Origin of the sequence: Pseudomonas delhiensis (assembly GCF_900187975.1) — a bacterium.
Lineage (GTDB): Bacteria > Pseudomonadota > Gammaproteobacteria > Pseudomonadales > Pseudomonadaceae > Pseudomonas > Pseudomonas delhiensis.
In genome coordinates, this window is sequence record NZ_FZPC01000009.1 from 55243 (window position 1) to 109844 (window position 54602).

The window sequence follows — 54602 nt, forward strand, 5'->3', positions numbered from 1 at the left end:
CGCGTGGAGGGGCGTATGGTCAGGTCCACCTGCGGGCCGAGTTCGGCCAGGCGCCGGCCCAGGTGCCCCAGCAGCAGTTGGGTGACGTAGTCGTTGGCGGCCACCACGAAGCGGCGTTGCGCCCGCTGCGGCTCGAAGGGCTCGGCGCCGAGGGTGGCCTGGATCTGCAGCAGTGCGCTGCGCAATGGCCCGGCCATCGCCGTGGCCCGCGCGGTGGGCTCCATGCCCCGGGCGGTGCGCACGAAGAGGTCGTCCTGCAGCGCCTCGCGCAGCCGGCCCAGGGCGTGGCTGATGGCCGACTGGCTGAGGTGCAGGCGCTTGCCGGCGCGCAGCAGGTTGCGTTCTTCGAACACCGCGTCGAACACGCGCAGCAGGTTGAGGTCGATGCGTCCGAGGTTCATGGTCGCCCCAGGTCATGGCCGAAACCTGGATTCTAGCCAGCGCGGCAGCGTCGCCGACAGGCCGGCGCCATGCACGGCATGCAACATCACCTTGCACATCCATCGCTTCGAAGCCGGAGCGCGGCCTGGCATCGTCCTGGCCATGGCGCGGCCCGAACGGCCGCCCTCCTCCAGCAACCGGACGAGAGCACTCCCATGGCAAACCAGCCCTCCCCCAGCCAGCAGGCCCTGCTGGCCCGCTGCATCCCCTTCCTGGAAACCGTGAAGGACATGACCCCCGGCAGCCAGGTCGAGGACTGGCTGAATAGCAACTACGGCCCCGACAGCGCCTTCTACCAGGACGTGGCCCGGCTGATCCGGCTGGGCGTGGAAGTCGAAGGCTGGGCCGCCAACGTCGAGATCCAGGGGCGGCACTATCGCCGCTCGCGGATCGCGCCACCATCCGAGGCGACCTTCGGCTTCAGCGTCACGGCGGTCTACATGGACAGCCGCGACAATGACCAGGGCAACCCGGAGGGCAGCTTCCGCGGCGACTACCATGCCCACCCCTACGGCGAATTCAACATGGTCATCCCGCTGGACGAAGGTGCAGCCCTGGCCGGCCCCAACGGCTGGTGCCATGCGGGCTGGACGGCCCCCGCGCCGGGCAGCCGGCACTTCCCCGAAGCCAGGGGCGGCGCGGTGATCGCGCTGTTCTTCCTGCCTGCCGGGCGCATCTCGTACGACGTGCAGGCACCCGGGGCGTGACGCCGGGGTCAGGCCGCCATGTCGAGCAATCGCGCGATCTCGTCGGCGACCAGTTCCGGTTCGCTGAGGATCAGCCCATGGCCGGAGCGCTCGGCCAGCACGTGGCGGCCCTGGAGCGACTGCCGGGCGCGGTGGGCATGGGCGGCGTTGGCCGCCGCGCGTATCTGTGCGCTCATGCCGAAGTCCGCCAGGGCGCCGGAGATAACCGTCAGCGGGATGTCCGGCAGCACCGGCGGCTGGCTGCGATAGGCCTGCAGCGCCGCCACCAGGCCGGCCGGCTCGGCGCCGCGGGTGCGCATCACGGCCATGGTGAAGCCTTCCCGGCGCAGGTCGGCGAGCACGTCCTCGGGCAGCACGGCGATCGCCTTGCGGTAGCAGCGCTCCAGCAGGCCGCAGCGGGCCAGCAGCCAACTGGCCAGGTGGGCGAACTTCTCCAGGCGGCGGAAGGCCGGGGTGAAGATCAGCTCGCAGGCTTCGTCGGACACGTCCGCCAGCACCAGCCCGGCGATGCGCTGCGGCCTCGCAGCGGTGGCGGCGCGCACCAGGGGGCCGCCGCCGCTGTGCGCCACCAGCACGAAGGGCCCGGGGCCCAGGTGGTCGAGCAGGTCGTTGAGGTCGTCGGCCATCCGCTGCATGCTGCGCGGCCGGGCGTCCGCCGGGCTGCGGCCGAGGCCGCTGCGGTCGTAGACCACCGCGCGGGCCCGCTGCGCCACCCGCGGCTGCACCAGCCCCCAGAAGGAACGGCTGGCGGCCAGGCCGCTCTCGAACACCACGGTGGGCGCCCGCCCGTCCGCCGGCCCCGGCAGCGCCTGGTAGAACAGCTCGCGGCCATCGCGGGTGCGCGCCAGCCCTGGCGTGCCCTGGGTCGGCGCGGGTGCTGCAGGCTCGATGGCCATGGGTCGGCTCCTGGTGGCATGGCGAAAGATGGCAAATGATAATCATTAATCAACATCGATAGACAGGTGCCCGCTCGCCCAGGATGACTCGGAATCCGGCGTCGCTCGGGACGGCCCCCTCTCCCGCTTGCGGGAGAGGGAGCGGGGTCAATCCGCCCCCCCATGCAACCGGGTGACACCGTTCGCAAGCAAGCTACCCGCGAGTTCGGTGCTCGCCCTGAAGAGCGCCCTCTCCCCAGCCCTCTCCCTGAAGGGAGAGGGAGCCAGTCCGTGCCAAGAAATCTAATGGCTTCAGCCGGAAACCCTCGGTATTGCCGGCTGCCTCAGGAATATCCAAGCGCACCGAACAGCCCCCTCTCCCTGAAGGGAGAGGGAGCCAGTCCGTGCCAAGAAATGTGATGGCTTCAACCGGAAACCCTCGGTGTTGCCGGCGGCCTCAGGAATACCCAAGCACACCGAACAGCCCCCTCTCCCTGAAGAGAGAGGGAGCCAGTCCGTGCCGAGAAATCTGATGGTTTCAACCGGAAGCCCTCGGTATCGCCGGCTGCCTCAGGAATATCCAAGCGCACCGAACGGCCCCCTCTCCCGCTTGCGGGAGAGGGCTGGGGAGAGGGTGGCGGAGTGGGTCCGAAACACCCATGCAACCAGCTAGCACCGTTCGCGAGCAAGCTCGCTCCTACGAGAAGCCGTGCCAGCCCGTAGGGTAGGACCTTGTCCGCGATAGCCGGACGTATCGGCGCACTTCGCGGATAAGATTCGCTCCTTGCTGCCCCACCCGCACCATTCCCCCGTAGGGCGGATAACCGTTCGCGGTTATCCGCCGTTGGCCCGAGACACCGCTGACCGTAGGCGTTATGCGCTCTATGCGCACACGGGACCACGTCCCATGCACACAACCGGGCGGAACCTTCTGCTATCCTGTGCGTCCTTTCGCTGTCGGTCACTGCCTTGACCGTGCACCCCGTGACAGCCACGCGCCTGCGCACTCCATAAGAACCAAGGACACCTGATGACTACCTCTGCAACCGAACCGCGACGCGGTGCGGCCCTGGTGCTATTCGCCCTCGCCGTGGGCGGCTTCGCCATCGGCACCACCGAGTTCGCCACCATGAGCCTGCTGCCGCTGTTCGCCCCGGCCCTGGGCATCGATGCGCCCACCGCGGGCCATGTGATCAGCGCCTACGCCCTGGGCGTGGTGGTGGGCGCGCCGCTGCTGGCGGTGCTCGGCGCGCGCCTGCCGCGGCGGACGCTGCTGGTGCTGCTGATGGGGCTGTTCGCCCTGGGCAACGGCCTCAGCGCGCTGGCGCCGACCTACCACTGGATGCTGCTGTTCCGCTTCGTCAGCGGCCTGCCCCATGGCGCCTACTTCGGCATCGCCGCGCTGGTGGCCGCCTCGCTGGTGCCGCCGCACCGGCGCACGGTGGCGGTCGGGCGGATGTTCCTCGGCCTGACCGTGGCCACCATCGTCGGCGTGCCCCTGGCCAACTGGCTGGGCCAGGCCCTGGGCTGGCGCTGGAGCTTCGCCCTGGTTGCCGCGCTGGGCGTGGCCACCATGCTCTGCGTGCGCCTGCTGGCGCCCTACTCGCCGCCCGAGGCCGGCGCCAGCCCGCTGCGCGAGCTGGGCGCGCTGAAGCGCGGCCAGGTGTGGCTGACCCTGGGCATCGGCGCCATCGGCTTCGGCGGCCTGTTCGCGGTGTACACCTACCTGGCCGACATCCTCGGCGCGGTCACCCACGTCTCCCCCGCCGTGGTGCCGCTGGTGCTGGCGGTGTTCGGCGTCGGCATGACCCTCGGCAACATGTTCATCCCGGCGCTCGCCGACCGCGCGCTGATGCCCACCGCCGGCGGCCTGCTGGTGTGGAGCGCGGTGGTGCTGGCGATCTTCCCGTTCACCGCGGGCAATATCTGGAGCATCGCCATCTGCGTGTTCTTCGTCGGCTTCGGCGGCGCCCTGGGCACGGTGCTGCAGACGCGCCTGATGGACGTGGCCGAGGACGCCCAGGGCCTGGCCGCGGCGCTGAACCACTCGGCCTTCAACTTCGCCAACGCGCTGGGCCCGTTCCTCGGCGGCCTGGCCCTGGCCGCCGGCTACGGCTGGACCTCGCCGGGCTGGGTGGGCAGCCTGCTGGCCATCGGCGGCTTCGTGCTCTGGTCGATCTCCCTGGCCAGCAGCCGCCGCCAGGAAAGGGCCGCCCTGCAGGGCGACTGCTGAGCGGACGCGGCGGCCCTACCCACGGGCCGCCGTCACGGCCGCCGCGCCGAGGGCCCGTCGCCCTGCTGCCCGTCCACCCAGAGCGAACGCGGGTCGCAGATGACCCGCGACGGGTTGCCGATGGACACCAGGCACACGCGGTTCTCCCAGCGGTCCCAGAGGAACACGTACTGGGCGTCGCCGCCGGCGGGGGTGTAGCGCAGCATCATCCAGGCCACCACGGCGATGGCCCAGATCGACAGCAGCAGGGCGAGGAACGCGACCATCTTCATGGCCGCCGACCTCAGGGCCGGACCGCGAGAATGCCCGAATGCACCCGGTACAGCGCCTGCTCGGTGGTGCTGCCGATGATCTTCGCCAGGCCCGGGCGGTAGAGGGTGCCCATGACCACCACGTCCATGCGCTTCTCGTTGGCGAAATCGCTGATGACGCGGGTGGCCGGGCCCTTGACCAGGTGCTGGCAGGGCCGGCCGACGCCGAAGCGTTCGCCGATGCGGTCCATGCGCTGGCGCGAGCGGCCGCTCATCTGCTCGGCGACTTCCGGCGACCAGGCCACGGGGCCCGCGGCATAGGCCAGGTAGCCGCTGGCCAGGTCGTAGGCCTGCAGCAGGTGCAGCTCGGCGCCGCACTGGCGGGCCAGGGCCTGCGCCGACTCGACGATATGGTCGTTCAACTGGTCGACGAGCACGTCGTCCTGGGACAGGTCCAGCGCGGCCAGCACCCGCTGCGGGCACGGGTTGTCGGCGGTGCTGACCAGGTGCAGCGGCACCGGGCACTGGCGCAGCAGCTGCCAGTCCAGCGGGGTCATGATGGCGCGGCTCAGGGCCGGTTCGTACTGGCTGTCCTTCACCACCAGGTCGATGCCGTGCTGCTCCACCAGGCGCAGCGCTTCCTTCAGCGGGTCTTCCGTCCACACCGCCTCGGCGACGACCTCGATGCCCTGGGCGCGCAGGTCGGCGGCGTGCGCCTCCAGCCAGCGTTCCTGGCGCAGGCGCGTCTCTTCGCGGGCGCGGGTCTGCAGCACGCTGTCGAGCACGCCCAGGCCCACCGGCAGGGCATCCAGGGTGACCAGGTGCAGGTGGGCGCCGCCAGCCAGGGCCAGGGCCTTTGCGCGCGCCATGGCGGCGGTGTCACGGAGCAGGGGATCGCAGATCAGCAGCAGGCGCGAGTAGGCGTTCATGGGGACCTCCGGAGGGGGACAGGGGTTGTGCCCCTAAGCCTGCGCCTTCGCCGCCAGCGGCCCCTTGATGTGCATCAAACGCGCCGCCGCGCCCGCCCTAGGGCAGCATGACCGCAGCGGAGGAAAGCCCGGCTAGTCGCCGGCCGGAGCTCGGGCGCTGCGCACTTCCCGAGAAACCTGGTTCTGGATGGCGTAGGCCGGGTCTTCCAGGGTGTTGAAGTTGCGCACGTACTGGCGGGCGAAGCCGTCCACGCCCAGTTCGCGGTACTGCTGCACGTGCTTGAGTTCGTGGGCCCAGAGGGCCAGGTCGTGCAGGGCGTCGTCCTCGTTGCGGAACACCACCACGTCGATCAGGGTCACGGCGACCACGTCCTGGTTCTGCAGCATGGCGCTGGCGGCGTCGACGTCCTGGCCCTGGCCGACGCGGTAGCGCACCGCCTGCAGCAGGTCGTCCGGGTACCAGGCCTGCAGTTGCACGCGCAGGTCCAGGGGCAGCGGCTGCACGCCGGCGGCCAGCATGCGGTCGCGGGACTGGGTGAGCCACTGCGCCAGGGCCGGCGCGGCGACGTTGCGCGCGTCCTCCTGGAGCACGCCGAACACCCCGTCGGGGTCGGCGACGCAGATGCAGCCGCCCAGGCAGACTTCCGACTGCCCGGCCGGGCAGGCATACAGGGCCGCGCTGGCGCTGAGGCCGGCGGCAAGGACCAGTGAAAGCAGCGGGCGCGACGGGCGGGACTTCGACAAGCGGGGCTCCTGGGTTCAGGCAGGCGGGCGAGCATACCCGCCTTGCTTCAGACAACGGCGGCGGGGGGTTAGCTCCCCGGGGATGCCTCGGTGGTCAGCGGCGTTTCACGTAGGGCGCATAACGCCTATGGCGTTATCCGCCGTTTGGCCTTGGCTTCCGGCGGCGCCAGGGTTGACCTTGGCGCTGGCTATGGCCCCGGTGTATCGGCGGATAACCGCGAACGGTTATCCGCCCTACGGCTCCAGGGAGGCACGGTCGTAGGAGCGGACTCCGTCCGCGATATGTCGATCCCGGGCAGCACAATCGCGGATAAATCCGCTCCTACGCTGCCCCGCTCGCGCCATTCCCCTGTAGGAGCGCGCCCTGCGCGCGAATCGCGGGCAGGGCCCGCTCCTACAGGTTGACGCCGAACGGCCCCCTCTGTATCTGGGGAGGGCTGGGGTGAGGGTGCTCTAGGCCTCCTCCGGCCGCAACCGCAGCGGGTCCACCAGCCCGGCGGCGATGGCCATGCCCACCAGGTCGGCGAGGGTCTGCGCCTGCATGCGCTTCATCACCCGGGCACGGTACAGGTCCACGGTCTTCACGCTGATGTCCAGCTGCTCGGCGACCTCGCGGTTGGTGTAGCCGCGCACCAGCGGCAGCAGCACGTCGCGCTCGCGCGGGGTGAGCGCAGCGAGGCGTTCGTCCAGCTCGCCCAGGCCGGCGCGCGAGGCGTGCTGGCGGGCGCGGGACTGCAGGGCCTGCTGCACGCTGTCGAGCAGCAGCTGCTCGTTGTAGGGCTTCTCGATGAAGTCCAGCGCGCCGGCCTTGAAGGCGCGGATGACGATGGGCACGTCGGCGTGGCCGCTGACGAAGATCACCGGCAGCTCCAGGCCGCGCCGGCGCATTTCCTCCTGCACGCTAAGCCCGCCCAGGCCGGGCATGCGCACGTCCAGCAGCACGCAGCCGTGGGCGTCCGCCGGGCAGGCGTCGAGGAAATCGCGGCCGCTGGTGAAGGGCAGCGCCTTCAGGCCCACCGAGTCGAACAACCAGACGGTGGACTCGAGCATGCCCGGGTCGTCGTCCACCACGTACACCACCGCCTCTTGCGGCACTTCCATCCCCTGCTCCTTCCGTTCCCCGTTCATCCCCGCCCCCCTTCGCCGGCCGCCGGCAGCCGGCACTCCAGGCGCAGGCCGTCGGCCACCGGACGCGCGTCCAGGGTGCCGCCGAAGCCCTCGACCATGCCGCGGCTCATCGACAGCCCCAGGCCCAGGCCATCCGGCTTGCTGCTGTAGAAGGGCGTGAACATGCGCTCCAGTGTCTGCTCGTCGGCCCCCGGGCCGTTGTCCTCCACCCACACGCACAAACGCCCGTCCGCCTCCAGCGCCGAACCGATGGCGATGGCCGAAGGCGCGCCGGCGTGGCGCTCGCGGTTGGCCTCGATGGCGTTGCGCAGCAGGTTCAGCAGCACCTGCTGCAGCAACACCCGGTCGGCGTAGACCGGCGGCAGATTCTCCGCCAGCGCCTGGGCGATGGCTACCCCGCCCTGCCCCGCTTCCCAGGCGCACAGGCCCAGGGACTCACGCACCAGTTCGTTGACGTCCAGCGCCTGCAGGCGGCGCTGGCCCTTGCGCAGGAAGGCGCGCAGGCGGCGGATGACTTCCGAGGCGTGGTTGGCGTGCTCGGTGATGCGCGCCAGGCCCTGGGCCACGCGCTGCGCCGCCTCCGGGTTGCTGCCCAGGGCCGCCAGGTAGCGCTGGCTGGCGCCGGCGTAGTTGACCACCGCGGCCAGCGGCTGGTTGATCTCGTGGGCGATGCCCGAGGCCAGCTCGCCGAGGGTGACCAGGCGCGCGCTGTGGGCCAGTTCGTCCTGGTGGCGACGCTGCTGGTTTTCGCGCAGTTCGCGCTCGGTCATGTCGCGGGCCACCAGCGAGTAGTAGCGCTCGCCGCCGGCCGCGCGGTGGCCCAGCAGCACCAGCGACACCGGCACCGGCGCGCCGCCGCCCAGCGGCCGCAGCTGGCCTTCGGCGCGCCATACGCCCTGGCCGTCGGCAGTGTTCCAGCCCTCTGCCGCCAGGCGCCGCAGCAGGGCCTCGTCGAACAGCCCGTCGAGGCTCGCCGGCAGGCTTTCCTCGCCCAGCGCCAGCGCCTTGCGCGCCGCCGGGTTGGCATAGTTGGGGCGCCCGCCGGCGTCGACGAACAGCACCAGGTCGGCGTTGGCCTCCACCACCTCGGCCAGGCGCCGGCGGTTCTCCTCGGCGCGCACCCGTGCGGTGATGTCGCGGGATACGCTGACCACCTCCACCACCGCCCCGGTGTAGGTCTCGCGGATGGCGCGGCTGGCGGTCTCGAACCACAGGTAGTGGCCGTCGCGGTGGCGCAGGCGGTAGGTCAGGGTGGCGTAGCCGTCCTGCTCCAGGGCGTCGCGGGTATGCCGGGCCACGCGCTTGCGGTCGTCCGGGTGCAGCAGCGGCAGCACCGACTGGCCGCGCATCTCTTCCGGCCAGTAGCCCAGCAGCGGCCAGGACGAGGGCGAGGCGTCGAGGATGACGCCATCCAGGGTGCGCCGCGAGATCAGGTCGCTGGTGTTCTCGATGATCTGCCGGTACAGCCGCCGCGCCCGCGCCGCCTCGCGTTCGCCGGCGATCTGCGCGCTGGCCTCGCGGCCGCGCACCAGCACCTCGGCCTGGCCGGCGTCGGGGATGAAGCTCCAGAGGAAGTGCCGGCCGCCCTGCTCGCTGGGCGCGTCCTGCACCGCGCGGGCCTGGGCCAGGCAGCTGCGCAGCAGTTCGCGATGGTTGCTCGGCAGCAGTTCGCGCACGTCATCCAGGCCCAGCTCGGCGGCCAGGCGGCGCAGGGCCGGGTTGCCATCGAGCAGGTGCCCGTCGCCATCCAGCAGCAACGCCGGCAGCGGCTCGGCGGCCAGCAGCGGCGCGCTGCGCCGAGCGCCCCCGGCCAGCGCGAGCACTTCGTCGAGCAGCTCGCCGATCCAGCCCAGCCAGGGCGCGGCCGCCTCCGGCGCCGCCAGCAGCAACAGGCCGGGCTCGCCGCCCAGCGCCAGGTTCAGCGCCAGGCCGTGGCTCCAGCCGGCGCGGCGCAGGCGCCCACCCAGCCAGCCGGGCAGCGCCAGCAGTTCGTCCAGGGGCATGTCGCGGCGCCCGGCGAAGGCGGCGTGCAGGGCCTCGTCGTTGGCCTGCAGCGGGTCGCCGGCGCCGGGTGGCAGGCGCTCGTCGCCCAGCGCCTCGTAGCTGCGCGAGCGCGGCCGCCAGGCCAGGTAGAGCGCACGCGCCAGGGGCGCGCGGGCGCGGCACAGGGCGAGCAGCGCGTCGGCCTGGGCGGCCAGGGGCGCGGGCTCGCGGAGCAGGCGCACCAGGGTATTGAGTTCAGGCATGGAGGCGGTCCGGGTGCTTTTGTCTTTATATAGTATTTATACCATAAGCATATGGTTGTACTTCCATAACAATCTCGGGATTGCTATAAATCGCCCCATCAGCCGCCCGACAAGCCTGCAGGCGGCCAAGAACAATGAGCTAACAATCAGCCACAGGGTGTCTACATGTCGATCTTCGAACAGGGTCTCGCGCCTGCCCCGGTCAACCATACCGCGCTGACCCCGCTGAGTTTCATCGAACGCACCGCCAGCGTTTACCCCGACCGCACCGCCGTGATCCACGGCAGCCTGCGCCGCACCTGGCGCGAAACCTACCAGCGCTGCCGGCGCCTGGCCTCGGCCCTGGCCTGGCGCGGCATCGGCCGCGGCGACACGGTCGCGGTGATGCTGCCAAACACCCCGCAGATGCTGGAGGCGCACTTCGCCATCCCGATGATCGGCGCGGTGCTCAACACCCTCAACGTGCGCCTGGACGCCGAGGCCATCGCCTTCATGCTGCAGCACGGCGAGGCCAAGGTGCTGATCACAGACCGTGAGTTCCACGATGTGATCCGCGCCGCCCTGGGCATGCTCGACCACCCGCCGCTGGTGATCGACGTCGACGACCCGGAATACGGCGAGGGCGAGCCAGTCGGCAGCCTGGACTACGAGGCCCTGCTGGCCGAGGGCGACCCCGAGTACGCCTGGGCCTGGCCGCGGGACGAGTGGGACGCCATCTCGCTGAACTACACCTCCGGCACCACCGGCAACCCCAAGGGCGTGGTCTACCACCACCGCGGCGCCTACCTGAACTCGCTGGGCAACCAGATGACCTGGTCCATGGGCCAGCACCCGGTGTACCTGTGGACCCTGCCGATGTTCCACTGCAACGGCTGGTGCTACCCCTGGACGGTCACCGCGCTGGCCGGCACCCACGTGTGCCTGCGCCGGGTGGACCCGCAGAAGATCCTCACCCTCATCCGCGAGCACCGCGTCAGCCACCTGTGCGGCGCGCCCATCGTGCTCAACGCGCTGATCAACATGCCCGACTCGGCCAAGGCCGCCATCGACCACCCGGTGCACGCCATGGTCGCCGGCGCCGCGCCGCCGGCCAAGGTGATAGGCGCGGTGGAGGAAATGGGCATCCACGTCACCCACGTCTACGGCCTCACCGAGGTCTACGGCCCGGTCACCGTGTGCGCCTGGCACGAGGAGTGGGACGCGCTGCCGCTGGACGAGCGGGCGAAGATCAAGTCGCGCCAGGGCGTGCGCTACCCGACCCTGGAAGGGGTGATGGTCGCCGATCCCAAGACCCTGGAGCCGGTGCCGCGCGACGGCCAGAGCGTCGGCGAGATCTTCATGCGCGGCAACACCGTGATGAAGGGCTACCTGAAGAACCCCAGCGCCACCGAGGAAGCCTTCGCCGGCGGCTGGTTCCACACCGGCGACCTGGCCGTGTGGCACCCCGACGGCTACGTGGAGATCCGCGACCGGCTGAAGGACATCATCATCTCCGGCGGCGAGAACATCTCCACCATCGAGGTCGAGGGCGTGCTGTTCCGCCACCCGGCGGTGCTGGAGGCGGCCGTGGTGGCGCGCCCGGACGAGCGCTGGGGCGAGACGCCCTGCGCCTTCGTCACCCTCAAGACCGGCCATGCCGACACCACCGCCGAGCAGGTCATCGCCTTCTGCCGCGAACACCTGGCCGGCTTCAAGGTGCCCAGGACGGTGGTCTTCACCGAACTGCCGAAGACCTCCACCGGCAAGGTGCAGAAATTCGTCCTGCGCGACTGGGCCCACAAGCTCTGACGTCCCCTTCCCACTTGCGATAGCGCCCCGGCCTGGCCGGGGCGCCGAGGTACCCTCATGCCCGACTACAAGGCTCCGCTGCGCGACATGCGCTTCCTGCTCATCGACGTGTTCGACGCCCCGGCCCTGTGGCAGCGCCTGCCGGCCCTGGCCGAGCGCGTCGACGCCGACACCGCCGAGGCCATCCTCGAAGAGGCGGCGAAGCTCACCGGCGGCCTGCTCGCCCCGCTCAACCGCAGCGGCGACGAACAGGGCGCACAATGGCGGGACGGCGCGGTCAGCACCCCGGCCGGCTTCCGCGAGGCCTACGCCACCTATGCCGAGGGCGGCTGGGTGGGCCTGGCCGGCAACCCCGGGTACGGCGGCATGGGCATGCCGAAGATGCTCTCGGTGCAGTTCGAGGAAATGGTCTACGCGGCCAACGCCAGCTTCGCCCTCTACTCCACCCTCTCCGCCGGCGCCTGCCTGGCGCTGGACGCCCACGCCAGCGAGGCGCTGAAGCAGAAGTACCTGCCGGCCATGTACGAAGGCCGCTGGGCCGGCTCCATGTGCCTGACCGAGCCCCACGCCGGCACCGACCTCGGGCTGATCCGCACGAAAGCCGAGCCGCAGGCGGACGGCAGCTACGCCATCAGCGGCACCAAGATCTTCATCACCGGCGGCGAACAGGACCTGACCGAAAACATCATCCACCTGGTGCTGGCCAAGCTGCCCGACGCGCCGGCCGGCTCGCGCGGCATCTCGCTGTTCCTGGTGCCCAAGGTGCTGGTGGGCGACGACGGCGCCCTCGGCGCGCGCAACGCCGTGAGCTGCGGCTCCATCGAGCACAAGATGGGCATCAAGGCCTCGGCCACCTGCGTGATGAACTTCGACGGCGCCACCGGCTGGCTGGTGGGCGAGCCGAACAAGGGCCTGGCGGCGATGTTCACCATGATGAACTACGAGCGCCTGTCCATCGGCATCCAGGGCATCGGCTGCGCCGAGATGTCCTACCAGGCCGCCGTCGGCTACGCCCGCGAACGCCTGCAGAGCCGCGCGCCGACCGGCCCGCAGCAGAAGGACAAGGCCGCCGACGCGATCATCGTCCACCCGGACGTGCGGCGCATGCTGCTGACCATGAAGGCCCTGACCGAGGGCGGCCGCGCCTTCGCCACCTACCTGGGGCAGCAGCTGGACATCGCCAAGTACGCCACCGACGACGCCGAGCGTGCTCGCGCCGAAGGCCTGGTGGCGCTGCTCACCCCGGTGGCCAAGGCGTTCTTCACCGACACCGGGCTGGAAAGCTGCGTGCACGGCCAGCAGGTGTTCGGCGGCCACGGCTACATCCGCGAATGGGGCCAGGAACAGCTGGTGCGCGACGTGCGCATCGCGCAGATCTACGAAGGCACCAACGGCATCCAGGCCCTGGACCTGGTCGGGCGCAAGGTGCTGGCCAACGGCGGCGAGCTGCTGGCGCTGTTCGCCGGGGAAATCCGCGCCTTCGCCGAGGCCGTGGCGGACGACGAGTTCAGCGCCCCGCTGCTGGAAGCCCTGGAGCAGTTGGAAGCCCTCACCCGGCAGCTCCAGGAGCGCGCCAAAGAAGACCCGCGCGAGCCGGGCGCCGCGGCGGTGGACTACCTGCACCTGTTCGGCTACACCGCCTACGCCTACATGTGGGCGCGCATGGCCCGCGCCGCCAGTGGCCAGGCCGATGACTTCCACCAGGGCAAACTGGCTACGGCGCGTTTCTATTTCGCCCGCCTGCTGCCGCGTACCCAGTCCCTGGCCAGCGCCGTGCGCGCCGGCAGCGAAAGCCTCTACGCGCTGGAGGCCGAGCAGTTCTGATTCCCTGTTGAGCGTGTTGCGCGGCCAGCCCTTCGGGGGTGTGCCGCGCTTTTTTATTTCGTAGGAGCGAGCTTGCTCGCGAAGGGTGCCAGCCGATAGCAGCGGTGTTTGGGATGTACGCCGTCCCCTCTCCCCAGCCCTCGGCTGCGCGCCCCGCCCTGAAGGGAGAGGGGGCTTGTCCGTGCCGGCTGCAAGGATGGTTTCAACCGGATGCCGCAACGTCCGGCTGACTTCAGAACATCAGCGTCTGCCGAACGGTCCCCTCTCCCTTCAGGGAGAGGGTTAGGGAGAGGGCGCTCTCATGCCTGGCACCGGCATGGCCGGGAAACTCCGTTCGCGAGCAAGCTCGCTCCTACAAGTCCCCCCAGCCCCCATCACCCCAAAAACCCGGCGTAGAATGACCGTCCCAGCGACTCACCGACGCCCGCCATGTCCCTAGACGACCAGACCCTGCGCGACATCTCCCGCCTCACCCTGCAGCACTACCAGGACAGCGCCGAGGCCTTCCGCGAAGGTACCCGCAACCACGACGTCAGCCAGAACATCGCCGCGCTGCTGCGGCACATCCACAGCGAGCCTCCCTTCGCCCTGCTCGACTTCGGCTGCGGCCCCGGCCGCGACCTGAACACCTTCAAGGCCCTGGGCCACGCCCCGGTGGGCCTGGACGGCTGCCCGAACTTCGTCGAGATGGCCCGCCAGGCCAGTGGTTGCGAGGTGTGGCTGCAGGACTTCCTGGCGCTGGACCTGCCGGCGGCGCGCTTCGATGGCATCTATGCCAATGCCAGCCTGTTCCACGTGCCGCGCCAGGAGCTGCCGCGGGTGCTGGGAGAGCTGCGCGCGGCGCTGAAGCCCGGCGGCGTGCTGTTCGCCTCGAACCCGCGCGGGGACAATGCCGAGGGCTGGAACGGCCCGCGCTACGGCGCCTACCACGATTGGGAACACTGGAAGCAGTTGCTCGAAGCGGCGGGCTTCGAGCAGTTGGAACACTACTACCGGCCCGCCGGGCTGCCGCGCGAGCAGCAGCCCTGGCTGGCCAGCGTCTGGCGCCGCGCCGAGCCCTAGTTGGCCTTGGCCGCCCAGGCGTTGAAGCGCAGCTCCAGCTCCTCGCCGTGGTCCACCCAGAAGGCGAAGTCCACCGGCACCGCCTGCTCCAGGTTGGCCGGCGCGGTGTTCAGGCGCTCCACCAGGGCCGGGTCGAGCAGCGCGGTGGTCTGCCTGTTGACCGAGCCGTAGCCCAGCTTCACGGTGTGGATCTTCTGCTGCTCCGGGCGCAGCGAGAAGGCGATGAAGTCCTCCGCCTCCTGCTTCTTCGGGCTGCCCTTGGGGATGGCCCAGGAGTCGATGGCGTACAGGCTGTCGTTCCACACCACCTTCATCGGCGCGCCTTCCTCCTGGGCGGCGAACACACGGCCGTTGTAGGCGGTGCTCATCACCACGTCGCCGCTGGCGAGGAACTGCATGGGCTGGGCGCCGGACTCCCACCACTGGATCGACGGCTTGATCTGGTCCAGCTTGCGGAAGGCGCGGTTCACGCCCTCGGGGGTGGAAAGCACCTTGTAGATGTCCTGCTTCGGCACGCCGTCGGCCAGCAGGGCGATCTCCAGGGTGTACTTGGCGCCCTTGCGCAGCGCGCGCTTGCCGGGGAATTTCTGCGTGTCCCAGAAGTCCGCCCAGCCGGTCGGCGCGGTGCTCAGGCGCTTGGCGTCGTAGGCCATGGCCATGGACCACACCAGCAGGCCGGCGCCGCAGTCGGACACGGTGCCCGGCACGTAGTCGGCGACATTGCCCAGGCGCGCCGGGTCCAGTTGCTCGAACAGGCCTTCGTCGCAGCCGCGCAGCAGTTCCGGGCCCTCGACCTGGACCACGTCCCAGTTGACGCTGTGGGTGTCGACCATGGCCTTGATCCTGCCCATCTCGCCGTTGTACTCGCCGGCGATCACCTTGTTGCCGGTGGCCTTCTCGAAGGGTTTGTAGAAGGCTTCGGTCTGCACGTCCTTGCTGGTGCCGCCGAAGGAGATCACGCTCAGGTCGGCCGCCATGGCGCCGGACGCCAGGCCCATGAGCAGGGCCGCCGCTATCGGGTTCTTCATTTCCACCTCTTGGCTTTGTTGTTGGCAGATTTCAAGCACGCCAGGCGCCCGGCCTCTGCGGGCCGGGACGCATGCAAAGGGATCAGCTGCGGTAGTCGGCCTCGCCGTCGGCGATCAGGCGCAGGGCCGACTCCCAGGCCAGCAGGTGCAGGCCGCCGGCCAGGGCTTCCTCTTCCTGCACGGCAACGCGCTCGCGCACCGCTTCCGGCGGGTAGCGCAGCTGGCGGCCGCCGGCCAGGGCCTGCACCTGGGCCTGGCAGGCGCGTTCGAGGAAGTAGATCTGGTTGAAGGCCTCGGCGATGCACCGCCCGGCGGCCAGCAGGCCGTGGTTGCGCAGGATCATCGCCATGTTCGAACCCAGGTCGCGGACCAGCCGCGAGCGCTCGTCCGGGTCCAGGGCGATGCCTTCGTACTCGTGGTAGCCCAGGCGGTTGTGGAATTTCAGCGCGTGCTGGCTGATCGGCAGCAGGCCGTCCTCCTGGGCCGACACGGCGATGCCGGCGGCGGTGTGGGTGTGGATCACGCAGGCCACGTCCGGGCGCGCGGCATGCACCGCCGAGTGGATGTTGAAGCCGGCGCGGTTGACGCTGTTCGGGCCGAAGCGCGGGTCGATGACGTCGCCGGCGTGGTCGACCTTGACCAGGTCCGAGGCGCGCATCTCGTGGAACATCACGCCGTAGCGGTTGATCAGGTAGTGGCCCGGCTCGCCCGGCACGCGGGCGGAGATGTGCGTGTCGATGTGGTCGGTCCAGCGGAAGTGCGCAACCAGCCGGTACAGCGCTGCGAGGTCGCAGCGGGCCTGCCACTCTTCGGCGGAAATACTCGCGGGGTCGATGTTGTAAGCTGTGTCGCGCATGGCAAATCCTTGTTATCAGGCTCGCGCGGCGTAGGCGCCGCGTTCTGCCCAGGAGTGTGCGGCGCCCGCCGTGGCGCCGCCATGCACAGGGGCGATGGACTGCCTGCAGTGCTGTTATGGTCGCGTGGCCTGTACAGTTTCCGTTCCCCCCTACCGGACGCTTCGATGCTGTTGCTCGACCCCACTTGCGAAACGCCCCTGGTCACCCAGATCGTCGAAGGCATCGCCCAGGCCATCGACGAGCAGCGCCTGCGCCCCGGCGCCAAGCTGCCCTCCATCCGCAGGTTCGCCCAGAGCCACGGGGTGAGCCACTTCACCGTGGTCGAGGCCTACGACCGCCTGGTGGCGCGCGGCTGCCTGAACGCCGTGCCCAACGCCGGCTTCTACGTGCGCGGCCCGGCCAGCGAGGACGCCGCCGAGGCGCCCGCGCCGGAGTTCGACTTCGACGCCCACCTGCTGCTGCACAAGGTGTTCCAGCCCCTGGGCATGGAACTGCGCCCCGGCGTCGGCCTGCTGCCCGAGCACTGGCTGGACGCCGAGGGCCTGCTGCGCGGCCTGCGCACCCTGGCCCGGGAAGAGCCGCGGCAATTCGGCAACTACGGCCACAGCAAGGGCAACCCGCGCCTGCGCGGCAAGCTCGCCGACCGCCTGGCCGACGCCGGGGTGGCCGCCAGCCCCGAGCAGGTCCTGCTGACCAGCGGCGCCAGCCAGGCCCTGGACCTGGCGGTGCGCTACCTGGTGCAGCGCGGCGACCCGGTGCTGGTGGACGAGCCCGGCTACCACAACCTGTTCCTCAACCTGCGCCTGCAGGGCGCGCAACTGCTGGGCGTGCCGCGCAGCGCCGACGGCCTGGACCTGGAGCGCCTGGAACAGCTGGTGCGCGAGTACCGGCCCAAGGTCTACTTCACCCAGGCGCGGCTGCAGAGCCCCACCGGCGCCAGCCTGTCCCTGGCCGCCAGCCACCGCCTGCTGCAACTGGCCGAGAAGTACGACTTCCTGATCGTCGAGAACGACATCTACGCCGACCTCGACCCCGCCGGCCAGCTGCTGCTGGCCAACCTCGACCAGCTGGCCCGGGTGATCTACATCGGCAGCCTGTCCAAGGTCATAGCCCCGGCGCTGCGGGTGGGCTTCATCGCCGCCCACCCGGAGCTGATCGACGAGCTGGTGCCGCTGAAGATGGTCGCCGGCCTGACCAGCTCGGAACTCACCGAGACCCTGGCCCTGGACATCCTCCTCCAGGGCCGCCAGCGCAAGCACGTGCGCCAGCTCCGCGAGCAGCTCGGCGAGGCCCACGACAGCGTGGCCCGGCGCCTGGAGGCGGCCGGCCTGGAACTGTTCCACGAACCGCGCGCCGGGCTGTTCCTCTGGGCCCGCCACCGCGCGGTGGCCGACGCCACCCTGCTGGCCGAACGGGCCAAGGAAGCGAAGATCCTGCTGTTCCCCGGCCAGTTGTTCATGCCCGACGGCCGCCACGTGCCCTGGCTGCGCTTCAACGTCGCCCATTCGCTGGACGCGCGGCTGTACGACTTCCTCGCCCGCCAGGACGGCTCTTCCTAGGGCCTGCCCGCGAATCGCGCGCAGGGCGCGCTCCTACAAGGTGACTCATTCGCGTCGATCCGGCGGATATCGCCAGGCGCCGCGCCAGCGCTTAGACTTGCCGCCCATCACGAACCAGCCAAGAGAACACCATGGGCGCCCAGTGGAAAGCCAAACATAAGGAAGCCGCCGCCAACGCCAAGGGCCGCGTCTTCGGCAAACTGTCGAAGGAAATCATGATCGCCGCGCGCAATGGCGCCGATCCGGACATGAACCCGAAACTGCGCCTGGTGGTCGAGCAGGCCAAGAAGGCCTCGATGCCGCGCGACACCCTGGAGCGCGCCATCAAGAAAGGCGCCGGCCTGCTCGACGGCGGCGCCAGCTTCGAGCGCGTGGTCTACGAAGGCTTCGCCCCGCACCGCGTGCCGGTCATCGTCGAATGCCTGACCGACAACGTGAACCGCACCGTGGCGGAAATCCGCGTGCTGTTCCGCAAGGGCCAGCTCGGCGCCTCCGGCTCGGTGGCCTGGGACTTCGACTACCTGGGCCTGGTCGAAGCGACCCCGGCCAGCAGCGATGCCGACCCGGAACTGGCCGCCATCGAGGCCGGCGCCCAGGACTTCGAGCCCGGCGAGGAAGACGGCGACACCCTGTTCCTCACCGACGCCACCGACCTGGACGCCGTCTGCCGCGCCCTGCCCGAGCACGGCTTCAACGTCGTCTCGGCCAGGCTCGGCTACAAGGCGAAGAACCCGGTGAGCCTGTCCGGCGCGGAACTGGAGGAAGTCGAAGCCTTCCTCGACGCCCTGGACGGCAACGACGACGTGCAGAACCTGTACGTCGGCCTGGCCTGACTCCACGCGCCGGGTCCCCAGGGGCGTAGGGCGTATAACCGTTCGCGGTTATACGCCGTTTCACCTTTTTCACCGCCAACGCCATGGCTGAGCCAGGCGCTCCCACCCCAGAATGCCCGGGCTCGCCCCGATCGGGGTTCGACCAAGGCCAAACGGCGGATAACGCGGAGCGTTATTCGCCCTACGCTCCCCGCCCCATCAGCACCGCCTGGCCCGCCTCGGCCTTCTCGCGGAGGAAGTCCCAGGTGGTGCGCATCCGCGCGATGTCCTTGAGCTCCGTGGGCATCAGCATCCAGAAGGTCCGCACGAACTCGATCTCGCCCGGCAGCACCGGCTGCAGCGTCGGGTCCTCCGCCGCGGCGAAGGCCGGCAGGATGGCCAGGCCGGCGCCCTCGGCCACCGCGCGCTGCTGGGCCAGGATGCTGGTGCAGCGCAGGGCCATGTGCAACGGCCGGCCGATCTCGTCCAGGTACTGCAATTCCTTGCTGTACAGCAGGTCGTCGACGTAGCCCACCAGTGCGTGCTTGCGCAGGTCGTCGCGGCTGCGGATGGGGCCGCGCTCGGCCAGGTAGTCCCTGGCCGCATACAGGCGCAGCACGTAGTCGGTCAGCCGGGTGATCAGGTAGGGCCCGCGGCCGGGGCGCTCCAGGGTGATGACGATGTCCGCCTCGTGGCGCGACAGCTGCAGCGCCCGCGGCACCGCCAGCAGGTCCACGCCCAGGTGCGGGTGGCGGCGGTTAAGTTCCACCAGCTGCGAGGTCAGTAGCGTCGAGCCATAGCCCTCGGTGGCGCCGATGCGCACCTTGCCCGAGAGGTTGTCCTCCGCCCCGGCCAGGCGCTTCTCGATCACCTTGCAGGCGCTTTCCATGGCCTCGGCCTGCGGCAACAGCCCGTGCCCGGCCTCGGTCAGGCGGTAGCCGGAGGGCTCGCGCACCAGCAGCTGCGCGCCGATGCTCTTTTCCAGCGCCTGCAGGCGCCGAGCCACCGTGGTGTGGTCGACGCCCAGGCGCCGCGCGGCCACGGTGAGCTTGCCGGCGCGGGAGAGTTCGAGGAAGAAACGCAGGTTGTCCCAGTCCATCGCCGGCTCCAGGTGTGCAAAAACGCAGAGCATGCTTGCACATCACCGCATTGAATTCATCAAAAATGCACTGCTAGGATCAACCCAACCTCCTTGAGGTACGCCCCAAGGCCCATAACAACAAACCGCCGCAGGCTGGGAGTTCCGATGAGTACCACCAATGCTGCCGTTCCCACGGTCAAACTCTTCATCGACGGCAAGCCCGTCGAATCCACCAGCAGCGAATGGCGCGAGGTGATCAACCCCGCCACCCAGGAAGTCCTGGCCCGCGTGCCCTTCGCCACCCGCGATGAAGTCGAGCGCGCCGTGGCCAGCGCCAAGGCCGCGTTCAAGACCTGGAAGAAAACCCCGATCGGCGCCCGCGCACGCATCTTCCTCAAGTACCAGCAACTGATCCGCGAGAACATGAAGGAACTGGCGGCCATCCTCACCGCCGAACAGGGCAAGACCCTGCCCGACGCCGAAGGCGACGTGTTCCGCGGCCTGGAGGTGGTCGAGCACGCCGCGGCCATCGGCAACCTGCAGTTGGGCGAGCTGGCCAACAACGTGGCCGGCGGCGTCGACACCTTCACCCTGCTGCAACCGCTGGGCGTGTGCGCCGGCATCACCCCGTTCAACTTCCCGGCGATGATCCCGCTGTGGATGTTCCCGATGGCCATCGCCACCGGCAACACCTTCGTCCTCAAGCCCTCCGAGCAGGACCCGATGGTGACCATGCGCCTGGTCGAGCTGGCCCATGAAGCCGGCATCCCGCCGGGCGTGCTGAACGTGATCCACGGCGGCCCCGACGTGGTCAACGCCATCTGCGACCACCCGGACATCAAGGCCGTGTCCTTCGTCGGTTCCACCCGCGTTGGCACCCACGTCTACAACCGCGCCTCGCTGGCCGGCAAGCGCGTGCAGTGCATGATGGGCGCCAAGAACCACGCCGTGATCCTGCCCGACGCCAACAAGGAGCAGACCCTCAACGCCATCGCCGGCGCGGCTTTCGGCGCCGCCGGGCAGCGCTGCATGGCGGTGTCCGTGGCGATCCTGGTGGGCGAGGCCAACGAGTGGATCCCGGACCTGGTGGCCAAGGCCAGGACCCTCAAGGTCAGCGGCGGCACCGAGGCCAACACCGACGTCGGCCCGCTGGTCTCCTGCGCCGCCCTGGACCGCGTCAGCGGCCTGATCGAGCGCGGCATCCAGGAAGGCGCCAAGCTGGAGCTGGACGGCCGCAACCCGCAGGTGGCCGGCTACGAGAAAGGCAACTTCGTCGCCCCGACCCTCTTCTCCGGCGTCACCGCGCAGATGAGCATCTACCGCGAGGAAATCTTCGGCCCGGTGCTCTGCGTGGTCTCGGTGAAGACCCTCGACGAGGCCATCGAGCTGATCAACGCCAACCCCAACGGCAACGGCACCGCCATCTTCACCCGCTCCGGCGCCGCCGCGCGGCACTTCAAGGAAGAGATCGACGTCGGCCAGGTGGGCGTCAACGTGCCCATCCCGGTGCCGGTGCCGCTGTTCTCCTTCACCGGCTCGCGCGGCTCCAAGCTGGGCGACCTGGGCCCCTACGGCAAGCAAGTGGTGCAGTTCTACACCCAGACCAAGACGGTCACCGAACGCTGGTTCGACGAGAACGAAGTGGGCGGCGCGGTGAACACCACCATCCACCTCAAGTAACCCCCGCAAACCCGCCCGCGCGCCCCGCCGGCCAGGCCCCGCAGCAGCAAGCTCCGGGGCCGCAGGCCACGCGCGGCGCGGGCCCTGTTCCCGACAACGACAACAAGGGGAAACCCCATGCGCATCGGTTTCATCGGACTCGGCAACATGGGCGGCCCCATGGCCGCCAACCTGCTCAAGGCCGGCTTCGACCTGAGCGTCTTCGACCTCTCCGCCGCCGCCGTGCAGGCCGCCGTGGCCCAGGGCGCCAAGGCCGTGGCCTCGCCGGCGGAACTGGCCGGCGCCGACGTGGAGGCGATCATCACCATGCTGCCGGCGGCGGCCCACGTGAAGCAGGTCTACCTCGGCGCCGACGGCCTGCTGGCGAACGTGCAGCCGGGCGTGCTGCTGATCGACTCCTCCACCATCGACCCGCACAGCGCCCGCGAGGTCTCGGCGGCGGCCCAGGCCCACGGCAACCCGATGCTCGACGCGCCGGTCTCCGGCGGCACCGCCGGCGCCGCGGCCGGCACCCTGACCTTCATGGTCGGCGGCGAGGCAGCCGACTTCGAGCACGCCAGGCCGGTATTGGCGGCCATGGGCAAGAACATCGTGCACTGCGGCGGCGCCGGCAACGGCCAGGTGGCCAAGGTGGCGAACAACCTGCTGCTGGGCATCAGCATGATAGGCGTGGCCGAAGCCATGTCCCTGGGCGTGAAGCTGGGCATGGACGCGGAGGTGCTGGCCGGCATCATCAACACCTCCAGCGGCCGCTGCTGGAGCTCGGAAGTGAACAACCCCCTCACCGGCGCGCCGGCGGCCCGCGGCTACAGCGGCGGCTTCGGCACCGACCTGATGCTCAAGGACCTGGGCCTGGCCAGCGAGGCCGCGCGCCAGGTGCGCCAGCCGGTGCTGCTCGGCGCGCTGGCGCAGCAGCTGTTCCAGGCCTTCAGCAACCAGGGCAATGGCCAGCTGGACTTCTCGGCGATCGTGAAGCTGTATCAGGAGGGGTGAGGCCAACCGCCAACCGCTCTCGTAGGAGCGAGCTTGCTCGCGAATGGAGTCAACCGGCGGTGGTGGTGCTTTGGGTTGACTCCGTACCCTCTCCCCAGCCCTCGGCTGCGCGCCCCGCCCTGAAGGGAGAGGGGGCTTGTCCGTACTGGCTGAAAGCATGGCTTCAACCGGACGCCGTAATAGTCGGCTAACTCCGAAATACCCGAACACTCCGAACGGTCCCCTCTCCCTTCAGGGAGAGGGTTAGGGAGAGGGCGCTCTTCAGCACAGGCACACGCCCCAGCCGGCAAGCACCGTTCGCGAGCAAGCTCGCTCCTACAAAAGCTCCCCCTCCCCCACTCTGCGAAATTTCATACCCCACCTTTCCATTGAGCCCCTACAAACCCCGCCGGTAGGCTCTGCCCGTCACGGTCACTGCCGTGACACGGGTGTAGCAACCTGTAGAGTCAGAGCGCGGTAGCCCCTTGCCTTCCCATGCACGGTGCTTTTCCCGCCAGCCCCTCAAGGGCACTCATGGCGGGCCGCTCGGGGCAGGCTTCGGCCTGGCCGGCTCTCTGGCTCCGGTTTGCTACCCCCGAGCGGCCCGCCTCCCTTTCCGGAGGGCGGTTCCTCACCCACTCGAGGAGCAATGGACATGCCACTTCCGGCCAACCGCGTGCATCGCCCTGCTGCCTCTCACCCGGAGGCAGACGATGCCTGACATGATCCCCCTCACCACCCTCTCCCAACCCCACGAGGACGTTCTCTACGTCAACCTCCAGGCCCCGGTGGAGCACCTGATGGGCACCGCCGAGCGCCGCCTGGAATCCCTCAGCGTGCTGCTGCGCCTGCTGGAGGACAGCGCCGACGAAATGCCCATGCCTGCCGGGGTGGCGCGCCTGTCCGCCAGCCTCGCGCCGCTGCTGGAGGAAGCGCGGCAGCTGTACGAGCTGGCGGAGCGCAAGGCCCGGCAGGAGCAGGCCGGCGCCTGAGCCCCCGGCGGAGGGCGCCGCGCCCTCCGCCTGCCCCGCGCCACCAGGCGGGCATCTCGGCTATGATGCGCGCACCCCCGCGTACCCGCCTGGAAGCCCCCGCATGATCCTCCGCCCGCAAACCCCGACGCTCTGGGTGCTGCTGTTCTCCCTCAAGGGTTCGATCATCCCGGCCATCTGGCGCAAGGTGCTCTACACGGTGCTGCTCAGCTCGCTGGTGGTGGCCACCCACGGCACCCTCTACCACTACAAGGTGGTGCTCACCTCCACGCCCTTCACCCTCTGGGGCCTGACCCTGGCGATCTTCCTGGGCTTCCGCAACAACGTGGCCTACCAGCGCTTCTGGGAGGCGCGCACGCTCTGGGGCGAGCTGCTGGTCGTCTCGCGCAACCTGGCGCGGCAGAGCCTGTCGCTGCTGCCCGGCCTGGACGATGCCGGGCGCCGCCTGCTGGCCCGGCACCTGGCCGCCTTCGCCTACGTGCTGCGCGACCAGTTGCGCGAGCGCCCGCAAAGCGAGGACGCCCGCCGCCTGCTCGGCAGCGAACTGGCCGACGCCCTGGCCCGCGCGCCCGGCCCGGCCAACGCCCTGCTCGCCCGCCTGGGCCGCGACTTCGCCGAGGCCGGCCGGCGCGCCGGCGCCAGCGACATGCTGCAGGCCAACGTCGACCAGCAGGTCAGCCGCCTGTCCTACGTGCTCGGCGGCTGCGAGCGGATCAAGGGCACGCCCATCCCCTACCCCTACATCCTCATGCTGCACCGCATCGTCCACGTGTACTGCTTCCTGCTGCCGTTCTGCCTGGTCGACAGCATCGGCTGGTTCACCCCGCTGGCGGTGTGCGTGCTGGCCTACACCTTCTTCGGCCTGGACGCCCTGGGCGACCAGATCGCCGACCCGTTCGACACCCAGCCCAACGACCTGCCGCTGGACGCCATGAGCCGCCACCTGGAGATCGCCGTCATGGAGATCCTCGGCGATGCCGAGTTGCCGGCTCCGCTGGAGCCGGTCGACGGCCTGCTGCTCTGACCTTCGAGGAACCACCCATGAACCACCTGCAAGACGTCCCCCTGGCCAAGGCCTACCTGCTGCTCAACCACGGCCCCTCCACCCTGGTCACCAGCGAGCACGCGGGCGTGGCCAACGTAATGGCGGCGGCCTGGGTGATGCCACTGGACTTCGACCCGCCCAAGCTGCTGCTGGTGCTGGACCGCAACACCTGGTCGCGGCACCTGGTGGAAGGCGCCGGCACCTTCGTCATCCAGCTGCCGTCGCGGCGCCAGGCCGAACTGACCCTGGCGGTGGGCTCCAGCAACGGCGGCGAGCTGGACAAGTTCGCCCGCTACGACATCGCCCACGGCCGCGCCCGCCAGGTGCAGGCGCCCGTCGTCGAGGGCTGCCTGGCCTACCTGGAATGCAAGGTGATCGCCGAGCCGCACAACCAGGAGAAATACGACCTGTTCATCGCCGAGGTGGTGGCGGCCTATGCGGACGAGCGGGTGTTCTCGAAGGGGCGCTGGCATTTCCCCGACGAGGAGTCGCGGACCATTCATTACCAGGCCGGCGGGGCTTTCTTTGCGACGGGGGAGGCGTTTCAGGTGGTCAAGGCTGAGGCTTGAAGCAAGAGCCCCTCTCCCTAACCCTCTCCCTGAAGGGAGAGGGGACTGTCCTCTGCCAATCGAAGCATCAGCGCACTCCTGCCTCTAGGCTGACACCTGACTACCCGTACATGCCGAACGGCCCCCTCTCCCTCTGGGAGAGGGCTGGGGTGAGGGCAAGCGCGCTCAAACCCCACACCCAGGCTACCCCCGCACCGCCCCCGAAACCACCCGCCCCCGCAAACTCACCCAACACCCCGGCGCCCCATCCCCCACGCTCATCGCCAGGTCGTGCAGCCGCGCCACTGCCGCCACCAGGCTCAGCCCCAGGCCGTTGCCCGGCGTGTGGCGGCTGCGCTCGGAGCGGTAGAAGCGCCGCAGCACCGCCTCGCGCTCGTGCTCCGGAATCCCCGGCCCGTCGTCGCGCACCTGCACCTCCACCCACTCCTCGCCCGCTTCCACCCGCACCTCGACGCTCCCCTCGGCCGGGGTGAACTTCAGGGCGTTGTCCACCAGGTTGCTCAGGGCATCGAACAGCAGGTGCGCGTCGCCCTGTAGCCAGGCCGGCTGCGCCGGGCCGCTGTAGCTCAGGTGCAGGCCGCGCTCCTCGGCCAGGGGCTCGAACAGCTCGACCACGTCGGCCGCCACCTGGGTCAGGTCCACCGCGACGAAGCCGGTGCGCCGCGCGCTGTCCTCGATCTCGGAGATGCGCAGCAGCGCGCGGAAGGTCAGCAGCAGGCCGTGGGCGTCCTCGATGGCCTGGTCGATGGCGGCGGCGTACTCCTGCTGGCTGCAGTCGCGCCGCTGGGCGCGCTCAAGCCCCGCCAGCAGGCGGGTGAGCGGCGTGCGCAGGTCGTGGGCGACGTCGTCGCAGACGCCCTTCACCTCGTGCATCAGCCGCTCGATCTCGTCGAGCATGCGGTTCACTACCACCGCCAGGCGGTCGACGTCGTCGGAGCTGCCGCGCACCGGCAGGCGCTCGCTGAGGTCGCCCTTGACGATGCGCTCGATGGCCCCGGTCACCGCGTCCAGGCGCTGCTGCGAGGTGCGCCCGGCGATGATCGCGCCGGCCAGGCCGAGGATGAGGATCAGCACCCCGCCGGAAGCCATGGCGCTGACCAGCAGCTCGTCGAATTCCAGCAGGTCCTGGATGTCCTGGCCGATCACCAGCACCTCGCCCGAGGGCATGCGGTGGACGATGCCGCGCACGCGCCGCTCGCCGCCGGAGAGGCTGCGCCGGCTGAACTCGATGGGCCTGTCCAGCACCTGGGTCGGCGGCTGCTCGGCGAGGGTGCCGGCCAGGCGCCGGCCGCTGGCGTCGAACAGCGCCTGGGGGAAGTGCTGCTCGGGGTCCTTGGCGGCGTGCTCCTGCACCTCGCGCAGCAGCTCGGGCAGCTCCAGGCCGGCGCGGTTGTGGACCTGCCGCGTCAGGTTGGCCTGCACCTCGGCGCGCAGGTAGCCGGCGGTGCGCCAGTACACGTAGCCGAACAGCGCCAGCGAGGCCACGCCGAACAGCAGCAGGAACAGCAGCGCCACGCGGAAGCTGGTGGTGCGCGGAATCTCACTCAGGCGCCCGGAGAACATAGCCCGCCCCCCGCACGGTGTGGATCATCGGCGGCTCGCCGTCCACGTCGACCTTGCGCCGCAGGCGGCCGATGTGCACCTCGATGACATTGGTGCGCTCGTCGTAGCGGTAGTTCCAAACCGCCTCGAAGAGCATGGTGCGGGTGACGATCTGCCCGGCGTGGCGCGCCAGGTATTCCAGCAGCTGGTACTCGCGCGGCACCAGGTCGATCTGCCGCTCGCCGCGGCGTACCGAGCGGCGCAGCAGGTCGATGTCCAGGTTGCCGATGCGCAGCCGGCTGTCGCGCGCCTCGCCGCCACGCGCGGCCCGGCGGGTCAGGGCGTCCAGGCGGGCGGTCAGCTCGATGAACTCGAAGGGCTTGGTCAGGTAGTCGTCGCCGCCGGCGCGCAGGCCGCGCACGCGCTCGTCGAGGTCGGACAAGGCGCTGAGGATCAGCACCGGCGTCTCCACCCCGGCCGAGCGCAGCGCGGTGAGCATGGCCAGGCCGTCCATGCCGCCGGGCAGCATGCGGTCCAGGACGATCACCGCGAAGCTCTCGCTCAGGGCCCGCACCAGGCCGTCGCGGCCGTTGCCGACCAGGCTGACCTGGTAGCCGTGGTCGTGCAGCGCGGCGCCGATCTCGGCGGCGGTGGCGGGGTCGTCTTCGACGACGAGAACCTGGGTCATGGGCAGCGATCCGTGGCGGCGGCGGGAAGTGTCCGGCAGTATATTTCGCCAGGTGCGGGCGAACGCCAGCCTCGCGCCAAGATGAACAAAAGTTTAGGTGCGCCCTTGAGAATCCTGGTCATCGAAGACGAACCGCAGGCCGCCGGCTACCTGGTGCGCGGCCTGCGCGAGAGCGGGCACATAGTCGACGCCGCGGGCGATGGCGTCCACGGCCTGGACCTGGCCCTGGAAAACCTCTACGACGCCCTGGTGCTGGACCGCCGCCTGCCCGGCCTGGACGGCCTGGAACTGGTGCGCCGGCTGCGCGCCGCGGGCTCCGACACGCCGGTGCTGATGCTCAGCGCCCTGGCCTCCACCCACCACCGCGTGGAGGGCCTGCAGGCCGGCTGCGACGACTACCTGGCCAAGCCCTACGCCTTCGTCGAGGTGCACGCGCGCCTGGCCGCGCTGCTGCGCCGCCCCGGCCGCCAACTGCTCGGCGCGCGCCTGCAGGTCGGCGACCTGCTGCTGGACTGCGAGGGCCGCGTGGCCCAGCGCCAGGGCCGCAGCATGGTGCTGCAGCAGCGCGAATTCCTGATCCTGGAAAAACTCATGCGCCACGCCGGCCAGGTGGTGACCCGCGGCATGCTGCTGGAAAGCGCCTGGGACTACGACTTCGACCCGCGCGACAACGTCATCGACAAGCACATCCACCGCCTGCGGCAAAAGGTCGACCAGGGCTTCGAGCACCCGCTGATCCACACCGTGCCGGGCGCCGGCTACATGCTCAGCGAGACGCCGCCGGAATAGGGGTAACCGCGCGCCGGATTCACCAATCCGTAGGCCGCATGACCGTTCGCGGTTATCCGGGGCGCCCGGCGTGGCCGGAGAATCCAATCGCGGACGGAGTCCGCTCCTACGACCGTGCTTCCTGGAACCGTAGGAGCGGACCTTGTCCGCGATAGCCGGGCGTCCCGGCGCGTTTCGCGGATGAGATCCGCGCCTACGGGTTGCCTCACGCGCCGAGCCCCTGTAGGAGCGCGCCCTGCGCGCGAAATCGCGGGCAGGGCCCGCTCCTACGGGGTTCCAAGGCTGGGGCAAGCCAATCCCCCTACCCCACCTAAATTTTTATTCAGCTTGGGAAGAACCGCCCGGTAGCTGCCCGGCGCTAGGCTCGTCCTCCACAGCAGCCCGCAGCGCGCGGGACGCAGAAGGACGTAGCCCATGCCCCCATCCACCGCCGGCGCCCTGCCCCGGCTGGCCGCCGCCCTCTCCCTGGCCCTGCTCGGGGCCTGTTCGCTGGTGCCGCCGTACCAGCGGCCCGGCGTCCCCGTCGCCAGCCACTGGGACAACGCCGCCGCCCCCGGTGCCCAGGTGCCGCAACAGTGGTGGAAGGACTACGCCAGCACCGAGCTGGACCAGCTGATACAGCGCGCCGGCAGCGACAGCCTGAGCCTGCAGGCGGCCATCGCGCGGGTCGACCAGGCCCGGGCCAATGCCCGGGTCGCCGAGGCCGCGCTCTACCCGGACCTGAGCCTGGGCGGCAGCTACGTCCACGACCATGACAGCAGCAAGAACGCCCACGACCTCTACGCCCAGGCCAGCTACGAGCTGGACTTCTGGGGCCGCAACCGCGCCCTGGCCGATTCCGCGACCGCGCAGGCCCAGGCCACGGCCTACGACCTGGAGACGGTGCGCATCGGCCTGCAGGCGGACATCGCCGACGCCTACTTCCAGGTGCTCTCGCTGGACGAGCGCCTGGCCGTGGCCCGGCGCATCGCCAGCGACGCCGGGAACATCCTGCAACTGGTGCAGACGCAGTCGCGCCTGGGCTCTTCCTCGGACCTCGAGGTGGAACAGCAGCGCAACGCCCTGCAGAACTTCCAGGCCAACGTCAGCGTCCTGGCCCGGCAGCGCGATGCCGCGCTCTACCAGCTGGCGGTACTGGTGGGCGCCGCACCCGAAGGCTTCGCCCTGCAGCACCGCGGCCTGGACGGCATCCAGCTGCCCGAGGCGCGCGCCGGGCTGCCGGCCAGCCTGCTGGGCCAGCGCCCGGACATCCAGGCCGCCGAGGCGCGGCTGCTGGCGGCCAACTTCGACGTCGGCGCGGCGCGGGCGGCCTTCCTGCCGAACATTTCCCTGGGCGCCCTCGCCGGCAGCGACGTGCGCACCGGCGGCGGGCTCTGGCAACTGGCCGCCAGCCTCGGCCAGCCGCTGTTCGACGGCGGCCTGCTGGAGGGCCAGCTGCAGGCCGACCGCGCCCACGCCCGCGAGCTGGTCGCCGACTACCGGCAGAACGTGCTCCAGGCCCTGCAGGACGTGGAGACGCAGCTCAGCGCCAACGCCCGCCTGGCGCAGACCCAACGCCTCGACCAGGCCGCCGTGGACTCGGCGCGCAAGGCCGCCGACCTGGCCCAGGTGCGCTACCGCCTGGGCAGCACCGACTTCCTCACCCTGCTGACCGTGCAACGCACCCTGTACCAGGCCGAAGACAGCCTGTTGCAGGTGCGCCTGCAACGCCTGCAGGCCTCCGTAGGGCTGAACCGCGCCCTCGGCGGCGGCTTCCAGGCACCGCAGGCCCAGCTGGCCAGCAACCCACCTCCCGCACAGGCGACCCGACCGTGAGCCCGTCCCCCGCATCCTCCCGGCGCCGCTACTGGCGCCTGGCATTCCTCTTCCTGGCCGTGGCGCTGGCCGCCTTCGCCTGGCGCCATTTCGAGGCCGCCAAGACGGCCAGGCCAGCCGAGGCGCCGGTGCCGGTCAGCCTGGGCGTGGCCGACCAGCGCGACCTGCCGATCTGGCTGCAGACCATCGGCACGGTGCAGGCGCTGAACGCGGTGGACATCAAGGTGCGGGTGGATGGCGAGCTGCAGCAACTGCACTTCCAGGAGGGCCAGATGGTCAAGGCCGGGCAGTTGCTCGCCGAGATCGACCCGCGCCCCTATGCCGCCCAGGTGCTGCAGGCCAAGGCCAACAAGGCGCGCGACGAGGCGCAGCTGGCGGTGGCCAAGGTCAACCTCGAGCGCGCCGGCAAGCTGGCTGCCGCCCATGCCGGGCCGAGCCAGGACGTGGACACTCTGCGCGGCCAGGTGGCCACCCTGCAGGCCACGATCCAGGCCGACCAGGCGGCGCTGGACAGCGCCCAGCTGCAGCTCGGCTACACCCGCATCGCCGCGCCCTTCGCCGGGCGCACCGGGCAGCGCCTGGTGGACGCCGGCAGCATCGTCCACGCCGGCGACAACACCGGCCTGCTGACCCTCACCCAGATGGCGCCCATCTCCCTGGCCTTCAGCCTGCCCCAGGAGGACCTGGCCGACGTGCTGCAGGCCAGCGCCGGGCAGGCGCTGCAGGTCGAGGCGCTGAGCCGCGACGGCCGCCAGCACATCGCCACCGGCCGGCTGAGCTTCATCGACAGCCAGGTCTCCACCGGCAACGGGCAGATCCTGTTCAAGGCCGACTTCGACAACGCCGACGGCAAGCTCTGGCCCGGCGAACTGCTCAGCGTGCGCCTGCTGCTGCGCACCGAGAAGGCCGCCACCGTGGTGCCGGCCAGCGCCGTGCAGCAGGGGCCGCAGGGCAGCTTCGTGTACGTGGTCGGGCGCGACCAGCAGGCCCGGGTGCGCGAGGTGAAGGCCGGCGCCGTGGTCGACGGCCTGCAGTGGATCCACCAGGGCCTGGCGCCCGGCGAGACCGTGGTCACCGGCGGCCAGTACCGCCTGGCCCCGGGGCTGAAGGTCGCGGCCCTGGCCGACGCCCGCCAGACCGCCAGCGCGGGGCAGCGGCCATGACGCTCTCCGAGCCCTTCATCCGCCGCCGGGTGGCCACCACCCTGCTGGCCCTGGGCGTGCTGCTGCTCGGCGGCGCCGCCTACTTCCTGCTGCCGGTGGCGCCGCTGCCGCAGGTGGACATGCCGACCATCCAGGTCCAGGCCAAGCTGCCCGGGGCCAGCGCCGAGACCATGGCCTCGTCGGTGGCCACGCCGCTGGAGCGGGCCTTCGCCAGCGTCCCCGGGGTCACCCAGATGACCTCCTCCAGCTCGCTGGGGCTGACGCAGATCACCCTGCAGTTCGGCCTGGAGCGCAACATCGACGGCGCCGCCCAGGACGTGCAGACGGCGATCAACGCCGCCGGCGGCAACCTGCCGAAGAACCTGCCGGCGCCGCCGACCTTCCACAAGGTCAACCCGGCGGAGTTCACCTTCCTGTCCCTGGCCCTGACCTCGCCGACCCGCACCCTGCCGGAGCTGGACCACTACGCCGACGACTACCTCGGCCAGCAGCTGTCGCAGATCCCCGGCGTCGGCCTGGTGGACTTCCACGGCGAGCAGCGCCCGGCGGTGCGCGTGCGCATCGACCCCGACGCCCTGGCCGCCCGCGGCCTGACCCTGGACGACGTGCGCGGCGTGCTGGGCAGCGCCACGGTGGACGCGCCCAAGGGCAACCTCGACGGCGCCGAGCGGGCCATCACCCTGGACACCACCGACCAGCTCACCCGCGCCGCGCAGTACGGTTCGCTGGTGATCGCCTACCGCAACGGCGTGCCGATCCGCATCAGCGACCTGGGCACGGTGATCGACGGCGCCGAGGACGTGCGCCAGGCCGCCGGCCTGCAGGGCCGGCCGACGGTGATCGTCGACATCCACAAGCAGCCCGGCTACAACGTGCTGGCGGTGACCCAGGCGATCAAGGACCGCCTGCCCTCGCTGCTGCTGCAGCTGCCGCGCGACGTGCAGGTGCACCTGGTGGGCGACCGCACCCAGACCATCGACGCCTCCATCGACGAGGTGCAGTTCAACCTGCTGCTGTCCATCGCCCTGGTGGTGGCGGTGGTCTTCGTGTTCCTGCGCAACGTCAGCGCCACGGTGATCCCGGCGCTGACCATCCCGCTGTCGCTGGTGGCCACCTTCGCGGTGATGTACGTGCTGGGCTACAGCCTGGACAACCTGTCGATCATGGCCCTGAGCATCGCCGTGGGCTTCGTGGTGGACGACGCCATCGTGGTCATGGAGAACATCATCCGCCACCTGGAGATGCACAAGCCGCCGCTGCAGGCGGCCATCGAGGGCACCGCCGAGGTGGCCTTCACCATCGTTTCCATGACCGTTTCGCTGGTGGCGGTGTTCATCCCCATCCTGTTCATGGGCGGGGTGATCGGCCGCCTGCTGCGCGAATTCGCGGTGACCGTGAGCGTGGCGGTGGTGATGTCCGGGGTGGTCTCGCTGACGGTCACGCCGATGCTCTGCGCCTGGTTCATCCGCCACGACCTGCACGGCGTGCGGAACCGCTTCCTGCAGTGGAGCGAGCGCACCTTCGAGGCCCTGCTCGACGGCTACCGGCGCAGCCTGCGGCGGGTGCTGCGGCACGAGCGCCTGACCCTGGCCGTGGCCCTGCTCACCCTGCTGGTCACCGCCGTGCTCTACGTCGAGGTGCCCAAGGGCTTCTTCCCGCAGCAGGACACCGGGGTGATCATGGGCGTGGCCGAGGCCAACGCGGACGTTTCCTTCGCCGCCATGCGCGAACGCATGGCCGCGCTCAGCGAGGTGGTCCGGCGCGACCCGGACGTGGCCAACGTCTACTACTGGATCGGCCCCAACCCCACCCTCAGCCAGGGCCGGGTGATGATCAACCTCAAGCCCTACGAGCAGCGCGCGGCCAAGGCCGACCAGGTGGTGGCGCGGCTCAAGCGCGAGCTGGCCGCGGTGCCGGGCATCGCCCTGTACATGCAGGTGCGCCAGGACGTGCAGATCGGCGGCCGGCCGAGCAAGACGCAGTTCCAGTACACCCTGCAGGACCCGGACAGCCACGAGCTGGACCACTGGGCCGGCGTGCTGCTGGCGCGCCTGAAGCAGCTGCCGCAGCTGCGCGACGTGGCCACCGACCAGCAGCAGGCGGCGCCGCGCGCCACCCTGCACATCGACCGCGACAGCGCCGCGCGCCTGGGCGTGAACGTGCAGGCCATCGACGACGTGCTCTACGACGCCTTCGGCCAGCGCCAGGTGGCGACCCTGTTCACCGCGCTGGACCAGTACCACGTGATCCTCGAACTGGACCCGCGCTGGCAGGTTTCAGAGGAAAGCCTCAGGCACCTCTATGCGCGCTCCAGCCTGACCGGCGACCTGGTGCCGCTGAGCGTGCTCGGCCGCCTGGAGCCGGACCTGGCGCCCATCACCATCAACCACCAGGGGCTGTTCCCGGCGGTCACCCTGTCGTTCAACCTGGCGCCGGGCTATGCGCTGGGCGATGCGGTGAGCGCCATCAACCAGGCCACCCGCCAGGCCGGCCTGCCGGACAGCGTCAGCGGCACCTTCCAGGGCACCGCCCAGGCCTTCCAGGATTCGCTGCGCAGCCAGCCGTGGCTGATCCTGGCGGCGGTGGTGACGGTGTACATCGTCCTCGGCGTGCTCTACGAGAGCCCGCTGCTGCCGCTGTCGATCCTCTCCACCCTGCCCTCGGCCGGCCTCGGCGCGCTGCTGGCCCTGCTGCTGTGCGGCCAGGACCTGTCGCTGATGGGGATGATCGGCATCATCCTGCTGATCGGCATCGTCAAGAAGAACGCCATCATGATGATCGACTTCGCCCTGGTGGCCGAACGCGGCGGCATGACGCCGGAGCAGGCGACCATCGAGGGCAGCACCCTGCGCTTCCGGCCGATCCTCATGACCACCCTGGCGGCGCTGTTCGGCGCCCTGCCGCTGGCCCTGGGCACCGGCTCCGGCGCCGAGCTGCGCCAGCCGCTGGGCATCGCCATCGTCGGCGGCCTGCTGGTGTCGCAGGTGCTGACGCTGTACACCACGCCGGTGATCTACCTGTGGTTCTCGCGCCTGGCCGCCGGCTTCCGCGCCTGGCGCCAGGCCCGCGGCGGCCTGCTGGCGCCGCAGCAGCGCTGAGCGTACTCAGGCGGCCGTCTCGAAGCTCCAGTACGGTTTCGACGAGCCCAGTGCCGCCGCCGGCAAGGCCCACTGCAACGGCGTGCCTTCCAGCAGCAGTGGCGGGCGCAGGCGCTGCGCCGGGCCCCAGGCGGTGGTCTCGATGGCCGGGCCGAGATCGGCCGGTGCCTCTTCGGCCAGGGCCGGCAAGGCGTCGGCCCGCATCCCCTGCTCCACCAGGAACTGCGCGGTGCGCGCCAGCGACAGGCGCCAGGTGCTGCCGCGCCCGCTGCCCAGGCGCCGGCCCAGGCCACAGAGCGCGGCGGCGGCCATCAGGTAGCCGGTGGCGTGGTCCAGGGCCTGCACCGGCAGCGGCACCGGCTTGTCGGCCTGGCGCCAGCGCATGCCGGCCTCGGCGATGCCGGTGCTCATCTGCACCAGGCTGTCGAAGCCCCGTCGATTGCGCCAGGGGCCGCTCCAGCCGTAGGCGTTCAGGCTCACGTCGACCAGCCCCGGCGCCAGGTCCTGGCGCACTTCGGCGTCGAAGCCGAGGTTCTCCAGGGCGTCGCCGCGGTAGCCGTGGATCAGCACGTCGGTGTGGCGCAGCAGTTCCTCGAAGCGCTCGCGCCCGGGCAGGTCCTTCAGGTCCAGGCGCGCGCAGCGCTTGCCCAGGCAGACCTCGGGGATCACCCCCGGCTCGTCCCAGCCCGGCGGGTCGATGCGCAGCACCTCGGCGCCCAGGCCGGCGAGGAAGCGGCTGGCCACCGGCCCGGCGAGCACCCGGGTGAGGTCCAGCACCCGCACCCCGGCCAGCGGCCGGTCCGCCGCCAGCGCCCAGGCCGGCGCGGGGGCGATGGCCTGCTCCTGGCTCCAGACCAGGTCCTGCTCCGCCAGGGCCTGGCCCTGGGGGTGCGCCTTCCATTCGTCGATGGAGCGCATCTCCGCGGCGCAACCGCCGGTGGCCACCACCGCGTGCTCCAGCTCGGCCTTGCTCCAGGTGGCGACGCGGGCCGCCGCCTCTTCGCGGCTGGCCACCGGCCCCAGCACGCGCACGACCGCGGCGCGGTGGTGCGAGGCGTTGGTGTGCAGGCGGATCCAGCCGTCGCGGGTGGCGTAGTCGCCGGCGATGTCGCCCCACATGGGCGGCAGCGCCCAGCCCTGGGGCCGCAGCGTCCAGGCGAACCAGAAGGACGCCAGGCGGCGGTCCACCTGCAGCGCCCCCGGCGCCTGGCCGGCGCGCTTCAGCAAGGCCGCGGTGGCCAGGCCGGCAGCGGCGATGGAGGCACTGGCGAGGTCGGTGACGGCGAAGGTCGAGGGCAGCCCGCCCTCGGCCTGGAAGGACAGGGGCGCGGGCAGGGCCGCGTTCTCTTCCAGGGCCTGCCACAGGGCCCTGGTCATCTGGCTGGCGAGCATGCTGCACCTCGATCGAAGGAGTCCATGAAACGGACCCGCCAGGCAACCTTAGCCCGCCCGCCGCGCCGCCGCGAGCCGGCCTTGCGCCGCAGGGGAATCGCAGGCAATAAAAAACCCGCCGGTGGCGGGTTCTTTACTGGGGCGCTAGTCCTTTAGCGATGTGCCTACCATCGCCCCCGAAGCGTGAAAATTTCGTGAAGAACCTTGAGTCAACCTGAATAATCCAGTGCCGTCCAGGCACGGCTGAGGTCGTCGCGGATGCGACAGGCGGACAGGTCGCCGCCCTCCTCACCCACGCTCAGCAGGCGGGTGGCGCCGGTGCCGTCGTCGTGCACCTCGGTCAGCGTCTGCAGGCGGCCGCAGTTGGGCGTGTCTATCACATAGCTGGCCACCACCGCCGAGCGCGAGCGCGGCACGCGGATGGCGTCGCGCACGATGCCGTGTTCCTCCACCCGCTTGCCGTCGGCCACCAGCACCGCCCAGGCCTCGCGGCCGTCGATCACCAGGTAGGCGCCATTGGCCTTGGGCCCCTCGGCCTGCGGCTGGGCGCAACCGGCGAGCAGGGCCAGGAGGGTGAGCACCAGCAGGGCTTTGACTTGCTTCATCACGCGTTCCTCTTCTTCGTCGTCGCCGCGGGGCGGGGCCCGGTTTCGCGGCGGCCATGGATTCAGTGAGCCAGCGGAAACCATGGTAGCCACAAAATACTGTTCATGCATACAGTATTTTTCGATTATCCTTCCGTCATCGACGAAAGGCACCCTGGCAACAGGTGGCAGGCAAGGACCCGAACAGGAGCGAAAGCGATGGTGGACATCCGCCAGATGAAATACACCGTGAACCACATGGGCGTGGAGGAAGTCAGCGAAGCGGTCGCCGAACTGCACCTCGAGGGCCTGGTCACCGAGGGCAAGACGCCCTTCTCCCGCACCCACTTCAACACCTGCTTCGCCGAGATCGAGGCACTGCTGCAGCGCGCCGGCTACCACCGCCCGCTGGACGTGGTGGGCTACCAGGGCCAGGCCTACGCCATGTTCGACCCCACGCGCTGGGATGCGGTGGAGGTGCTGCGCTGGCTGAAGGAATACGTGGAGGAGGCGCGCAGCGAGGCGGCGGGGGCCTGAACCTTGCCCCGCCGCGGGGATGGCAAAAGGCCGCAAAGGCTTGCCGCAGAGCGGCCGGGCTTGCGCTGAAGGAGTTCGGCCACTAATGTCCTTGGGGCAGTTACGCACCACCACGCTGAATCAAGGACGAGTCCATGAGCAAGACGCTCCCCCAGGACTGGCTGTGGGCCTACCAGAAACTCCGCAGCCTCGCGGTCGGCCGCACCAGCTCCGCCTTCCTCGCCACCCTCTACCACCTGCGCGGCGATACCGGCCCCTTCTACTGCAAGGGCGGGCTGCGCAAGTCGCGCCTGGTGCGCAAGGAGTCCTGAGGCGGCTCATCGCGGACGGAGTCCGCTCCTACGGTTAGCGCCGCGCCCCTTGTAGGAGCGCGCCCTGCGCGCGATCGCGGGCAGGGCCCGCTCCTACAAGGTTGACGTCGAGCTTCCCGCGCTCACGGAGCCATCCGTAGGGCGCATAACGCCTACGGCGTTATCCGCCGCCGCCATCGGGCACCGGTGCCTCGGCCAACGGCGGATAACCGCGAACGGTTATTCGCCCTACGATTGAGCCCGAGCGTCGGCGAACGGCGCCCATTCAGGGATACGACTGCCGCTGCCCGTTCGAGCGCGTCGTCCCCGGGGTGACGTCGAATTGCACGCCGTTGGGGTATTCGATGCTCTGGCGGATGCCACTGTTGGTACCACCGCCGCTGTTGTCGATGATCACCCGGCTGGAGCCTTGTTCGTAGCCGCGCGGAACCTGCACGCCACCGTAGCCGTCATAGCGCTGCACACTCGACGAGCTGTCGATGCTGCCACTGGCGCCGGGGCTGACGTAGATGCGCTCGATGCTGCGCACCGGCGGCTGGCCGGCCAGCGCCGCCCCGGCCAGCAGGCTGGCGAGCAGGCCGCAAAGCGCTCGGCTCTTCATGCTGGTCATGCTGGCTGAACCTCCGGTTAGGCTGGAAATGCCCCCAGTCTAACAACTCCAGTTTCCTACGTACCTGTTCCTTGCCATTCGATTGCCACGATTGGCAGATCGTTTCATATCAGTAAGATGCGACGATTTCTGAAAGAAGTTTCTGATGAATATTCGTCGCACAGCCTTCCTCCTCTTGATTGCGGTCCTGCCCCTGGCCGCCTCCGCCGCCGCCCCGCGCACCTTCCAGGAAGCCAAGAAGATCGGCTGGAAGCTCTATGCCCGCCAGTCGGTGGAGTTCTATTGCGGCTGCCGCTACAAGGGCAACCGCGTCGACCTGGCCAGCTGCGGCTACGTGCCGCGCAAGAACGCCAAGCGCGCCGGGCGCATCGAGTGGGAGCACATAGTCCCGGCCTGGGTCATCGGCCACCAGCGCCAGTGCTGGCAGAGCGGCGGGCGCAGCAACTGCTCGCGGCACGACCCGGTGTACCAGCGCGCCGAGGCCGACCTGTTCAACCTGGTGCCGAGCATCGGCGAGGTCAACGGCGACCGCAGCAACTTCGGCTACGGCTGGCTGCCGCAGCAGGCGCCGCAGTATGGCGCCTGCCCGATGGTCATCGACTTCAAGGCGAAGAAGGCCATGCCGCGCCCGCAGATCCGCGGGATGATCGCCCGCACCTACTTCTACATGAGCGACCGCTACGGCCTGAGGCTGTCCAGGCAGGACCGCCAGTTGTACCAGGCCTGGAGCAGGCAGTACCCGGTGGAAACCTGGGAGCGCCAGCGCAACCAGATGGTCGGCTGCGTGATGGGCTGGGGCAACCCGTACGTGGGCAAGATCGACCTGCAGGGCTGCGGTACCGCGGGCAGCGTCGCCGGGCGCTGAAAGCCAGGCGACGGCCGCCGCGCCCGGCAGTAGACTCAGCGGGTGCGCCCTGTCGCGCAGGCCTCTTTCCCCCTGTCTGGAGTACCTCGCATGTCCCTGTCGATCTACCAGATTTCCGTTCCGGTGTTCATCCGCATGCTCGGCAACCTCTCGGCCATCCTGGCCAAGGCCGAGGCCCATGCCCAGGCCAGGTCCATCGACCCGACGGTGTTGCTGAACGCCCGCCTGGCCCCGGACATGTTCCCGCTGGCGCGCCAGGTGCAGATCGCCAGCGACGCCGCCAAGGGCTGCGCCGCCCGCCTGGCCGGCGTGGAGATTCCCAGCTACGCCGACGACGAACAGAGCTTCGCCGACCTGCAGGCGCGCATCGCCAAGACCATCGACTACCTCAAGGGCTTCAAGCCCGAGCAGTTCGAAGGCGCCGAGAACCGCGAGATCCACATCAAGACGCCGAGCCGCGAGCTGCACTTCAAGGGCCTGGACTTCCTGCTCGGCTTCGCCAACGCCAACTTCTACTTCCACGTCACCACCACCTACGCCATCCTCCGCCACAACGGCGTGGAGCTGGGCAAGATGGACTTCCTCGGCGGCGCCTGAGCCCGCCCGGTGCCGGCCACGCCGGCACCCTCCCCCCCTAGCGCCCGGGCAGCGGCAGGCTGGTGGTCGACTTGATCTCCGACAGCGCGACTATGGAGTTGATCTCCTGGATGCCCGGCACCTGCGACAGGCGCTCGAAGAAGAAGCGCTCGTAGGCCTCGATGTCCTCGGTGACGATGCGCAGCATGAAGTCCACCGCGCCCATCAGCACATGGCACTCCAGCACCTCGGGGAACTCGCGGATGGCCGCGGCGAACTCGGTGAGGTTGTTGCGCCCGTGGGTGTTCAGCTTCACCTGGGCGAATATCTGGGTGTTCAGGCCGATCTTCTTGCGGTCCAGCAGGGTCACCTGGCGGCGGATCACCCCTTCTTCCTTCAGGCGCTGGATACGCCGCCAGCACGGCGACTGCGACAGGCCAATGCGCTCGGCGATCTCGGCGGTGGAGAGCGTCGCCTCCTCCTGCAGCAGGGCGAGGATGCGCTTGTCGTAGGCATCCAGCTCGATCGGCATTATCTATTCTCCAACCCATGCATTCACGCATAGTCTATTCGCAAAACATCTCCATCGCCGCTCATTTCGCAAAGCAAAACCCGGCCGGGCCACCGACAATGAGCCACCTCCCAGCCTTGCCGGTCACCGCCATGAACCAAGCCGTTTCCCTGCCCACCCGCACCGCCGCCCTGCCCGCCAGCCTGCTCGACGCCGGCCCCGGCGAGCGCCCCGACGGCTGGACCCGCCGCCCGGCCGACGCGGCGCGCCAGGCGCACTTCGCCATCCGCGCCGAGGCCGATGCCGACGTGCTGTGCAAGCTGCTGAACCTGTTCGCCCTGCAGGGCTGGCTGCCGGCCGAAGTGCATGCCGTGCAGGCGGGCGAATGGCTGCAGGTGGCCCTACGCGTACCGGGCATGCCGGAGCGGCGCGGCGAGGTGATGGCCGAGCGCATGCGCTCGCTGGTCAGCGTGGCGACGGTGGAATTGGCGTTCAGCAGCTTCTGACGGCGCAATCTGTCCGTTCAGCGATACAGGCTGGCTTTCTCGCGTTAGCCGGAAGGCCAGCACGGACATAGAGTCGGAACCGTCATCCGTCCGTCAGAGGCGGCGACCGCATTCTTCGTACCTTGCCCGAGATGATCGCCATGGCTCGTCCACGTCTGCTCCCCGACAACTTCACCCTGGCCCTGGTCGCTACCGTGGCCATCGCCAGCCTGCTGCCCTGCCAGGGGCCGGTGGCCACCGCCTTCGGCTGGATCACCAACCTGGCCATCGGCCTGCTGTTCTTCCTGCACGGCGCCAAGCTGTCGCGCCAGGCCATCATCGCCGGCGCCACCCACTGGCGCCTGCACCTGCTGGTGTTCGCCTGCACCTTCATCCTCTTCCCGGTCCTCGGCCTGGTGCTCAAGCCGGTGCTCTCGCCGCTGGTGACCCCGGACCTGTACCTGGGCCTGCTGTACCTGTGCGCCCTGCCGGCCACCGTGCAGTCGTCCATCGCCTTCACCTCACTGGCCCGCGGCAACATCCCGGCGGCGGTATGCAGCGCCTCGGCGTCCAGCCTGATCGGCATCTTCCTCACCCCGCTGCTGGTCCAGCTGCTGCTGGGCGTGCACGGCGACACCGGCGTCTCCACCCTGGACGCCATCGGCAAGATCACCCTGCAGCTGCTGGTGCCCTTCATCGCCGGCCAGGCCCTGCGCGGCGTGATCGGCGGCTGGGTGGACCGGCACAAGCCGGTGCTGCGCTACGTCGACCAGGGTTCGATCCTGCTGGTGGTCTACACCGCCTTCAGCGCCGCGGTGATCCAGGGCCTGTGGCACCAGGTGCCGCTGGCCGCGCTGGCCGGCCTGGTGGTGGTGTGCTGCATCCTGCTGGCGCTCGCCCTGTTCGCCACCAGCCAGCTCAGCCGGCGCCTGGGCTTCGACAAGGAGGACGAGATCACCATCGTCTTCTGCGGCTCGAAGAAGAGCCTGGCCACCGGCGTGCCCATGGCCCAGGTGCTGTTCGCCACCGGCAGCATCGGCGTGATCCTGCTGCCGCTGATGCTCTTCCACCAGATCCAGCTGATGGTCTGCGCGGTGCTGGCCCAGCGCTACGCCAAGCGCCAGCAGGAAGCGGCGGCCACGGCGCAGGTGGCGCAGTCGCGCTGAGCCGTTCGGTGCGATGTATCCGCAATAAGCCAGACGCCGGCCTTGCCAGCGTAATCGCGGATGAATCCGCTCCTACCGGTGAGAATGCCAGGCTTCACGGCAACCTGTAGGAGCGCGCCCTGCGCGCGAATCGCGGGCAGGGCCCGCTCCTACACTACCCGCTGGCAACTCTTTTCGTAGGAGCGAGCTTGCTCGCGAACAAACGCGGTGCCATGCGGTTCGCGAGCAAGCTCGCTCCTACGAAGAGCATCTCGGTGCAAGCCGCAAGACAGTCCGCCTAAATGGCAGGAGAAGCCCCACCGTAGGATGGTGTTGAGCGAAGCGATACCCATCGCCACGGCCACATGGGTTTCACAAGCTCAACCCATCCTACGAGATCAGCCCACCGGCGTACGCAGGGTGACGAACTCCTCGGCCGCCGTCGGGTGGATGCCGATGGTTTCGTCGAACACCCGCTTGGTGGCCCCGGCCTTGAGCGCCACGGCGATGCCCTGGAGGATCTCGCCGGCCTCCGGGCCAACCATGTGGCAGCCCAGCACCTGGTCGCTGTCGGCGTCGACGATCAGCTTCATCAGGGTCTTTTCCTGGGACTCGGTGAGGGTCAGCTTGAGCGCGCGGAAGCGGCTCTCGAACAGCTTGATCCGGTGCCCGGCGGCGCGCGCCTCGTCCTCGGTGAGGCCGACGGTGCCGATGTTCGGCAGGCTGAACACCGCGGTGGGGATCAGCTTGTAGTCCACCGGCCGGTATTCCTCGGGGCGGAACAGCTGGCGGGCCACCGCCATGCCCTCGGCCAGGGCCACCGGGGTCAGCTGCACGCGGCCGATGACGTCGCCGATGGCGCGGATCGACGGCTCGCTGGTGCGGTAGGCCTCATCGACCTTGACGAAACCCTTGTCGTCCAGCGCCACCTCGACGTTCTCCAGCCCCAGGCCGTCGAGCATCGGCCGGCGGCCGGTGGCGTAGAACACGCAGTCGGCCTCCAGCAGGCGGCCGTCCTTGAGGGTCGCCAGCAGGCTGCCGTCGGCCTGCTTGTCGATGCGCGCGATGTCGGCGTTGAACTGCAGGTCCAGGCCCTTCTTCGTCAGCTCGTCGCGCAGGTGCTCACGCACGCTGCGGTCGAAGCCGCGCAGGAACAGCTCGCGGCGGTACAGCAGGGTGGTCTGCGCGCCCAGGCCATGGAAGATGGAGGCGAACTCCACGGCGATGTAGCCGCCGCCCACCACCAGCACCCGGCGCGGCAGCTGCGGCAGGAAGAAGGCCTCCTGGGAGGTGATGACGTGTTCCTTGCCGGGGATGTCCGGCACCTGGGGCCAGCCACCGGTGGCGATGAGGATGTTGGCGGCGCGCAGGCGCTGGCCGCCCACTTCCACGGTATGGGCGTCGACCAGGCGCGCGTGGCCTTCGAGCAGGGTCACCCCGCTGTTCACCAGCAGGTTGCGGTAGATGCCGTTGAGGCGGTGGATCTCGCGGTTCTTGTTGGCGATCAGGGTCGGCCAGTCGAAGCGCGCCTCGCCCAGGCTCCAGCCGAAGCCGGCGGCCTGCTCGAAGTCCTCGTGGAAGTGCGCGCCGTATACCAGCAGCTTCTTCGGCACGCAGCCGACGTTCACGCAGGTGCCGCCCAGGTAGCGGCTCTCGGCCACCGCCACGCACGCGCCGAACCCCGCGGCGAACCGCGCGGCACGCACGCCGCCGGAACCCGCACCAATCACGAACAGGTCGAAATCGAAAGCCATCGTCGTTCTCCACTGGCAGATGCCCGGCAGCATACCTCATCGCCGCTGGCCTATCCTGCCAGCAGAGCCCACAGGAGGAAGCCGCCATGCGCCCGTCCCTGACCCACCTGGCCCTGCACGTACCGGACCTGGAGGCCTGCATCGCCTTCTACGAACGCTTCTGCGGCATGCGCGTGATCCACCAGCGCGAGGGCAAGGGCTCGCGCATCGTGTGGATGGCCGAGCCGGGCAAGGAGCACCAGTTCATCTTCGTCATCATGCCCGGCGGCGAGGCCCGCCACCTGGCCAGCGACGACTACAGCCACTTCGGCTTCGCCGTGGACAGCCACGAGAAGGTCGATGCCATCGCCGCCGAGGCCGAACGCGCCGGCTGCCTGATCTGGCCGCCGCGCCAGGAGCCATACCCTGTGGGCTATTACTGTGGTCTCAGGGACCCAGCAGGCAATTACGTCGAGTTCAGCTACGGCCAGCCGCTGGGGCCGGGCTCGGAGGCGATGCCAATTCCATCGTCGCTGTAGACGCCGAACCGTAGGGCGCATAACGCCCCCAGCGTTATCCGCCGCCTTCGCAAGGCAACGGCGAATAACCGCGAACGGCGGAAACGAAGAAGCCACCCGCAGGTGGCTTCTTCGACGTACCGGGAACGCGCCGGGATTACCAGGCCTTGCCGGTCTTGTAGAGGTTCTCGTAGCAGAAGTTGGTCGCCTCGATGTAGCCCTCGGCGCTACCGCAGTCGAAGCGCTTGCCCTTGAACTTGTAGGCCAGCACGCAGCCGTCCTGGGCCTGCTTCATCAGGGCGTCGGTGATCTGGATCTCGCCACCCTTGCCCGGCTCGGTCTGCTCGATCAGCTCGAAGATGTCCGGGGTCAGGATGTAGCGGCCGATGATCGCCAGGTTCGACGGCGCCTCTTCCGGCTTGGGTTTCTCGACCATGTTGTTCACGCGGTAGATGTCGTCGCGGATCATCTCGCCGGCGATCACGCCGTACTTGTTGGTCTCTTCCGGCGGCACTTCCTGGATGGCCACGATGGAGCAGCGGAACTGGTTGTACAGCTTGACCATCTGCTTCAGGACGCTGTCGCCTTCCAGGTTCAGGCAGAGGTCGTCGGCCAGGACCACGGCGAAGGGCTCGTCGCCGATCAGCGGGCGGCCGGTGAGGATGGCGTGGCCCAGGCCCTTCATCTCGATCTGACGGGTGTAGGAGAAGGTGCACTCATCGATCAGGCGGCGGATACCGACCAGGTACTTTTCCTTGTCGGTGTTGCGGATCTGGGTTTCCAGCTCGTAGCTGATGTCGAAATGGTCTTCCAGCGAACGCTTGCCGCGGCCGGTGACAATGCCGATCTCCGACAGCCCGGCTTCCAGCGCCTCTTCGACGCCGTACTGGATCAGCGGCTTGTTGACCACCGGCAGCATTTCCTTGGGCATGGCCTTGGTGGCCGGGAGGAAACGGGTGCCGTAGCCGGCAGCCGGGAACAGACATTTCTTGATCATGGGAGTCCTTCGACATGAACCAGGGTGTGAATGGCGCGCAGTCTAATGAGCCCGCGTGCGGCTTACAATGCCCGCACTGCGTGCCCGCCAGCGGAGGCGCAGGCCCGTCGGCGATGGGCAACGGCTAGTCAGACCGCCGCGGCGCCGGCAAGTTCGGTCGATACTGGCAAAAAGTCAGCACCGGCGCCTTCAGTGACCGTCCGTCGGTGCCATCCTACGCACTCTGAAGGGTGCCGACGGAGCCCGCGCTGACCTGGCTCAGCCTTCCGGCGGATCGTCGCGGCGCAGCGAACTGGCCGTATTGACCGGATGGGGGCGAGACCAGATACTGTATTTCCATACAGTATTCAGGATTTCATCTTGCTCCACTTCCCCGCTTCCCATCACAGGTGCCAACCATGGGCGTCGCCGTAGACCTGGGCGCGCTGCTCGACCAGCGACGCGTCTGGAAGGGCCAGGCCGGCACCATGCCCAGCGCGGCCCAGCCCACCGGCCACACCCGGCTGGACGCCTTGCTGCCGGGCGGTGGCTGGCCGGAGGCGGCGCTGAGCGAGATCCTCCACGCCGCCGAGGGTATCGGCGAGCTACAGCTGCTCTGGCCGACCCTGGCGCGCCTGAGCGCGGCCGGCGAGCGCGTGGTGCTGGTGGCGCCGCCGCACATCCCCTACCCCCGCGCCTGGCTGGAGGCGGGCGTCGAGTTGCAGCACCTGGCCTGGGTCGAGGCCAGTGGCCGCGATGCGCTCTGGGCGACCGAGCAATGCCTGCGCTCGGGCTGCTGCGGCGCCGTGCTGTGCTGGCCGCAGCAGGCCGACGACCGCGCCCTGCGCCGCCTGCAGGTGGCGGCGGAAAGCGGCCAGACCCTGGCCTTCGCCTTCCGTCCGCTGCGCGAGGCGTACAACCCCTCGCCGGCCGCGCTGCGCCTGGCCGTCGAAACCCGCCCGGCGCAACTGCGGGTGCTCAAGTGCCGTGGCGGCCTGGCCCCGGCCAGCCCCCTGCCGCTGGCCGCCCTGCACTGAGGTCGCCATGCGCTGGGCCTGCATTCTCCTGCCACAGCTGGCCATGGACGCCGCCCTGCGCCAGCGCAGCGATCCCGAGGCGCCCCTCGCCCTGCTAGCCGGCCCGCCACAACGGCGCGTGCTGCAGGCGGTCAACCCGGCGGCCCGCCGGCTCGGCCTGCGCCCCGGCCTGTCGCTGACCGCGGCGCGCGCCCTGTGCCGCGACTTCGATTGCGCCGAGTACGACCTGGCCGCCATCCAGCGCAGCCAGGACCTGCTCGCCGCCTGGGCCTACGGCTTCAGCTCCCAGGTCAGCCAGCACTACCCGCGCGCGCTGCTGCTGGAGGTCGCCTCCAGCCTGGCGCTGTTCGGCCCCTGGCCACGCTTCGAGGCCCGCCTGCGCGAGGAACTGCGGGCCCTGGGCTTCAGCCATCGCATCGGCGTGGCGCCCACCCCCGCGGCCGCGCGGGTACTGGTCAACGCCGGTGACGGCCTGGTGGTGGAACACCCGGAAGCCCTGCGCAGCGTCCTCGGGCGCCTGCCCCTGGAGCGCTGCGGGCTGCCCCGGGAAAGCGTGGCCAGCCTGGCGCGCATGGGCCTGCGCAGCCTGCAGCAACTGCTCGCCATGCCCCGCGACGGCCTGGCCCGGCGCTTTCCGGCGGAACTGCTGCGGCAGGTTGACAACCTGCTCGGCCAGCGGTCGCTGGCCCTGGACTTCTACCGGCCACCGGAACGCTTCGAGAGCCGCATCGAGCTGAATTTCGACGTCGAGTCGACCCAGGCCCTGCTCTTCCCCCTGCGCCGCCTGACCGGCGACCTCGCCGCCTTCCTCGCCGGGCGCGACAGCGGCGTGCAGCGCTTCGAGCTGTACCTGGAGCACCACGGCCACGGCGAAACCTGCATGCCGGTCGGCCTGCTCAGCGCCGAGCGCGAGCCGGCCATGCTCTTCGAACTGAGCCGCGGCCGCCTGGAACAGCTGCAACTGCCCGCGGCGGTACAGGCCGTGCGCCTGCAGGCCGACGACCTGCCGCCCTTCGCCCCCGAGTTGCGTCAGCTGTTCGACGAGCGCCCGCAGCAGATGCAGCCCTGGGAACAGCTGCGCGAACGCCTGCGTGCACGGCTGGGCGACGATGCCGTGCACGGCCTGGGAGCCCTCGCCGAGCACCGCCCGGAGCAGGCCTGGCAACCCCGGGAAAGCCCGCGCGCCCTCCCCCTGCCGCCTTGCGGGCCGCGCCCCGGCTGGCTGCTGCGGCAGCCACAGGCGCTGCGCGAAAGCCTGCCCCGGGTGCTCGCCGGGCCGGAGCGCATCGAGTCCGGCTGGTGGGACGGCGCGGACATGCGCCGCGACTACTACCGGGTGCAGACCCGCGCCGGCCAGCAGGCCTGGGTCTACCGCGAGGTCGGCAGCGAGGGGCCGTGGCTGATCCACGGCTGGTTCGCATGACCCCGGCCTACGCCGAGCTGCACTGCCTGTCGAACTTCAGCTTCCAGCGCGGTGCCTCCAGTGCCCATGAACTCTTCGAGCGCGCCGCACGCCTGGGCTACCGCGCCCTGGCCATCACCGACGAATGCAGCCTGGCCGGTATCGTCCGCGCCTGGCAGGCGGCGAAGGCATTCGAGCTGGCGCTGATCGTCGGCAGCGAGGTGCGCATCGAGGCCGGCCCCAAGCTGGTCCTGCTGGCCGAGAACCTCACCGGCTACCAGAACCTCTGCCGGCTCATCACCCACGCCCGGCGCCGCGCCGACAAGGGCAGCTACCGCCTGCTGCGCGAGGACCTGGAAGCCGACCTGGAAGGCCTGCTGGCGATCTGGCTGCCCGACACGGCAGCGGATACGGATGGCGCCTGGCTGCGCGAACGCTTCCCGCAGCGCCTCTGGCTGGGCGTCGGGCTGCACCGCGGCGCGGACGACAGCACCCGCCTGCAGGCCCTGCTGACCCAGGCCGCCCACCATGGCATCGCCGCCGTGGCCTGCGGCGACGTGCACATGCACAGCCGCGGCCGCCGGGCCCTGCAGGACTGCATGACGGCCATCCGTCACCACCTGCCGGTCAGCGAGGCCGGCGCCCACCTGTTCCCCAACGGCGAACGCCACTTGCGCCAGCGGGAAGTGCTGGCCGAGCTGTATCCGGCGCAGTTGCTGGAGGAGACGCTGCGGATCGCGGGGCGCTGCAGTTTCGATCTGGGGCAGCTGCGCTACCAGTATCCCCGCGAACTGGTGCCCGAGGGGCACACGCCGAAGTCCTGGCTATGCCAGATGACCTACGCCGGCATCCGCAGGCGCTGGCCGGACGGGGCGCGGAAAAAGGTGCTGAAACGCATCGGCAAGGAACTGCTGCTGATCGCCGAGCTGGAGTACGAGAACTACTTCCTCACCGTCCACGACATCGTCCAGTTCGCTCGCAGCCAGGGCATTCTCTGCCAGGGGCGCGGCTCGGCCGCCAACTCCGCGGTGTGTTTCGCCCTGGGTATCACCGAGCTGGACCCGTCGCGCAGCAAGCTGCTTTTCGGCCGCTTCATCTCCCGCGAGCGCAACGAGCCGCCGGACATAGACGTCGACTTCGAGCACGATCGACGCGAAGAAGTCATCCAGTACGTCTTCCGTCGCTACGGCCGCCACCGTGCAGCCCTGACCGCCGTGGTCAGCAGCTACCGCGGCGCAGGCGCCATACGCGACATCGCCAAGGCCCTGGGCCTGCCACCCGACCAGGTGGACGCCCTGGCCGGATGCTGCGGGCGCTGGAGCGAGCAAACGCCACCCGAAGAGCAACTGCGCGAAGCGGGCTTCGACCCGCAGAGCCCGGTCATGCGCAGGGTGCTGGCGCTCACCGCGGAGCTGATCGGTTTTCCCCGACACCTGTCGCAGCATCCTGGTGGCTTCGTCATTTCCGAGCAGCCATTGATCAACCTGGTCCCGGTCGAGAACGCGTCCATGCCCGAACGCACCGTGATCCAGTGGGACAAGGACGATATCGATGCGGTGAAGCTACTCAAGGTCGACGTGCTCGCCCTGGGGATGCTCAGTGCCCTGCGCCGCTGCTTCGACCTGGTGCATCGCCTGCGCGGCACGCCGATGAGCATTGCCAGCATTCCCCCGGAAGACCCGGCCACCTACGGGATGATCAGCCGCGCCGATGCCATAGGCGTGTTCCAGATCGAGTCCCGCGCGCAGATGGCCATGCTGCCGCGGCTGCGGCCGAAGACGTTCTACGACCTGGTGATCGAGGTCGCCATCGTCCGTCCGGGCCCGATACAGGGCGACATGGTCCACCCCTACCTGCGACGGCGTAACAAGGAAGAGCCGATCACCTATCCCTCGCCGGCCCTGGAACAGGTGTTCCGGCGCACCCTGGGCGTTCCGTTGTTCCAGGAACAGGTCATGGAGGTCGCGGTGGTCGCTGCCGGCTACACCGCCGGCGAAGCCGACGACCTGCGCCGTTCCATGGCTGCCTGGAAACGTCACGGCGGCCTGGAGAAACACCGCCTGCGCCTGACCGAGGGCATGCTGGAGAATGGCTACACCGCCGATTTCGCCGCCCGCATCTTCGAACAGATCAAGGGCTTCGGCAGCTACGGCTTCCCCGAATCCCACGCCGCCAGCTTCGCCCTGCTCACCTATGCCAGCAGTTGGCTGAAGTGCCACGAGCCGGCAGCCTTCGCCTGCGCCCTGGTCAACAGCTGGCCGATGGGCTTCTACAGCCCCGACCAGGTGCTGCAGGATGCCCGCCGCCACGGCATCGAGGTGCTGCCGGTGGACGTGCGCTACAGCCACTGGGACTGCAGCCTGGAGGATAAGGGGGAGGCACAGCCGGCGATCCGCCTGGGGCTGCGCATGGTCCGCGGCTTCCGCGAGGATTTGGCCCAACGCATCGTCCAGGCCCGCGAGCGGCGGGCTTTCGAAAGCGTCGAGGACCTCAGCTACCGGGCCGGCCTGGACGCCGCGGCCCGCGAGCGCCTGGCCGACGCCGGCGCCCTGCGCGGCCTGGCCGGGCATCGCCACCGGGCGCGCTGGGCCGTGGCCGGGGTGGAACCGCAGCTACCGCTGTTCGCCGGCCAAGACGCCATGGCGGAGGCCGCGGTGAGCCTGCCGTTGCCCAGCCTGGGCGAGGAAATGCTCACCGACTACGCCAGCCTGGGCACCACCCTCGGCCCACACCCGCTGCGCCTGCTGCGCGGCCAGTTGAAAGCGTTGCGCTGCCGCAGCTCCCGCGAGCTGCCCGGCCTGGAGCATGGCCGGCCACTCAGCGTCGCCGGGCTGGTGATCGGCCGGCAGCGGCCGCAGACCGCCAGCGGCGTCACCTTCGTTACCCTCGAGGACGAGTTCGGCCTGGTCAATGTCGTGGTCTGGCGCGACGTTGCCGAACGCCAGCGCCGCGTCTTCCTGCAAGCGCAGTTGCTGCAGGTGCGCGGCCGGCTGGAAAGCGAGAGCGGCGTGCGCCACGTGATCGCCGAGCAACTGGTCGACCTGACGCCCCTGCTCAGCGGCCTGGACGTGCCCAGCCGCGATTTCCGCTAGTGGCTCAACTGGCCAGGCGGTGCAGGTTCCAGCGCACCACGCCCCAGATCGCCAGTTCGTCGCCTTCGCCGATGCGGATCGGCGGGTAGCGGTCGTTGGCCGGCAGCAGCGCGTAGGCGCCGTCGATGATGTCCAGGCGGCGGATCAGCGGCTCGCCGTTCACCGCGGCCACCACCACCTCGCCGGAACAGGCCAGGGAAGCGCGGTCCACCACCAGCAGGTCATTGTCGTGGATGCCGGCACCGGTCATACCATCGCCATGTGCGCGGACTATGTAGGTATGGGGCGTGTGCAGCTCAAGCAGGTCATCCAGCGACCGCGGCTGCGCCTGGAGGAACGCCGACGGCTCGGCGACGGCAGGATGGAAAGCGGCATGAGACATGGCGGGACATCCTCGGAATACTGTACATGCATACAGATACCAGAAATAATGCGAACCCGGCAAGCCATCCGCCACTCCATTGATAGCCGCCGGCAACCGCCGCGGCGTGGTCTATCCTTCGTGTGGGGGCGAGGACTTTCAGCATGAATCCTGGCACGTTCGTCACACTCATGATTTTCGGCTGGCTGCTGCTGGCGGGCGTCACGCTCTGGGCCTTCCTGCGCGTACCCATGCGCAGGGCCCGGCTGCATTCGCGCAACGAGGCCCAGGCCCATCCCCACGAGGCGCCGGCACCCCAGCCGCAGGCGGCCCCGCGCAGGCGTCATGCCGGCTGGCTGGCGTGGAATCATCGCTGAGGCGGCCGCAGGCCGCCGTCATCCAGGCTTTTCGGAAGCTCCATACAGCGCCCTTCCTCAGGTTTCCTTGCCCGACAGGCTCGTCCGGGTGAGTCCGATGGCCGCCTCACCATCCCCGCCACCCCGATAACCGTCGATGGGCTCGCAGGGGCCGCCACTCCAAGGCCGGAGTCAGGCCAGGCGAATGTCCGCCCCGGTGACCTCGTCGCGCAGGGCACGCAATTCGGCGGCATCCTGGTTCAGGTGGTGGATGGCCTTGAGCAACCGCTGGCGCAGCAGTTCGTCCGGCACTTGCTCCACGGCGCGCATCACTTCGATGGCAGTGGCTTCGTTGTTGCTGGCTACCGAGTCCAGCACCTTGCGGATGTTACGGGCTGCACGTTGCACGTCAGGTCCTCATGACAAAGTGCGAGCACCCTAGGACAACAATATTTCTCAAAGATTTCAGCGAGTTGCATTCTGACCAGCGGTCAGGCGCATCCCCTCTTGCGCAAGCCGGCGGACGATGCGGCGGCGGGCCTTGGCAGCGCGGCCGATTGTCACGCTGCCGAGTCGGCAAGTCGGGAATGCAGGGAGGAATTCTGGTGCTCGGAGCGGGACTCGAACCCGCAAGACCGTTAGGCCGGCGCATTTTAAGTGCGCTGTGTCTACCAATTTCACCATCCGAGCCGGGCGGGCATTGCCGATGACGAAAAGCGCGGCCACCGGGCAATGTGGAAGGGCCGAGACTATACCGAGTCGACTCGTTGCGGTAAAGCCGGGGCCGAACGCCTAAACGCTTGATGGCACAGCCGATTCTACCCTCCCCCAGGTCCGCTGCGCGCCCAGCGCAAGGGACTAGTCGGAATTACCGGCTTTTTGCCATCCCCCATGTCACATAAGCTGCCCACCCACGGGACGGAAGGGAAGCCAGCCCCGGCTTGGGCCGCATTACCCCGGATGCGGCCGCTTTTTCTTCTGCCCCCCCCCCGGACAGCAGGACAATGTGAAGCCAATCACATAACTGCCGAAAAACCGGCACAGCGCCATCATCGGTACAAGACTTTGACGTTCAGTGGATCACGAAACGCCAAACAGGAGAGCTCCGATGAGGCAACGCATTGCCACTCGCGTGGGCAGGTCCCTGGTCGTCATCGAAACCAAGGACATCACGCATTTCAGCGCGGAAGAAAAGTATGTGACTGCCTTCACCGCCAAGGGCCGGATCCATTTCGACGCCACCCTGAAGGCCCTGGAAATCGAGTTCGCCGAAGCGTTCATCCGCATCCATCGCAGCCACCTGGTGCGCAGCAGCCTGGTCAGCAACCTGCGCTGGGACGCCTATTCGGCCAGCATCGGCATCGAGGGCACGGAAATCCGCCTGCCCCTGAGCCGCCAGCGCGTCGGCGCGGTTCGCAACCTGTTGCGGGCACGCAGCGGAGTCACCGTGATTGCCACCCTCGAAGGGCCGCTGTCGCTTGCCATGCCAGCCACCCAGCAGGCAGCCCCTGCCCTGCGGGTTCCCTGACGAAGGGGGGCATCGCTTGCCCAGCTGCAATATCAAAGCAACATCATCCATCTATACTGCATGAAGGCTGACGGACCAGCCCCCATCGGCAGTACGAAGAAGCCTCGCCTCACCCGCGAGGCTTTTTCTTTCCACCGCCATCGACCACCTGAAACGCCGTGCCGGCCGGGGACATGAGCGGCCCGCATACATGCACACGAGAATGTATGTTTATTTCGCTGTCGTGTAATGGCAATATGCCTGGCCCTCTTGCTGAGGACATGGCCGGCCGAGCAGGGACGCGACGGCCAGCCACTTACCCTTCCCTGCCGCGCAGTCCCCAGAGCAGCAGCACGATGGCAAGCATGATCGCCAGGCCGACGCTGACGAAACCGAAGGTCACCAGCAGTTCCTGCCAGGGCTCCCCGCGATGCCCCGCGGCGGTGACGGGCAACATGGCCGCGGTGCCGAAGACCGCGGCGAGCAGGGTGAAGGCCCAATTGGCATAGGCGCCGTAGAGCAATGCGCAAAAGGCGACGCCCTGCCACCGGTGCGACAGCGCCACCTCGCCCCAGACAGCCCCCAGCGCCAGCAACAGCAGGCCATTGAGGATGCCCTCCAGGTGGGCCGCCAGGGCCATGCGCGGGTTGCTCAGCTGCGCCTCGACCAGCCCGGTGAGCAGGCCGAGCAACAACAGCAGCAGGCCGTGCCAGAGCAACCGCCGATATACACCAGCCATGCCAGGCACCTCCGCGACCGGGTCTCCCCTTCACTCTAGACGGTGCGGGCTAGCGCAGCGGCAGCCAGCCGGGCGCGATGTATTCGGAGGGGAGCAACAGGCAGACGACCAGATAACAGGCGATGACAAGGCAGGCGGCGGCCACTACGAGCCATTCGAAGCGCGACATCTCTCATCCTTGAGCAGCGCAATTTCAGAATGACAGTATGCCATGGCGAACGGCACATGACATCAGAACGCCATCTACCTCTCAGAGCCTTCGGCAGGCGGCGAGACGAGCAAAGAAACGCCGGGCCCGGTAGAATTTCGCGCCCCTGGGAACCGGAACGGCTCCGGCCGGTCTGAAACCGCCAGCGAATTCACACCACGGGTCGGCATGCGATCCGGACGATCGACCATCCCGGGCGGCAAGTGCCGCCCTCCACTCCTCGAGGTTAGCAATATGCGCAAAGCACTCCCCGCCCTGGCCCTGAGCCTGCTGTTCGCCCAAGCCGCCATGGCCGGCGGTGGCACCCAGGCAGCCGTCGGCGGCGGCCTGGGCGGTGCCCTGGGCAACGTCATCGGCCAGCAGATGGGCGGCAGCACCGGTGCCGCGGTCGGCGCCGGCCTCGGTGGCGCCGCGGGTGGCGCAGCCACCGCCAAGAAAGGCCGGAAGACCAAGGCGGCCATCGGTGGCGGCCTGGGCGCGGCCGGCGGCTCGATCATCGGCAACAAGCTCGGCGGCAGCACCGGCGCGGCCATCGGCGCCGGCCTGGGTGGCGCGGCGGGCGGCGCGCTCGGCGGCAAGAAGTAAGTCCGGCCGCCCCGATGTGAAAAGCCCCGTGGGAGCGATCCCACGGGGCTTTTCTTTTGCGGATGTCCCGCCCGAAGAACGCTCGCCCCAGCCATGACGCAAATACCTGCGCATAGCGAAATCGGCCGCGATCAATAGCCCGCTTCGCGTTGATGCCGAATGGCGAGAACCACAATGGTCTCGTTATCGATGCGATACCGGGCGACATGGCCGCTGTCACCGAACTCGATTGGCCATTCTCGGAAGGAGACGGGCAGGCTCTCGATTATCCGTCCCACCTGCGGGCGATTTCCCAGCGCCTGGGTGGCCAGGACGACCGCCTGAGCAGCCCGCCTGGCCGCATCAGGACTCCTGGAGCACAAATACTCCCGAAGGCGCTCGAGATCGCGTATCGCGGCCGGAGCGTAGATCACTCGCATCCGGGAGCGGGCCGCTCGTCAACCTCCCCCCAAGTGTTCAGCCACTCATTGACCGCTTCGGACGTCACATGCTTGCCGGTGGCCTGATACTCATCCCACGCCAACGCCGTCTCACGGTTCAGTGCCTCACGCCTTTCCTCGCGCTCGACATACTGGGCAATCGCCTCGCGCATGAGCCAATGTGGTGAACGCTGGCGTATCCCCGCAAGGTTGCGTATGCGCGCCATCATCGCATCGTCGAGCTTCACCGAAGTGGCCATCACGCCCCCGAGTAGTCAAAGGTAATATCCGAGATGCTCCGCCCAGCCATGGAGCCTGTCAACCCGCATGCCACCGCTGCTCGAAGCAGGCGTCGGCACGAGCAATACGGGAAATACTTGCCTGGAGGAGAAAAGAAAAAGCCCCGAAGACCTGCGTCTTCGGGGCTTTCATGTTGGAGGCTGAGGTCGGAATCGAACCGGCGTTCACGGATTTGCAATCCGCTGCATAACCACTCTGCTACTCAGCCTTTGAACCTGGCAAACCGCGTTGCGATTCGCTGAAATTCTGTTAGGTCTGGCTCTCTTTCAAGCTCTAACCTATTGATTACACAGAGTTTTCATCGCCCTGCGCTTTCGATGGCCGGGATTATGGACTAATGGGACAAGACTGGCAACACCTGAGATTAAATTTCTTCATGACCCGGCTGGCGGCAGGAGAGGAAGCAAGTCCATCAGGTCTCGTGATGCAAGCCCG

52 protein-coding genes and 2 tRNA genes (1 of these 54 running past the window's edge) are annotated in these 54602 nt (G+C 69.4%); 29 read left to right on the forward strand and 25 right to left on the reverse strand.

Annotated features, from left to right (window positions below):
- Positions 1-401: the 5' portion of a LysR family transcriptional regulator gene (locus CHC02_RS09935; protein ID WP_089391309.1), read on the reverse strand. It extends 571 nt beyond the left edge of the window; the window shows 401 of its 972 coding nt (coding positions 1-401); the start codon lies at positions 399-401; the stop codon falls past the left edge of the window.
- Positions 402-596: 195 nt separating this feature from the next.
- Between CHC02_RS09935 and CHC02_RS09940 the strand changes: the two genes are divergently transcribed.
- On the forward strand, positions 597-1148 hold the full coding sequence (locus CHC02_RS09940; protein WP_089391310.1) for a 4-hydroxylaminobenzoate lyase: 552 nt from the start codon (positions 597-599) through the stop codon (positions 1146-1148).
- Between the two features lie 8 nt (positions 1149-1156).
- Here CHC02_RS09940 and CHC02_RS09945 read toward each other — a convergent pair whose 3' ends face one another.
- The gene (locus CHC02_RS09945; RefSeq protein ID WP_089391311.1) at positions 1157-2044 is read right to left on the reverse strand and encodes an alpha/beta fold hydrolase; all 888 of its coding nucleotides are present in this window, start codon (positions 2042-2044) and stop codon (positions 1157-1159) included.
- Between the two features lie 1009 nt (positions 2045-3053).
- Here CHC02_RS09945 and CHC02_RS09950 point away from each other — a divergent pair.
- Positions 3054-4256 (forward strand): MFS transporter, encoded by a 1203-nt coding sequence (locus CHC02_RS09950; protein ID WP_089391312.1) that lies wholly within the window; start codon positions 3054-3056, stop codon positions 4254-4256.
- A 32-nt stretch (positions 4257-4288) separates the two neighbouring features.
- On the opposite strand, the gene CHC02_RS09955 is transcribed toward CHC02_RS09950, so the two are convergent.
- From CHC02_RS09955 to CHC02_RS09975, 5 genes are all read right to left on the reverse strand, one after another.
- Positions 4289-4528: a hypothetical protein gene (locus tag CHC02_RS09955; RefSeq protein ID WP_089391313.1), complete on the reverse strand. Its 240-nt coding sequence runs from the start codon at positions 4526-4528 to the stop codon at positions 4289-4291.
- Between the two features lie 11 nt (positions 4529-4539).
- Positions 4540-5436, reverse strand: coding sequence for a universal stress protein (locus CHC02_RS09960; RefSeq protein ID WP_089391314.1), 897 nt, complete (start codon positions 5434-5436; stop codon positions 4540-4542).
- A gap of 132 nt (positions 5437-5568) precedes the next feature.
- Complete coding sequence (locus CHC02_RS09965; protein WP_089391315.1) at positions 5569-6180, reverse strand: eCIS core domain-containing protein; 612 nt, start codon at positions 6178-6180, stop codon at positions 5569-5571.
- Between the two features lie 453 nt (positions 6181-6633).
- Positions 6634-7281 carry a response regulator transcription factor gene (locus CHC02_RS09970; protein WP_089391316.1) on the reverse strand — a complete coding sequence of 216 codons (648 nt, stop codon included), beginning with the start codon at positions 7279-7281 and terminating at the stop codon, positions 6634-6636.
- Positions 7282-7304: 23 nt separating this feature from the next.
- Positions 7305-9554, reverse strand: coding sequence for a PAS domain-containing sensor histidine kinase (locus CHC02_RS09975; protein WP_089391317.1), 2250 nt, complete (start codon positions 9552-9554; stop codon positions 7305-7307).
- Between the two features lie 165 nt (positions 9555-9719).
- On the opposite strand from CHC02_RS09975, the gene CHC02_RS09980 reads away from it, so the two are divergent.
- The 3 genes from CHC02_RS09980 (at position 9720) to CHC02_RS09990 (ending at position 14228) form a co-directional block, all read left to right on the forward strand.
- Positions 9720-11342, forward strand: a complete 1623-nt coding sequence (locus CHC02_RS09980; RefSeq protein ID WP_089391318.1) for an acyl-CoA synthetase — start codon at positions 9720-9722, stop codon at positions 11340-11342.
- Between the two features lie 57 nt (positions 11343-11399).
- Entirely contained in the window at positions 11400-13166 is a 1767-nt protein-coding gene (locus CHC02_RS09985) for an acyl-CoA dehydrogenase C-terminal domain-containing protein (RefSeq protein ID WP_089391319.1), read from the forward strand.
- Positions 13167-13595: 429 nt separating this feature from the next.
- Positions 13596-14228, forward strand: coding sequence for a class I SAM-dependent DNA methyltransferase (locus CHC02_RS09990; protein ID WP_089391320.1), 633 nt, complete (start codon positions 13596-13598; stop codon positions 14226-14228).
- Here CHC02_RS09990 and CHC02_RS09995 read toward each other — a convergent pair.
- Both CHC02_RS09995 and CHC02_RS10000 read right to left on the reverse strand, forming a co-directional pair.
- Complete coding sequence (locus CHC02_RS09995) at positions 14225-15256, reverse strand: ABC transporter substrate-binding protein (protein WP_089391321.1); 1032 nt, start codon at positions 15254-15256, stop codon at positions 14225-14227. The genes CHC02_RS09990 and CHC02_RS09995 overlap by 4 nt on opposite strands.
- Before the next feature lie 82 nt (positions 15257-15338).
- Positions 15339-16112 carry a class II aldolase/adducin family protein gene (locus tag CHC02_RS10000; protein ID WP_089391322.1) on the reverse strand — a complete coding sequence of 258 codons (774 nt, stop codon included), beginning with the start codon at positions 16110-16112 and terminating at the stop codon, positions 15339-15341.
- 165 nt (positions 16113-16277) lie between these two features.
- On the opposite strand from CHC02_RS10000, the gene CHC02_RS10005 reads away from it, so the two are divergent.
- Positions 16278-17672: an aminotransferase-like domain-containing protein gene (locus CHC02_RS10005; protein ID WP_089391323.1), complete on the forward strand. Its 1395-nt coding sequence runs from the start codon at positions 16278-16280 to the stop codon at positions 17670-17672.
- 131 nt (positions 17673-17803) lie between these two features.
- Positions 17804-18505: a YebC/PmpR family DNA-binding transcriptional regulator gene (locus CHC02_RS10010; RefSeq protein WP_089391324.1), complete on the forward strand. Its 702-nt coding sequence runs from the start codon at positions 17804-17806 to the stop codon at positions 18503-18505.
- Positions 18506-18686: 181 nt separating this feature from the next.
- On the opposite strand, the gene CHC02_RS10015 is transcribed toward CHC02_RS10010, so the two are convergent.
- Positions 18687-19583 (reverse strand): LysR family transcriptional regulator, encoded by an 897-nt coding sequence (locus CHC02_RS10015; RefSeq protein WP_089391325.1) that lies wholly within the window; start codon positions 19581-19583, stop codon positions 18687-18689.
- A 147-nt stretch (positions 19584-19730) separates the two neighbouring features.
- On the opposite strand from CHC02_RS10015, the gene CHC02_RS10020 reads away from it, so the two are divergent.
- From CHC02_RS10020 to CHC02_RS10040, 5 genes are all read left to right on the forward strand, one after another.
- Positions 19731-21245, forward strand: coding sequence for a CoA-acylating methylmalonate-semialdehyde dehydrogenase (locus tag CHC02_RS10020; RefSeq protein ID WP_089391326.1), 1515 nt, complete (start codon positions 19731-19733; stop codon positions 21243-21245).
- A gap of 117 nt (positions 21246-21362) precedes the next feature.
- Positions 21363-22238: a 3-hydroxyisobutyrate dehydrogenase gene (mmsB, locus tag CHC02_RS10025; RefSeq protein WP_089391327.1), complete on the forward strand. Its 876-nt coding sequence runs from the start codon at positions 21363-21365 to the stop codon at positions 22236-22238.
- Positions 22239-22930: 692 nt separating this feature from the next.
- Positions 22931-23209 (forward strand): hypothetical protein, encoded by a 279-nt coding sequence (locus CHC02_RS10030; RefSeq protein WP_089391328.1) that lies wholly within the window; start codon positions 22931-22933, stop codon positions 23207-23209.
- 103 nt (positions 23210-23312) lie between these two features.
- The gene (locus tag CHC02_RS10035) at positions 23313-24233 is read left to right on the forward strand and encodes a bestrophin family protein (RefSeq protein ID WP_089391329.1); all 921 of its coding nucleotides are present in this window, start codon (positions 23313-23315) and stop codon (positions 24231-24233) included.
- A 17-nt stretch (positions 24234-24250) separates the two neighbouring features.
- Positions 24251-24823 (forward strand): flavin reductase family protein, encoded by a 573-nt coding sequence (locus tag CHC02_RS10040; protein ID WP_089391330.1) that lies wholly within the window; start codon positions 24251-24253, stop codon positions 24821-24823.
- 183 nt (positions 24824-25006) lie between these two features.
- Here CHC02_RS10040 and CHC02_RS10045 read toward each other — a convergent pair whose 3' ends face one another.
- Both CHC02_RS10045 and CHC02_RS10050 read right to left on the reverse strand, forming a co-directional pair.
- On the reverse strand, positions 25007-26386 hold the full coding sequence (locus CHC02_RS10045; RefSeq protein WP_089391331.1) for a sensor histidine kinase: 1380 nt from the start codon (positions 26384-26386) through the stop codon (positions 25007-25009).
- Positions 26364-27053: a response regulator transcription factor gene (locus CHC02_RS10050; RefSeq protein ID WP_089391332.1), complete on the reverse strand. Its 690-nt coding sequence runs from the start codon at positions 27051-27053 to the stop codon at positions 26364-26366. The genes CHC02_RS10045 and CHC02_RS10050 overlap by 23 nt, the downstream gene beginning before the upstream one ends.
- Before the next feature lie 105 nt (positions 27054-27158).
- On the opposite strand from CHC02_RS10050, the gene CHC02_RS10055 reads away from it, so the two are divergent.
- The 4 genes from CHC02_RS10055 to CHC02_RS10070 all read left to right on the forward strand — a co-directional run bounded on the left by CHC02_RS10055 (position 27159) and on the right by CHC02_RS10070 (position 33918).
- Positions 27159-27842, forward strand: coding sequence for a response regulator transcription factor (locus CHC02_RS10055; protein WP_089391333.1), 684 nt, complete (start codon positions 27159-27161; stop codon positions 27840-27842).
- Positions 27843-28256: 414 nt separating this feature from the next.
- Positions 28257-29657, forward strand: a complete 1401-nt coding sequence (locus CHC02_RS10060; RefSeq protein WP_089391334.1) for an efflux transporter outer membrane subunit — start codon at positions 28257-28259, stop codon at positions 29655-29657.
- The gene (locus tag CHC02_RS10065; protein ID WP_089391335.1) at positions 29654-30820 is read left to right on the forward strand and encodes an efflux RND transporter periplasmic adaptor subunit; all 1167 of its coding nucleotides are present in this window, start codon (positions 29654-29656) and stop codon (positions 30818-30820) included. Before CHC02_RS10060 ends, CHC02_RS10065 begins: the two co-directional genes overlap by 4 nt.
- Entirely contained in the window at positions 30817-33918 is a 3102-nt protein-coding gene (locus CHC02_RS10070) for an efflux RND transporter permease subunit (protein ID WP_089391336.1), read from the forward strand. Before CHC02_RS10065 ends, CHC02_RS10070 begins: the two co-directional genes overlap by 4 nt.
- Before the next feature lie 6 nt (positions 33919-33924).
- On the opposite strand, the gene CHC02_RS10075 is transcribed toward CHC02_RS10070, so the two are convergent.
- Both CHC02_RS10075 and CHC02_RS10080 read right to left on the reverse strand, forming a co-directional pair.
- Positions 33925-35310 carry a CoA transferase gene (locus CHC02_RS10075; RefSeq protein WP_425262403.1) on the reverse strand — a complete coding sequence of 462 codons (1386 nt, stop codon included), beginning with the start codon at positions 35308-35310 and terminating at the stop codon, positions 33925-33927.
- A gap of 209 nt (positions 35311-35519) precedes the next feature.
- Positions 35520-35915, reverse strand: a complete 396-nt coding sequence (locus tag CHC02_RS10080; protein ID WP_089391337.1) for a hypothetical protein — start codon at positions 35913-35915, stop codon at positions 35520-35522.
- A 198-nt stretch (positions 35916-36113) separates the two neighbouring features.
- Between CHC02_RS10080 and CHC02_RS10085 the strand changes: the two genes are divergently transcribed.
- Complete coding sequence (locus CHC02_RS10085; protein ID WP_089391338.1) at positions 36114-36431, forward strand: transcriptional regulator; 318 nt, start codon at positions 36114-36116, stop codon at positions 36429-36431.
- Between the two features lie 134 nt (positions 36432-36565).
- A complete protein-coding gene (locus tag CHC02_RS30195) occupies positions 36566-36742 on the forward strand; it encodes a hypothetical protein (protein WP_167364811.1) in 177 nt (58 codons plus the stop codon).
- Between the two features lie 265 nt (positions 36743-37007).
- On the opposite strand, the gene CHC02_RS10090 is transcribed toward CHC02_RS30195, so the two are convergent.
- Entirely contained in the window at positions 37008-37352 is a 345-nt protein-coding gene (locus CHC02_RS10090) for a hypothetical protein (RefSeq protein ID WP_089391339.1), read from the reverse strand.
- A 145-nt stretch (positions 37353-37497) separates the two neighbouring features.
- Here CHC02_RS10090 and CHC02_RS10095 point away from each other — a divergent pair, with 145 nt between their 5' ends.
- Both CHC02_RS10095 and CHC02_RS10100 read left to right on the forward strand, forming a co-directional pair.
- Complete coding sequence (locus CHC02_RS10095) at positions 37498-38217, forward strand: endonuclease (RefSeq protein WP_089391340.1); 720 nt, start codon at positions 37498-37500, stop codon at positions 38215-38217.
- 90 nt (positions 38218-38307) lie between these two features.
- Positions 38308-38814, forward strand: coding sequence for a DUF1993 domain-containing protein (locus tag CHC02_RS10100; protein ID WP_089391341.1), 507 nt, complete (start codon positions 38308-38310; stop codon positions 38812-38814).
- Between the two features lie 37 nt (positions 38815-38851).
- On the opposite strand, the gene CHC02_RS10105 is transcribed toward CHC02_RS10100, so the two are convergent.
- Positions 38852-39325, reverse strand: coding sequence for an Lrp/AsnC family transcriptional regulator (locus CHC02_RS10105; RefSeq protein ID WP_043273730.1), 474 nt, complete (start codon positions 39323-39325; stop codon positions 38852-38854).
- Positions 39326-39456: 131 nt separating this feature from the next.
- Between CHC02_RS10105 and CHC02_RS10110 the strand changes: the two genes are divergently transcribed.
- Together CHC02_RS10110 and CHC02_RS10115 are read left to right on the forward strand one after the other, a co-directional pair.
- Complete coding sequence (locus tag CHC02_RS10110; RefSeq protein ID WP_089391342.1) at positions 39457-39810, forward strand: hypothetical protein; 354 nt, start codon at positions 39457-39459, stop codon at positions 39808-39810.
- Positions 39811-39950: 140 nt separating this feature from the next.
- A complete protein-coding gene (locus CHC02_RS10115; protein ID WP_089391414.1) occupies positions 39951-40955 on the forward strand; it encodes a bile acid:sodium symporter family protein in 1005 nt (334 codons plus the stop codon).
- 377 nt (positions 40956-41332) lie between these two features.
- Here CHC02_RS10115 and gorA read toward each other — a convergent pair whose 3' ends face one another.
- Positions 41333-42688 (reverse strand): glutathione-disulfide reductase, encoded by a 1356-nt coding sequence (gene gorA / locus CHC02_RS10120; RefSeq protein WP_089391343.1) that lies wholly within the window; start codon positions 42686-42688, stop codon positions 41333-41335.
- An 86-nt stretch (positions 42689-42774) separates the two neighbouring features.
- Here gorA and CHC02_RS10125 point away from each other — a divergent pair, with 86 nt between their 5' ends.
- Positions 42775-43206, forward strand: a complete 432-nt coding sequence (locus CHC02_RS10125) for a VOC family protein (RefSeq protein ID WP_089391344.1) — start codon at positions 42775-42777, stop codon at positions 43204-43206.
- A gap of 136 nt (positions 43207-43342) precedes the next feature.
- On the opposite strand, the gene galU is transcribed toward CHC02_RS10125, so the two are convergent.
- On the reverse strand, positions 43343-44182 hold the full coding sequence (gene galU / locus CHC02_RS10130) for a UTP--glucose-1-phosphate uridylyltransferase GalU (RefSeq protein ID WP_089391345.1): 840 nt from the start codon (positions 44180-44182) through the stop codon (positions 43343-43345).
- 398 nt (positions 44183-44580) lie between these two features.
- Here galU and imuA point away from each other — a divergent pair, with 398 nt between their 5' ends.
- Genes imuA through CHC02_RS10145 form a run of 3 tightly spaced genes read left to right on the forward strand, consistent with a single transcriptional unit; the run spans position 44581 to position 49692 of the window.
- The gene (gene imuA / locus CHC02_RS10135; RefSeq protein WP_089391346.1) at positions 44581-45198 is read left to right on the forward strand and encodes a translesion DNA synthesis-associated protein ImuA; all 618 of its coding nucleotides are present in this window, start codon (positions 44581-44583) and stop codon (positions 45196-45198) included.
- 7 nt (positions 45199-45205) lie between these two features.
- Entirely contained in the window at positions 45206-46621 is a 1416-nt protein-coding gene (locus CHC02_RS10140) for a Y-family DNA polymerase (protein ID WP_089391347.1), read from the forward strand.
- On the forward strand, positions 46618-49692 hold the full coding sequence (locus CHC02_RS10145; RefSeq protein ID WP_089391348.1) for an error-prone DNA polymerase: 3075 nt from the start codon (positions 46618-46620) through the stop codon (positions 49690-49692). Before CHC02_RS10140 ends, CHC02_RS10145 begins: the two co-directional genes overlap by 4 nt.
- A 4-nt stretch (positions 49693-49696) precedes the next feature.
- Here CHC02_RS10145 and CHC02_RS10150 read toward each other — a convergent pair whose 3' ends face one another.
- On the reverse strand, positions 49697-50074 hold the full coding sequence (locus CHC02_RS10150) for a LexA family protein (protein ID WP_089391349.1): 378 nt from the start codon (positions 50072-50074) through the stop codon (positions 49697-49699).
- 143 nt (positions 50075-50217) lie between these two features.
- On the opposite strand from CHC02_RS10150, the gene CHC02_RS10155 reads away from it, so the two are divergent.
- Positions 50218-50430 carry a hypothetical protein gene (locus CHC02_RS10155; protein ID WP_089391350.1) on the forward strand — a complete coding sequence of 71 codons (213 nt, stop codon included), beginning with the start codon at positions 50218-50220 and terminating at the stop codon, positions 50428-50430.
- A gap of 171 nt (positions 50431-50601) precedes the next feature.
- Here CHC02_RS10155 and CHC02_RS10160 read toward each other — a convergent pair whose 3' ends face one another.
- Positions 50602-50817, reverse strand: a complete 216-nt coding sequence (locus tag CHC02_RS10160; protein WP_009619935.1) for a hypothetical protein — start codon at positions 50815-50817, stop codon at positions 50602-50604.
- A gap of 195 nt (positions 50818-51012) precedes the next feature.
- Positions 51013-51099 (reverse strand) — tRNA-Leu (locus CHC02_RS10165).
- 418 nt (positions 51100-51517) lie between these two features.
- Here CHC02_RS10165 and CHC02_RS10170 point away from each other — a divergent pair.
- Positions 51518-51937 carry a LytR/AlgR family response regulator transcription factor gene (locus CHC02_RS10170; RefSeq protein WP_089391351.1) on the forward strand — a complete coding sequence of 140 codons (420 nt, stop codon included), beginning with the start codon at positions 51518-51520 and terminating at the stop codon, positions 51935-51937.
- Between the two features lie 295 nt (positions 51938-52232).
- Here CHC02_RS10170 and CHC02_RS10175 read toward each other — a convergent pair whose 3' ends face one another.
- Positions 52233-52655, reverse strand: coding sequence for a styrene oxide isomerase (locus CHC02_RS10175; RefSeq protein ID WP_089391352.1), 423 nt, complete (start codon positions 52653-52655; stop codon positions 52233-52235).
- 442 nt (positions 52656-53097) lie between these two features.
- Between CHC02_RS10175 and CHC02_RS10180 the strand changes: the two genes are divergently transcribed.
- On the forward strand, positions 53098-53448 hold the full coding sequence (locus tag CHC02_RS10180; protein WP_089391353.1) for a bacteriocin: 351 nt from the start codon (positions 53098-53100) through the stop codon (positions 53446-53448).
- Positions 53449-53579: 131 nt separating this feature from the next.
- Here the strand turns inward: CHC02_RS10180 and CHC02_RS10185 are convergent, their stop codons facing one another.
- From CHC02_RS10185 to CHC02_RS10195, 3 genes are all read right to left on the reverse strand, one after another.
- Positions 53580-53867 carry a type II toxin-antitoxin system RelE/ParE family toxin gene (locus tag CHC02_RS10185; protein WP_089391354.1) on the reverse strand — a complete coding sequence of 96 codons (288 nt, stop codon included), beginning with the start codon at positions 53865-53867 and terminating at the stop codon, positions 53580-53582.
- Positions 53858-54127, reverse strand: a complete 270-nt coding sequence (locus CHC02_RS10190; RefSeq protein WP_089391415.1) for a CopG family ribbon-helix-helix protein — start codon at positions 54125-54127, stop codon at positions 53858-53860. Before CHC02_RS10190 ends, CHC02_RS10185 begins: the two co-directional genes overlap by 10 nt.
- A gap of 174 nt (positions 54128-54301) precedes the next feature.
- A tRNA-Cys gene (locus CHC02_RS10195) sits at positions 54302-54375 on the reverse strand.
- Positions 54376-54602: the final 227 nt, after the last annotated feature.

What these genes read in the sequence shown, in the direction of transcription:
- gorA (WP_089391343.1), bottom strand. Translation starts at nt 42,688, where the DNA reads ATGGCTTTCGATTTCGACCTGTTCGTGATTGGTGCGGGTTCCGGCGGC.
- CHC02_RS10145 (WP_089391348.1), top strand. Translation starts at nt 46,618, where the DNA reads ATGACCCCGGCCTACGCCGAGCTGCACTGCCTGTCGAACTTCAGCTTC.
- galU (WP_089391345.1), bottom strand. Translation starts at nt 44,182, where the DNA reads ATGATCAAGAAATGTCTGTTCCCGGCTGCCGGCTACGGCACCCGTTTC.
- CHC02_RS10175 (WP_089391352.1), bottom strand. Translation starts at nt 52,655, where the DNA reads ATGGCTGGTGTATATCGGCGGTTGCTCTGGCACGGCCTGCTGCTGTTG.
- CHC02_RS10020 (WP_089391326.1), top strand. Translation starts at nt 19,731, where the DNA reads ATGAGTACCACCAATGCTGCCGTTCCCACGGTCAAACTCTTCATCGAC.
- CHC02_RS09980 (WP_089391318.1), top strand. Translation starts at nt 9,720, where the DNA reads ATGTCGATCTTCGAACAGGGTCTCGCGCCTGCCCCGGTCAACCATACC.
- CHC02_RS10115 (WP_089391414.1), top strand. Translation starts at nt 39,951, where the DNA reads ATGGCTCGTCCACGTCTGCTCCCCGACAACTTCACCCTGGCCCTGGTC.
- CHC02_RS10005 (WP_089391323.1), top strand. Translation starts at nt 16,278, where the DNA reads ATGCTGTTGCTCGACCCCACTTGCGAAACGCCCCTGGTCACCCAGATC.
- CHC02_RS10100 (WP_089391341.1), top strand. Translation starts at nt 38,308, where the DNA reads ATGTCCCTGTCGATCTACCAGATTTCCGTTCCGGTGTTCATCCGCATG.
- CHC02_RS10155 (WP_089391350.1), top strand. Translation starts at nt 50,218, where the DNA reads ATGAATCCTGGCACGTTCGTCACACTCATGATTTTCGGCTGGCTGCTG.
- CHC02_RS10170 (WP_089391351.1), top strand. Translation starts at nt 51,518, where the DNA reads ATGAGGCAACGCATTGCCACTCGCGTGGGCAGGTCCCTGGTCGTCATC.
- CHC02_RS10140 (WP_089391347.1), top strand. Translation starts at nt 45,206, where the DNA reads ATGCGCTGGGCCTGCATTCTCCTGCCACAGCTGGCCATGGACGCCGCC.
- imuA (WP_089391346.1), top strand. Translation starts at nt 44,581, where the DNA reads ATGGGCGTCGCCGTAGACCTGGGCGCGCTGCTCGACCAGCGACGCGTC.
- CHC02_RS10000 (WP_089391322.1), bottom strand. Translation starts at nt 16,112, where the DNA reads ATGCGCGACACAGCTTACAACATCGACCCCGCGAGTATTTCCGCCGAA.
- CHC02_RS09950 (WP_089391312.1), top strand. Translation starts at nt 3,054, where the DNA reads ATGACTACCTCTGCAACCGAACCGCGACGCGGTGCGGCCCTGGTGCTA.
- CHC02_RS10180 (WP_089391353.1), top strand. Translation starts at nt 53,098, where the DNA reads ATGCGCAAAGCACTCCCCGCCCTGGCCCTGAGCCTGCTGTTCGCCCAA.
- CHC02_RS09985 (WP_089391319.1), top strand. Translation starts at nt 11,400, where the DNA reads ATGCCCGACTACAAGGCTCCGCTGCGCGACATGCGCTTCCTGCTCATC.
- CHC02_RS10045 (WP_089391331.1), bottom strand. Translation starts at nt 26,386, where the DNA reads ATGTTCTCCGGGCGCCTGAGTGAGATTCCGCGCACCACCAGCTTCCGC.
- CHC02_RS10150 (WP_089391349.1), bottom strand. Translation starts at nt 50,074, where the DNA reads ATGTCTCATGCCGCTTTCCATCCTGCCGTCGCCGAGCCGTCGGCGTTC.
- CHC02_RS10125 (WP_089391344.1), top strand. Translation starts at nt 42,775, where the DNA reads ATGCGCCCGTCCCTGACCCACCTGGCCCTGCACGTACCGGACCTGGAG.
- CHC02_RS10110 (WP_089391342.1), top strand. Translation starts at nt 39,457, where the DNA reads ATGAACCAAGCCGTTTCCCTGCCCACCCGCACCGCCGCCCTGCCCGCC.
- mmsB (WP_089391327.1), top strand. Translation starts at nt 21,363, where the DNA reads ATGCGCATCGGTTTCATCGGACTCGGCAACATGGGCGGCCCCATGGCC.
- CHC02_RS10035 (WP_089391329.1), top strand. Translation starts at nt 23,313, where the DNA reads ATGATCCTCCGCCCGCAAACCCCGACGCTCTGGGTGCTGCTGTTCTCC.
- CHC02_RS09990 (WP_089391320.1), top strand. Translation starts at nt 13,596, where the DNA reads ATGTCCCTAGACGACCAGACCCTGCGCGACATCTCCCGCCTCACCCTG.
- CHC02_RS10030 (WP_089391328.1), top strand. Translation starts at nt 22,931, where the DNA reads ATGCCTGACATGATCCCCCTCACCACCCTCTCCCAACCCCACGAGGAC.
- CHC02_RS10050 (WP_089391332.1), bottom strand. Translation starts at nt 27,053, where the DNA reads ATGACCCAGGTTCTCGTCGTCGAAGACGACCCCGCCACCGCCGCCGAG.
- CHC02_RS10075 (WP_425262403.1), bottom strand. Translation starts at nt 35,310, where the DNA reads ATGCTCGCCAGCCAGATGACCAGGGCCCTGTGGCAGGCCCTGGAAGAG.
- CHC02_RS09975 (WP_089391317.1), bottom strand. Translation starts at nt 9,554, where the DNA reads ATGCCTGAACTCAATACCCTGGTGCGCCTGCTCCGCGAGCCCGCGCCC.
- CHC02_RS10085 (WP_089391338.1), top strand. Translation starts at nt 36,114, where the DNA reads ATGGTGGACATCCGCCAGATGAAATACACCGTGAACCACATGGGCGTG.
- CHC02_RS10105 (WP_043273730.1), bottom strand. Translation starts at nt 39,325, where the DNA reads ATGCCGATCGAGCTGGATGCCTACGACAAGCGCATCCTCGCCCTGCTG.
- CHC02_RS09955 (WP_089391313.1), bottom strand. Translation starts at nt 4,528, where the DNA reads ATGAAGATGGTCGCGTTCCTCGCCCTGCTGCTGTCGATCTGGGCCATC.
- CHC02_RS10060 (WP_089391334.1), top strand. Translation starts at nt 28,257, where the DNA reads ATGCCCCCATCCACCGCCGGCGCCCTGCCCCGGCTGGCCGCCGCCCTC.
- CHC02_RS09970 (WP_089391316.1), bottom strand. Translation starts at nt 7,281, where the DNA reads ATGGAAGTGCCGCAAGAGGCGGTGGTGTACGTGGTGGACGACGACCCG.
- CHC02_RS10080 (WP_089391337.1), bottom strand. Translation starts at nt 35,915, where the DNA reads ATGAAGCAAGTCAAAGCCCTGCTGGTGCTCACCCTCCTGGCCCTGCTC.
- CHC02_RS09940 (WP_089391310.1), top strand. Translation starts at nt 597, where the DNA reads ATGGCAAACCAGCCCTCCCCCAGCCAGCAGGCCCTGCTGGCCCGCTGC.
- CHC02_RS09945 (WP_089391311.1), bottom strand. Translation starts at nt 2,044, where the DNA reads ATGGCCATCGAGCCTGCAGCACCCGCGCCGACCCAGGGCACGCCAGGG.
- CHC02_RS10070 (WP_089391336.1), top strand. Translation starts at nt 30,817, where the DNA reads ATGACGCTCTCCGAGCCCTTCATCCGCCGCCGGGTGGCCACCACCCTG.
- CHC02_RS09960 (WP_089391314.1), bottom strand. Translation starts at nt 5,436, where the DNA reads ATGAACGCCTACTCGCGCCTGCTGCTGATCTGCGATCCCCTGCTCCGT.
- CHC02_RS10185 (WP_089391354.1), bottom strand. Translation starts at nt 53,867, where the DNA reads ATGCGAGTGATCTACGCTCCGGCCGCGATACGCGATCTCGAGCGCCTT.
- CHC02_RS10010 (WP_089391324.1), top strand. Translation starts at nt 17,804, where the DNA reads ATGGGCGCCCAGTGGAAAGCCAAACATAAGGAAGCCGCCGCCAACGCC.
- CHC02_RS09995 (WP_089391321.1), bottom strand. Translation starts at nt 15,256, where the DNA reads ATGAAGAACCCGATAGCGGCGGCCCTGCTCATGGGCCTGGCGTCCGGC.
- CHC02_RS10095 (WP_089391340.1), top strand. Translation starts at nt 37,498, where the DNA reads ATGAATATTCGTCGCACAGCCTTCCTCCTCTTGATTGCGGTCCTGCCC.
- CHC02_RS10090 (WP_089391339.1), bottom strand. Translation starts at nt 37,352, where the DNA reads ATGACCAGCATGAAGAGCCGAGCGCTTTGCGGCCTGCTCGCCAGCCTG.
- CHC02_RS10040 (WP_089391330.1), top strand. Translation starts at nt 24,251, where the DNA reads ATGAACCACCTGCAAGACGTCCCCCTGGCCAAGGCCTACCTGCTGCTC.
- CHC02_RS30195 (WP_167364811.1), top strand. Translation starts at nt 36,566, where the DNA reads ATGAGCAAGACGCTCCCCCAGGACTGGCTGTGGGCCTACCAGAAACTC.
- CHC02_RS10015 (WP_089391325.1), bottom strand. Translation starts at nt 19,583, where the DNA reads ATGGACTGGGACAACCTGCGTTTCTTCCTCGAACTCTCCCGCGCCGGC.
- CHC02_RS10190 (WP_089391415.1), bottom strand. Translation starts at nt 54,127, where the DNA reads ATGGCCACTTCGGTGAAGCTCGACGATGCGATGATGGCGCGCATACGC.